Here is a 57,671-nt window from a genome sequence, read left to right on the forward strand (position 1 = left end):
CACCCGCCCGATCCCCTCCTCAGCGATCAGTGGACACGCTTCTCACGCCGGTGACAATGCGCTGGCTCAGTCACGCTCCGCACGTGCCGATCACCGCACAACCGCCACTGCATCTGAGGGTGGTGAGGCACAGTGAACACGCAGATCCGCAGATTGTTCCTGTTGATGCTTGTCATGTTTGCCGCCCTGGCATGCGCGGCAACGTCTATCCAGTTCTTCCAGGCTCCATCCCTGAACGCAGATGGGCGTAATACTCGCACCATCTTGCACGCCGCAGAAATCGATCGTGGCCCCATTATCGTCGGTGGTGACGCCGTTGCTTCTTCCTTAAAGGAGGAGGGCTCTGCACGCTTCCAACGCTACTACTCGCAAGGCCCGCTCTACGCACATGTCACTGGCTACTTTTCTTCCGTGTTTTCTCAGGCCAGCGGCATTGAGCGCGCATCCGAAGACGTTCTGGATGGTCGGTCGGACGCCCTCCTGATGCATCGGATCCGCACCCTGTTCACGGGGTCGGAGCGTCAGGGCGGTGGCGTGGTTCTGACACTGAATGAACAGATGCAGCGGGTGGCAGCTGAAGCACTCGGTGCCAGGAAAGGCGCGGTGGTCGCCCTCGACCCAAAAACTGGAGCGGTACTGGCCTTGTATTCATCACCCAGCTACGATCCCAATCCACTGGCCTCTTTCGATGCTCAGACTGTTCAAAACGCCTATGACGCCCTGGTTGCCGACCCTGCGCAGCCGCTGACGAACCGTGCGATCGCGGGAAATCGGTACGCACCAGGGTCAGCGTTCAAGATCCTGACGGCAGCAGCCCTGCTCGAAAACGGCATGACACCCGATACGCCCGTCGATTCGCCGGTGGAGACACCACTGCCCGAGTCCACTACGACGGTGTCGAATATCGAATCCACAACCTGCGGCAACGGAAAACCTGCCTTGCGTGAAGCATTTGCCCGCTCCTGCAACACCTCCTTTGTCATTGCCTCTCAGCAGCTGCCTGACACGGCACTGGCCGACATGGCCGAGCGTTTTCAATTCGGAACGGAACTGTCCATTCCGCTGACGGTGACACCCTCGCGTTACCCGGAAGATGCCAATGCGCCTGAACGGGCGCTCACATCGATCGGACAGTTTGACGTCCAGGTGACCCCGATGCAGATGGCGATGGTGGCCGCGGCGGTGGGTAACCACGGCGTCATGATGAAGCCGCAGCTCATACGTGAGATCGTGGACGCCGATCTGCAGTCCACTCAGCAGATGACACCGACCAGGCTTGCTGAACCGATCAGCGCTGGTGTGGCCTCGCAGCTGACCTCGATGATGGTGTCAACGGTGAATGAGACGTACGGCACGGGCGGCCTGATGGCGCTGAGCAACTGGCAAGTGGCGGCAAAGACCGGCACGGCGGAAACGGGTGACGGGTCCGGCAAGGCCAATGCGTGGGCCGTTGCGTTCGCCCCGGCTGACGACCCGCAGATCGCGATAGCCGTTTTGGTGGAAGGTGATGATGAACAGCCTGTACCTCATGGTGGTGACACGGCCGGTCCGATCGCACGTGCCGTTATGGAGGCTGGCCTGCAATGAGTGAAGCAACGCATAACCATTACATGCCCGGACACTTGCTGGGCGGGCGCTACATGCTGCTCACGCGGATCGCACAGGGCGGCATGGGTGAAGTGTGGAAGGCACGTGATAAGCAGACCGGGCACATCGTGGCGGCCAAAGTGTTGCGGCCGGAACTGTCCGGCCATCAGCTTCCGCTGTCCCGTCTGCGCATCGAGGCACGTAACGCGATGCGTATCGAGCATCCCAACATTGCGTCTGTTCTGGATTCGGGCGAGGCCGGCGGGTATGGCTGGATCATGATGGAGTTGGTCGAGGGCCGCCCCCTGACGGACTACCTGCGCGGCGGGCGCACCCTGGAGGTGCGGGACATCATTCCGATGATGATTCAGGTGGCGATGGCTCTGCACGCAGCGGCAGCGGCAGGAGTGGTGCATCGCGATATCAAACCGGCCAATATCCTGATCAGGCCTGACGGAGTCGTCAAACTCACCGACTTTGGGATCTCCCGCACTGCCGATCAGGCCGCTTTGACAGCGGCAGGCATGGTGATGGGAACCGCTCAGTACCTGCCTCCCGAGCAGGCAATGGGTGAAGTGGCGACAACTCTTGGGGATCTGTACGCCCTTGGTGTCATTGCCTACGAAGCTGCATCGGGTAAGCGCCCGTTCACGGGAAAGACCCAGGTCGATATTGCGTTTGCGCACGTCAATGATCCTGTGTCGCCGCTGCCATCCAGCGTGCCTGAACCGTTTGCTCGGATCGTGATGAAGCTGCTGGAGAAGAACCCGAAGTCTCGTCCCCAATCCGGTGCGGCTCTGGCTCGTGAACTGGTTCAGGCTGCTCACACGCTGCACCTGTCGACAGCTCCCCGCCCGCTTCCTGCCCTTGAGATTACCGACGACACCACCGCTCAGCCGCCCGTCATCGCGCCGTCCCACCAGGACACGCCAGCCACGCCTGCCATGCCAGCGACTCCTGCCGGGGGTGGCCCTGCTCTCGCTGATGCAACAACGTCTGTCGCTCCCGTTCTGGATCTGACAATCGATACCACCATTGACGAGGATGCCCTCGACAAACCACTGGATCCCCGCGAGCGGCGTCGACGGGAACTGGTGGCTCGCCTCAAACAGCGCGCCGAGGAACGCCAGCGTCAGGAGCAGCGTCAACGCGAAGAAGTGGAAGCTCAGGCGACAGCGGAGCGCGAACGTGAGGCACATGAACGCCGCCTGCAGGCCGGTAGGCAACGTCAGGAGCGTCAGGAAGCGCTCAGGCGACAAAGCGCTCGTGCCACTGCGCAGGCACGCGACACCAAGCATGAGGCGTCCCGCAGTCACTCCGGGTCGACAGGGCGCTCCCCTGCCGCCTCGACTAAGAATCGCGCATCCGGTGCGTCGACAGCTGCGCACACATCTGGCTCGTCGACCGATGGTCGCCCACGCGTCCGGTGGCACGCAGTGGACCGTGCGAATGCGCGCAACGGGTTCAACAAGCACGATGAGGCGAGCTCGCCGACACCCACGCGCTTCAACCGTTCGCAGGTGTCACCGCCACTGACACGGCGCGATGTCCTGGGACGGGCGTTGATCATCGCACTGATCTTTGTCACGATCGTCCTGATCGTCATTGCCACCCTTTACAATAGATTTGGATCATTGTCTCTACCCCTAGGGATGAGTCAATTCATCATCGAGGAGGCTCACACATGGCCGATTCCATGGCCCACCGTCTAGGCGGACGCTACGAAATCCGCTCGCTCATCGGGCGAGGCGGCATGGCGGAAGTCCGCCTGGGATTCGACACGCGTCTGAGTCGCATCGTCGCGATCAAGATGCTGCGAACAGACCTGGCGCGCGATTCGATCTTCCAAACCCGTTTCCGCCGTGAAGCGCAGGCGGCAGCCTCTTTGAACCACCCCAATATCGTCGCCGTGTATGACACTGGCGAAGAGGTTGTCACCACGCCCGATGGTTCGGGAGTATCCGTTCCCTACATCGTGATGGAGTACGTCGAAGGACACACCGTTAAGGATCTGCTGGCTGACGGCACTCCGGTTCCGATCGACGAAGCGGTCGAGATCGTATCCGGCGTCTTGTCGGCACTGGAATATTCCCACTCGCAGTCGCTCGTCCACCGCGACATCAAGCCGGGCAACATCATGCTCACCACTGACGGCAAGGTCAAGGTGATGGATTTTGGTATCGCCCGCGCTCTGACAGATTCTCAGGCGACCATGACGCAGACCAATGCGGTTGTCGGCACGGCGCAGTACCTGTCCCCTGAGCAGGCCCGCGGTGAACAGGTCGACGCGCGTTCCGACTTGTACTCCACCGGCATCGTCCTCTTTGAACTGCTCACAGGCCGGCCGCCGTTCAAGGGAGATTCTGCCGTGGCCGTGGCCTATCAGCATGTCTCCTCGACGCCACCGCTGCCCTCGTCCATTACACCGGATATTCCTGAGTCGCTTGACCGAGTGGTGATGAAGTGCCTGGCGAAGGATCGTGAGGATCGGTACTCCTCAGCAGCATCGATGCGTTCTGACCTGATCCGGGCCGTACACGGTGCCGACGTGGATGCACCTGCCACCCAGGTGTGGGAGACGGCCGCACTGGCCAATGCGGGCAGCTCATCTGGTGCGACCGCCACGATGCCGTTGTCGCAGATGTCATCGCCTCCCCCACCACCGCCGAGCTATACGAACAGGAACCGTGCCCAGTACGCTGACACGTCTGTGGCGACCGAGGAGGAAGCAGAACCGCGCAAGAAGCGCACAGGTCTGATCGTCGCACTGGTGATTCTTCTGATCGGCGCGCTGGGAATCGGTGCGGTCGCCCTCATGCAGTCGAACAAGGATCCTGAAAAGGTCACCGTTCCTGATGCTCTGATCGGCATGACGCAGGAGGAAGCCAAACAGGCTGTCGAAGGTGCGGGGCTGGTCTTCGCCATTGGTGATCCCGTCGAATCGGAAGATGTGGAAGAAGGCCGCGTCGCTCAGTCTGATCCGCCGCCCTCCACCCAGGTCGAAGAAGGCTCGTCAGTTACTGTGTTCCTCTCCTCGGGACCAGCTTCCCAGCCCGTTCCTGATGTCACCGGCAATCCGGTGGATCAGGCGCGCACAATACTGGAAAACGCCGGTTTCGAAGTAAAGGTCTCAGACCAGAAGAAGCCATCCGATGATATTGCTGAAGGCAGCGTCGTCGAAACCTCACCGAAGGCTAAGGAAATGGCCAAGAAGGGATCGACGGTTACGCTCATCGTGTCCTCGGGCAGCAACCAGGTTGCCGTTCCTGATGTCAACGGAATGAGCCAGGAGCAGGCGCGCTCCGCGATCGAAGCAGCCGGACTGCGGGTCGGATCCGTCACGAGCGTCGATTCCGCCGAGCAGGCGAAGGATCGTGTCGTCTCCTCCGCACCCGCTGCCGGTGAAAAAGTCGCCAAGGATTCAGAAATCACGCTGCAGCTTGCGTCCGGAAATGTGGCTATCCCTGCCGGCCTTCCCGGCCAGTCCCAGGAAGCTGTGGTCAACGCTCTCAAGGAACTCAAACTGGTTCCGGATGTGTACGAGATGGACAGCAACGATGTCGCCAAGGGAATGGTCGTCAACGTTGAGCCCGGCGAAGGCCAGCTCGTCTCCCAGGGTGGCACGGTGAAGGTGTACGTCTCGAGGGGATCGTCCTCAGGCTCTCAAAGTGGCAACTAAGTAATCGACGGTAAGCGCCGGCTCGGTGCCGGGCCCCACGGTCGGCCCGTTAGTCGGTTAGCTCAGAGCGCTCGGCAACCACAGGTGTCAGCTCACGTGCGCGCCTGGGCGCGTCCGCGTCACCGCAGGCTGCCAACCAGTTGGCCAGCATGAGGTGGCCCGAGCGCGTCATCACCGATTCAGGATGGAACTGCACGCCCTCAAGAGGAAGCTCTCTGTGGCGCAACGCCATGATGATGCCACTGTCCGTGGTCGCACTGACCTCCAGGCACTCCGGCACCGTCGCAGGATCGACAACCAGCGAGTGATAACGCGTGACGGTGAGAGGATTCTCCGCGCCGGCGAAAACACCGCGCCCATCGTGCGTAATCGGTGAGGTCTTACCGTGCATCAATTCGGGAGCGCGCACCACGTCCGCTCCGAAATACTCACCCAGTCCCTGATGCCCCAGGCACACTCCCAGCATCGGTACGTGCCATCTGGCACACACATCGATCACATCAAGCAGGCTTCCTGCCTCCTCGGGTCGGCCTGGCCCGGGTGAGACGAGCACGCCGTCATACGTACGCTCACCATCAGCAGCGGCCCCGTAGGCGCCCTCGTCAATGAGGGAAAGATCCACCTGGTCGTTACGCACGACGTCCACGTGCGCGCCGAGGTGACGCAGGTAGCCGACGATGGTCCAGACGAATGAGTCATAGTTGTCCACGCACAGGATTCGACGCTGGCGCGGAGCAGATTCGGTTGGGGCCATTGACGAGTCGTTTCCAGGTGTTGTCATCAGACGGTGACGTTCCCGTCAATGTAAGTGGACTGGAACCACGGGAACACCCATTGGAACAGCACGGCGATGACAAGAACGATCAGCAAAATAGCCTCGATGGTCTTGAGCCAGGCCGGGCCAGGTAGGTGGCGGAAAATCCATGCGTACATGTTGGTCGAATCCTCTCTTCACACGCGGGGCAAGACAAATACGGCGGTCATTTCGCAGGCTCGCTGGCCAGTGCTGCAGGAACACCGGTTTCCTTGGGCGTCCACGAATCCAGCTTGAGGTGCACGATGTATCGCTCCGTGTTCGACCACTCGGGATGGCACGTCGTCATCGTCATCCACCGCTCGGTAGGGGTTTCAGAAAAACTGAGGTCGCCGGGGACTGGAGCGATCGTCTTGATGTTTGTTTCATCGTCGGCGGAGTAGATCTCGAAATTGTCCATCGTGTACACGTAGTACGTGTTGGCCGTTTCGACAACGACCTGGTCACCAGGTTCGAGGCGGTCAATGAAACGGAAGTTATTGCCGTAGGTTCGCCTGTGCCCGGCGACAGAGAAATTGCCGAGGGCGCCCGGCTGAGCCGTTTCCACGTAGTGCCCGGCATACGCTTTCGCGAGCACATCGGGAGTGGTGCCTTCAGCAAGCGGAATCTTTGCCCAGTTCCATTTCGGCACGTGAACAACGCCGTACACCTCACCAGGAGCAGGCTGATCGATCGCCGGTGGTTCATCCGTGCGCCGTTCACCTGATTTTTGCGGGGCCTGGTGTTCCTGTTCGAATTGCAGAACCATTTCCTGCGCCGGCCCGCTGACTTGGTAGCTCGTCCAGAACAACTGCCAGAACGCGAAGAGGCCCAGGATGATGGCAACGGTGATGAGCAACTCACCGATCACTCCGATGATGCGGGTCGGCAATGATGCTGGGGCGCTCTCAATCCTCCGGACGTGAGCCGGTGTGCCTGAACTAGCCATGATCCTCCACAATGCGCGCGTACTGAGGTGAAGTGTCTTCGGGCAGTGCGGTGAATGTCAAGTCCTTTTCTTCATCCAGACGCCAGCCCAGGCCGTACTTCACGACATACCTCTTATAGTTGATTATTCTCTCATCTGAATTGATTGCTCGCTTGAGGCGATCAGGATCGCCTATGGCGGAAATCGCATACGGCGGTGAATACGAGGTGCCGTCCACCAGGATGACGTTGCCGATACAGCGAATGACCGAGCGTGACGTGACGCGCTTGCCCTGCACCGTCATCGCTTCCGCACCGCCGCGCCACAACGCATTCATCACATCTTCAATGTCCTGCTGGTGAATCACCAGATCGTCGGGCTGGGCGCCCTCGGGCAGAATCTGATCTGCAGGCGCGTCAGTGAGCGTGACGGTGACACCCGGCCCCTGAACAGCGGTAGTCGTTCCGATCGGGATTGACGAGGCAGCTCCCTCATTCGTTGCAGGATCGTCACTCGATGAGGTGGTGTCCACGTAGCGATGGATGGATTCGCGCAGGCTGTTGCGCTGATCTGTCAGCTCCTGAACGGTTTCCTGCCTGTCTCGCACCATGGACAGCAGGTTGACGTCGCTGCTTGATGCCTGGCCCCGCGTATTGGAGGCCGCTACGCCGAAGACGACGCCGCAGGTGACCATCACGACCAGGATTGCCAGTGCTGAGCGGGTTTTCTTCCACGTTCGTCTCTTGGGCGAACGCTCCCCTGAACGTTTACGTGGTGGATCCATCCTCGCACGCGGGGCATAGCTCGGCGGAGGTGACTGCGGCGAATCGCTGTCGCTCATCATCCCTCCTGACTGGTCGGACCATATCTGAGCGGTGGGTGCATCACGTTGGCAGGCGGCAGACCACAGTGAGATAGACCGAAAACGACCACCGCGCGTCGATCGCTTTGGCCGATACCCCACTCCGAGACTACGCTAGAGGATATCCAGGCGCATAACGCGCCACGGCAGTTATTCAAGTCCCGGCCCCATTCCGGGAGAGCGATCAGGAGTAGGTTGTGGCCGAGTCGAAAAAACGCAAGCGCAAAAGCGGCGAAGTAGCTGAGCAGGATACCGAAGTCCACTCATGGACTGAAGACATCCCCATGAGCCCATCGTGGTGGGCTCCGGCTTTCATTACACTGCTCATTGTTGGCCTGGTGTGGGTCATGGTGTACTACATCTCGTCCGCACGCTTCCCGATCCCCGGTATCTCATGGTGGAACCTGGTCATCGGTTTCGGCATTATGCTGATCGGTTTCCTGATGACGCTGCGCTGGCGGTAAGCTCGGCTGCTCGGCGAGCACGCTGACTTCATTTACCATGCGGCGGCGCTCACCTCACCTCGTCCGCCCGTAAACCGACTAGTAGTTCAAAGCGAGCAACGCGGCATATTCCACAGCCACCACGGCGCACACGGCGATCAGCATTCCTGCACCGGCCAGTGCGCTGATGCGTGTCTTGCGCGTGGCCTCGGCCTGACGGTTGACGACGACCTCACCGCTCCTGCGACGCGGCGGGCGCCTCATGATATGCGCAAAGCCCCACGTCACCAGCGCGCCCACGATCATGCCGCCGACATGCGCCTGCCAGGAAATATTGGGCACGATGAAGCCGTAACCGAGGTTGATTGCCAGCAGGATCAGAATCGATGTCGTATTGATCCCGCTCATCTTCTGAAGGACGAAAATCGCGGCGAACAGGCCGAATACGGCGCCCGACGCCCCAACAGTGGTCACCAACAGTGTTTGTCGGCTGACGAAGCACCAGGCCAGGACACCGGCACTGCCACCGATCGCGCTGGCGATATACAGGATGAGGAAACGCCACCATCCAAGCACAGGCTCGATGCTCGAGCCGACGAACCACAGTGCGACGAGGTTGAACAGGATGTGCAGGACGTTGGCATGCAGGAATGCAGTCGTCAGAATTCGCCAAGGCTCAAGCCATCCGATCGCCGGCATGAACGCCAGGGAACTGTAGACCTGCGGAATGAGCTTCATCGCCACGAATGTCACTGCGCACAGGCCAATAAGCACCATCGTCACTGTCGGTTTTTGAGTCCAGCGCATCTGACGGCGTCCGCGTCGGCCTCGTTTCTTCGCACAGTCCACACACATGGCGCGCACTTCCACCGGTACACGGCACTGCGAGCACATCGGACGGTTACATACCTTGCAGTAGTCGATGGACTGCACATCAGGGTGGCGTGGACACGGCGGAGCCGCATTCGGGTCTGAACGCTGACCGTACTGAGGCATCTTGGCCATACTCATCCTTTGTTCGAACTCACCGTTGGAAGGGCTGCGCCCGCCACAGTGGACGAGGGCGTCCCATCCGGCTGTCAGGGCTGGCAGTATCCAGCTTACCGGTGGTCGCCCTCGTCACTGATGATGCAGGCATCAGCCCGCGTCTACTTGTCAAGAATCTCCACGGATTCAATCACGACGTCTTCGCGCGGCTTGTCGCGTCCGTCGGTGGGAACCTGTGCGATCGCGTCGACGACGCTGCGTGACTCATCGTCGGCCACCTTGCCGAAGATCGTGTGCTTGCCCTGCAGCCACTGGGTCGGTGCGACGGTGATGAAGAACTGGGATCCGTTGGTGCCCTTCCCCATGCGGGTTCCGGCGTTGGCCATTGCCAGGACATACGGCTCGTTGAAGTTCAGTTCCGGATGGATTTCATCATTGAACTGGTAGCCGGGACCTCCTGTGCCGGTGCCGAGCGGGTCACCTGTCTGGATCATGAAACCGTCGATGACGCGGTGGAAGATCACGCCGTTGTACAGCGGTGAGCTCATTTCCTGACCGGTGCCGGGGTGCGTCCACACGCGCTCACCGGTTGCCAGCCCCACGAAGTTCTTCACCGTGAACGGTGCATGGTCGGGGTACAGGTCCAGGCGGATATCGCCTTGTGAAGTATGAAGAATAGCTTGCATGAATCTATAGTGACAGATTTTCCGCCTGTGAGCACGCGTGTGGGCAGCCGTTCGCCCAGCGCGCATTTTACGTAAATGGTCACTGTCTGCCGGCCTTTTATGGTGTGATTGAAGTGCATTGAATCGTGTGACGGTGCACAATAGGGGGGAAGACCCTTTGCGTCATTCGTCGCAATGAAGAAACAAGATCCGGAGGCATCAATGGCTAAGAAACACCAACTCGATCCGGAGCAGATTAAATCTGATGCCGTTCAGCTGGGGTCCACTCTGGCTGAGCAGGCTCATGCCGCTGCCGAAAAGGTCGCTGACCTGGCGGAACAGGGCTTGGACTGGGCCGGCCCGCGCGCTCAGGAGGTATTGGATAATGCTCGCAAGACTGCAGACAGCACCCGCAAGTCTGCCCAACCTTACATTGACGAAGCGACTGACCGTGCCCGCGATGCTGCAGACAAGGTTCGTCCCGTGATTGAAGAAGCACGTAAGCGTGCCGAGGATGACTACCTGCCTCGCGTGAACCGCGCATGGACGGAAGCAACGGCTGCCGCTCAGACTGACGGTGACCTGATCGAACGCGCTCGCCGCGCTGCCGATGCCGGATCACATGCGTTGACCACGCCGACCCCAAAGCGTAAGTCACACCGCGTTGCCAAGTGCCTCGGCTGGACGGCACTGGGGCTGAGCGCCGCTGGTGTGGGATACCTGTTGTGGCGTCGAAGCCAGCCGATCGAAGATCCGTGGGCCGAGGAATACTGGGCTGACCTGGACACCGATGTTGAACTGCCTGACGTTGAGGTGGAAAGCGCTGATGACGCGCAGGGCGCGTCGCAAACCCCGACCGACGAGGAAAAGGCTGCGGCTGAAGAGGCTGCTCAGGCCAAGCTTGAAGCCGATGAGAAGGCCAACAAGGAAGCTGAAGAAGCTGCCAAGTAAGGCCTCCAGCGCGGGCACGTGAAAGAGGGACGCTTCCTTTACGAGGTGTCGTCTTTCTGAGCGCCCGCAGGGCTGTGAACTGCTGACCGGCGTGTGCGTCTGCGTGACGTGCACGCCGGTTTGCTTTCACGGGGCGGGCGCGGTTTGCTTTCATGGGTCGGCGCCGGTTTGCAGTTGGCTGTGAGGAGACTGCACGGGGAGGCGCTCTTACCTTGACCAGTTGATCCGACGCTCCCGTAGCACCTTGACCAGTTGACTAAGACCTTTGCCTGTTGATAGTTCAAAGTCTTATACCTTGATCCGTTGATTTCTACCTTGAGCGCTTGATTGAGGCGCGCGCCAATTCCGCGCGATCGGTGCCGACACCGAGCAGATCATGGCGCTGTTTGCCCGCGAAGCTGATCGGATGCAGCGCGATGGACTTGATCAGTGGCAACCTGGCATCTATCCATTGACCGAGCATATTGAGGCAGATATTCGAAGCGGCTACGGATGGGTGGTTGCCAGCAGAGGAGACGTCCTGGCCTATCTGAGTATCGACGACACTCCCGACCCGTTTTACGATGCGGGCAATCTGACGTGGAAGACTCCGCGCGAGGGAACATGGGTGATGCACCGACTGATCGTTGCCGAAGAAGCTCGCGGAATGGGACTGGCTCAGCAAGCTGATTGAATTCGCTGTGACGCAGTCACCGAACGGGTATCTGCGCGTGGATACGGATCCGAAAAACACGCCCCCATGCGGGCACTGTTTGAGCGGCTCGGATTCCGTGACGCTGGATTGCTGACCTATCACGAATTCAACGATTTGCAATGCGTGACCTACGAGCGCTGGGTGCACTCGGTCGTGCGGCGACAGATGAGCCAACACGTCCAGGTGCACCCGGCCAGGTTCGGCTGGATGTGGCAGCGCCGCCAGGCGCCAGCACTGCATTCCCACGCGCATGGCCTCACCCCGGATAATCTCGCCGTGCGCTGAATATTTCCATTGAGGGCGCGCCGAGCCGGCAAATAGGGTAGACATGAAGTGCACATCCACTATGAGAGGAGTCACAATGGCGAATTCAACTGTGAGCACTGCGAGCACCCACTGGGAAGGTGGCCTGACAGACGGCGCCGGACAAACGACACTCGAAACTTCCGGTGTGGTCACACTGGACGTCGCGTGGGGCAAGCGCACTGATCCAGGCCAGGGCACCACGAACCCCGAAGAACTCATCGCAGCGGCCTTTGCCACCTGCTATTCGATGGCACTGACCAACGAGCTGACCGAAAACGGCCATACGCCTGAATTCCTCGACACCACTGTTGAGGTCTCCTTCAACCCCAAGGACGGCATTTCCGGAGCCAAACTCACCGTCAGCGGTAAGGTTCCCGGCCTCGATGCTGACGCATTCAAGGAAAAGGCTGAGTGGGCGAAGGACAACTGCCCCGTTTCCAAGGCACTTGGTGGCCTCAACAAAGAGCTTGTCGTGAATGCCTGAGTTTCATCTCAAACGCATCCACGAGGACCCGGAGCCGTCTGACGGCCTCCGGGTTCTCGTCGATCGCCTCTGGCCAAGGGGGATCTCCAAAAAGCGCGCCGCACTGGACGAATGGAACAAAGACCTGCCACCATCACCGCAGCTGCGCACCTGGTTCGGACACCGACCCGAACGTTTTGAGGAGTTTGCACACAGGTACCGTCAGGAACTGGCTGACAGCGGAGCTGCACGCGATTTCGTGGAAAACCATCTCACCTGTGATGTTGTCACGCTGCTCATCGCAGCAAAAGACCCCGAGCACAACCACGGATTGGTGCTGCAGGGCGTTCTCACCACACTTGCCGCTGAGCGTGCGGATCGCCAGCAATGCGGATCACCATGACAGCACGAACCGATGACACTGCCCATTTGTCTCAGTAGCGACGCAGCGACGCCCTCGTTCAACCATGTATGACGGAGTTGACGAGTTCGACTGTGGACGTCGCCCCTGTCACATGTGAATAACACAAGGGGCGCCCCGGAGTTCACACCCCGAGGCGCCCCTTGAGATATGTGTACGGGATCAGCCCTTCACGGATCCGCGGGTCACACCCGAGATCACCCAGCGCTGAGAGAACACGTAGACCAGCAGCAGCGGAGCCATCGCCATCAGGTAGGAGGCGAATGCCACCGAGTAGTCCAGGTTGAACTGTCCCTGGAACACATACTGTGCCAGCGGCAGCGTGCGGTGCGCCGGGTCGGTCAGCACAACCAGCGGCAAGATGAAGTCATTCCATGCCCACACGCACGTGATGATTCCGACCGTCGCATTCATCGGAGTGAGCAGTGGGAAAATCACCTGCCAGAACACACGCCACGTGGATGCGCCATCCACGCGCGCCGCCTCTTCCAGCTCAATGGGAATCGAGCGGATGTAGGAGACGTAGATGAACGAGTTCATCGACAATCCGAAGATCGTGTACAGGATGACCATGCCGATGGGTCGATCCAGGTGCAGGATTGACATCTGCTTGATGATCGGCAGCATGATGATCGGGAACGGGATGAACAGTGCCGACAGCAGGTAGTAGAACGCGCCCTTGAAGAACGGCTTATGCAGGTTACGTGCAATCGCCCAGGACACGATCGACGAGGTCAAAATCGTGAACACCAGGGTCAGTGCTGTGACGAACACGGTGTTGACCAGCGCGTGTTTGAAGTCGGCACGTTCCCACGCGTCCGCGAAGTTCTGCCAGCGGATCGAGGTCGGCAGTTCAAACCCGTTGCCGTTGAGCACCTGATCAGGCGACTTGAGCGCAACAACCACGGCGAGGTACATCGGGATCAGCACGCCCAGAGACGTGAACAGGATAAACAGCGTGGCCACCCAGTTGATGCGGCGCCTCTTTGAAGGGCGTATCTTGCGCGTCGCGGTGTTGGTCAAGTTCTGCCCGGCTGTCCCTCGCGCCGAGGGCGACGACGTTGACGAGGACGTTGATTCGATCGGTGTGCCTGGTGTCATGGGAGCAGTCATGTTACTTTCCCTCCCCACGTTGCAAAATTCTGAATTGGAACAGCGACACGATGGTGATCACCACGAAGAAGAACACCGCGTTTGCTGTCTGGTAGGCGAACTCACCGCCGGTGAAGCCGCCTCGGTAAATCAGGACGGAGACCGATTCGGTTGCCGTGCCCGGTCCGCCGTCGGTCAGCGCGATGATCGGGTCGAAGACCTGCAGGAAGCTCTTCAAACTCAGCACCATATTGAGGGTGAAGAAGGGGCCGATCAGTGGGAACGTGATCTTCCAGAACTGTTGCCACGAGTTCGCACCATCCAGTGCGGCAGCCTCGTACACATCGTCTGGAACGGTTTGCAGTCCGGCCAGGTACAAGATGATCGCGAATGCGCTTGCCTGCCACACGGCCAGCGTGATGATCGCTCCCCATGCGGCGATCGGGTGCGTCAAAATGTTGTCTCTGAACAGCGGAATGCTGGAGAAAATCTTCGGCAACGATGTTGAGAACATGAATTTGAAGACGTAGCCGATGATCAGCACCGACAGGACGTAGGGGATGAAGAACACGCCCCTGAAGAAGTTACGGGCCAGAATGTTCGAGTTCAGCGCCACGGCGATGATCAGCGAGATCACGTTCGTCAGGATCGTGGCGATGATGGCGAAAATGAAGGTGGCCGCATAGGCGTGGAACATGCGCTCGTCGCGGAAAATGTTGATGTAGTTGGAGATTCCAACGAATTTCCACGTTCCGTATCCCGCATAGTTGGTGAACGAGAAGAACACGCCGATCAGGACGGGCAGTGTATGGAACAGTGCGAACGCAATGAGCGCGGGCACGACAATCATCGTGTACGTGCGGTCCTTGGTGGGCGACACCGTCCGTCGCTTCCCCTTATCTGAACCGGATCTGCGTGCGGACGAGGCCGAGGACTTAGCCGAGAGCGTGCCCGATGAGGCCGTACCCGACACGGCCGTAGCCGTTGCCGTGGTGGTCACCGAACGTGCAGGTTCACTCGCCGTTGCTGTGTCTCGTGAGCGCATGCGTTCGCGCAACTGTGGCGGCAGGTCAACCATGCGGCCGTCTTCGCCGTCCGTGCTGCCGGCATTGTGCGATCCGGCGCCAGCACCAGGTGTTGATGACATGGATTTTCCTTTCACTCCACAGTGCGTGCAGCGTATTCACGCCACTGGCGATCCAGCTGCTGCAGTGTCACTGATGGGTCTGCGTCAAACAATCCTTGCTGGACCAGAGGGTCCAGTCGGATAGAGGCGGGAACGTGGTGGTCCACGAATCCTGCGATGTGGCCTCCATCGAAGAACGGAGCCAGTTCCTGAATTGCCGGATCATCCGGGTAGTCAGCTTCCCTGAGGGAGGGGAACATGGATTGCGACTTCGCGACCTTCTCGATGACTTCAGGCTGGAAGAGGTAGTCGAAGAAGCGGCGTGCCTCTTCAGGGTGCGCCGCCCCCTTCCCCATCGTCACAACGACGTCCACGCCAGTCACCAGCAGGCGCTGGTCGGCGCCCTCACCTTCGGGAGCCGGATACGGGAAAATTGCCGCATCCACGTCGGGGTTTGCCTGACGGATCGGATTGAGCGCCCAGATACCCTGCATCAGCATGGCGACTTCACCGTTGGCAAATGCGGCGTTGCCGTCGTCGTAGGTTCGGGCACGCCATCCGTCCTGTGCGTATCCGAATAAGGTGAGTTGGCGCTGCATCGGTTCGGTGAAGTTCTTCTGGAACGACACCGCCGAATCCGGCCCGATACTCGTACCCTGCTCGCGCATGGTGTCGAAGAACCCGTCGCGCGCGGCGTAGGCGCCCAACCCATTAAATGAGGGCAGTGTGGTCCACGCGTCGGCCACCGTCCCGTAGAACGGTGTGATGCCAGCGGCCTTGAGCTTTTCACACACATCGAGCAGTTCTTCCCATGTGGAGGGAACTTCCAGGCCCTGTTCCTTGAAAATCTGGCGGTTGTAGATGATGCCGTCTGCGTTGTTCAGATAGCCGACACCGTTGACTTCGCCTTCCGCATTTCCCAGGTCAGCCAGAATGTCCTGCACAGCCGGGTTAATGTGCTCAAGCAGCGGGTCACCTGAAAAGTCGTGGAAGACGCCGGCTCGTGCCAGGTCAGCGAATTTTCCGTTACCGTTCAGGGTGATGACATCCGGCGGGCGGTTCTTCACCAGGAGCGTACGGATCGCGGTGTCCGCATCTGCCGATTGGTTAATGACTATGTCAATGTCGGGATTTTCGGCCTCAAAATCGGCCGCGATTTCTTCGAAATCTGTTTTGGCTTCACCTTTGAACTGGAAAAAGTCCAGTTCGGTTTTCTCCTGCGCCTGGGGCGTCCCGCAGCTCGCCAATGCTCCACATGCGCATACAGCCAGAGCCGCAATCAGTGCTCGTCGCATTCGTGGTTGCCGAGGGGGACGTGTGGCACCGTGAGCATCTGGCTTGGATGTGTGCGTAAATGATGAGCACTGTGATTCGAGCGGAGAATGCTCCAGGGGCGATGCGTGTGAATACATCGTGACATCTCCTGCCTTCAAATGTGTGGACTGAGCGCTCATTCACCCCTGCGGCATACGCAAGCGAGTCGGCGTTCAACGTGTGTGACGGGTGCTCCTCGTATCGGCCGTAACCATTACGATAAGCCACTTCATTTATATCTCATTGGCCACGAACGTGAGGGGCCGAGGGTCCTTTTTGTCAGCAATAACTCGGTTTTGACACCTGACAGACACCGTTTGCGTGTCGAGCCGCCAGTCGCCGTCCTCAGGTCCGTGACAAGCCGGTGAGTCAGAAGCGATTCAAAATCGCGCGAACCAGAGCAGCAGCGCCGTCATTCTCCACCGACCCGGTCACCGCGTCGGCATGACTGCGCACGTCCTCATCAGCGCCGCCCATCGCTACGCCGTGCGCGGCCCACTGCAGCATCGGGATGTCATTCGTTCCATCCCCCACCGTGACGATGCCGCTGTGGGGCACCTGCAGGTACTCGGCCAGTTCTTCCAGACCGGTCGCCTTGGTAAAGCCGCGAGGACCGACATCCACCCAGGACGTCCATCCGATCGCCACTTCATGTGTGTCAGCCAGGCCAGTCTGCGCGATCGCCTCGCTGAATTCTTCACGCGTCAACGACGGCGCACGGCCAACGAGTTTGGTGCTGGGAGCGCTGCGCAGGTTCTCCATCGATTCGACGCGGAACGTTTCGATCAGCTCACCATGTGGGAACGGCGCAGAAACAGCGTATCCATAGTCGCGTTCTGACCCGATCAATGCATCCGGCATGACCTGGCGTAACGCGTCAATTGCTTCTGCGGGATTGAAACTGTGCCGGCGCACCACGCGTCGACCACCCTCGAGCTGAGGATCCCACTGACCCATCGTGGTGCCGTTCGAACACACCGCCCACCCCTGACTGGCTTTCAGATAGCCAAAGACCGGGTCGACGGCATTGACGCCTCGCCCAGTGGCGATCACCATCTTCATTCCGGCAGCAACACCGTCATGGAATGCGCTGATGACACGCTCAGAGGCACCCTCGGGAAGCAACAATGTGCCGTCAACGTCCAGGGCGACCATGATTTTGGTCGGATCGCCGGGAAGTGACGAGGGCAGGCCGGCCTCGGCCCTCGCGACGAGTTCATCGAAGGGGATGGCCTGCTCGCCGGACGGGGGCGGTGTGAGGAGCGGGATGCTCACCGCGGCTCCAGGACGTCGATTCCACCCAGGTAGGGCCGCATTGCTTCAGGCACGCGCACGGCCCCGTCTTCACGCTGATGGTTCTCCAGGATCGCGACGAGCCAGCGGGTTGTCGCCAGTGTGCCGTTGAGCGTGGCAACCGGGAACATCTGGCCATCGCGGCGCTCTCGAATGCCCAGGCGCCGGGCCTGGAAGGTTGTGCAGTTCGATGTGGAGGTGACCTCCATGTAGCGCTGCTGGGTCGGCAGCCATGCCTCGCAGTCGAACTTGCGTGCTGCCGAGGTGCCGAGGTCGCCGGCCGCAGTATCGATGACGCGGTAGGGCAGTTCCATCTTCGCCAGCATCTCTTCTTCCCACGCAAGGAATTTCTTGTGCTCCTCTTCAGCGTCCTCAGGGCGGCAGAACGAGAACATTTCCGCCTTGTTGAACTGGTGGACACGGATAATGCCGCGCGTGTCGCGCCCGGCTGCCCCAGCTTCGCGCCGGTAGCAGGTTGACCATCCGAGGTAATGCTTCGGGCCGTCACTCAGGTCCAGAATCTCACCCATGTGGTAGCCCGCGAGCGCCACTTCGGAGGTGCCCACCAGGTACAGATCGTCAGCAGGCAGGTAGTAGATTTCATCGGAATGCTCGTTGAGGAATCCTGTGCCACCCATGACCTGCGGCGTCACCAGCGTCGGCGTCATCATCGGAGTGAAACCTGCAGCGACAGCCTGATCCAGCGCCATGGTCATCATCGCCAGCTCCAGGCGCGCGCCGATTCCCTTGAGGTAGTAGAAACGCGATCCTGAAATCTTGGCGCCGCGTTCGACGTCAATTGCGTCCAGTTTTTCACCGATTTCCAGGTGATCTTTCGGCTCGAACCCTTCGGCCGCGAAGTCACGCGGATCGGGGCCTTCATGGCGCAGCACCACGAAGTCTTCTTCACCACCGGTGGGCACTCCCGGCAGAATCAGGTTCGGCAGCATGCGTGCCAGTTTGTCGGCTTCTTCGCCTGCTTCGTTCGATGCGGCCTCAGCATTCTTGACCCGCGCAGCCAGTTCCTTGGCCTCAGCCAGGATTGCGGGCCGCTCTTCCTTACTGGCACGCCCCACAGATCGAGAGACCTCTTTTTGCTGCGAGCGCAGCTGCTCGAATTCCTGGAGCAGTTCACGCCGCTTCGTGTCGGCTTCGAGGATTCGGTCCACCAGTTCCACGTCTGCGCCGCGCGCACGCTGTGAGGCGCGGGCCGGTTCGGGATCTTCTCGCAAGGCACGCATATCAATCATGTGTTCATGGTAGTTCAGATACACCGCCCGTTACTACCGCGCCAGCGGGGAGGGGTCGCGGGCATGTGCGGTGACGCCCCTCAATCGCGCGCACACGGCAGGGTTGGTCAACTATAGTTCGTGGGTATCACTACTTCGGGTCACTGACGAGGGCGACTTTCCCCGCGGCGTGTGCCACGCCGCGACGGTGCGCCGGCGCTATGGAGGTGCCCATCAGCGAGAAAGCGACCCGGGAACGGATCGACAGATGAATAAGAAAGTCCTGACCGTTGCCATGGCGTACATTGCGATCGCCGTGGGTGCAGGCTTTGCCTCCGGGCAGGAAGTCCTTCAATACTTCGTCGGTTTTGGTCCGTGGGGCCTGGTCGGCGCATTGGCCGCTGCCATTGTGTTTTCATTCGCAGGTTTCGTGATTGTCCAGCTCGGGTCCTATTTCCTGGCCAGCGATCACAAAGTCGTGTTCGGCGAGGTGGCGCACCCGGTTCTGGCATTCCTGTTCGACGTCACCGTCACTGTCACAGCTTTTTCAATTGGTTTCATCATGATTGCCGGCGGAGGAACGAACCTGAATCAGCAGTTCGGCCTGCCGACATGGGTTGGCTCAGCGATCGTGATCGTGGTTGTTCTGGCGATGGGGTTTCTGGATGTCAGCAGGGTTACGCGCATCATCGGCGCGCTCACACCGGTGCTGATCATCTGCGTCCTGGCGGTGACCATCTACGCGCTGACACACATCGACGCCACCTGGAGTGACATCCACGCTTCAACGCAGCTGGTTGACACCACCATTGCGCACTGGTCATTGTCGTCACTGAATTACATGGCAATGAACCTATGCGTGGTGGCGTCAATGGCGATCGTCATCGGTGGCGATATTTCCGATCCGAAAGTGGCCGGCTTTGGCGGCCTTCTCGGCGGCGTGTTCTTCGGGGTCCTCCTGCTGGCGATCACGGTGTCGCTGTATGTGCACGTGCCGACCGTGTACCGCGATGACATGCCGATGCTGGCGTTGGCCGCCAGCGCGGCACCGTGGGCGGGGCACGTGATGGCACTGGTTGTTTTCGGCATGATCCTGAACTCTGCGATCGGCATGTTCTACGCGCTGGCTTCGCGTTTCTCCACAGGAAGCACCGGCCGTTTCCGCCTGGTGCTGGTGGCGCTGGTTGTGGCCGGCACCGTCCTGTCGGCTTTCGGCTTCAAGAACCTGGTGACCTGGCTGTTCCCCGTCATTGGTTATGCCGGCTTCATCCTGATGGGCGTGCTGGGCTACTCGTGGATTCGTACGCGCCGCATGATTAACGAGGAAACTGATCGACGAGGGCGAATCACGCGTCTGCTCAGACGCAAACTACGCACGGATCGTGTGTTTTCCAGACGCGATCAGGCACGTCTGGACCGCGAAGTGAGCGCCTCATCCATTGAAAATGCTCAGCTGGTGGGGACCATCGGATCAGAAACGTGTGACGACCTTGATGCGCGTGGTATTGCTCACGACGATCTTGACGGTGAATCAGTGTTGCAGAACCAGGCCGAACCTGGTGCCCCTACCGGCGAGGTGTCGGCGAAATAAGCGACGTCAAGCCACAGCTATCTGCTGAATGACACTGATGTAGTTTTCCCCATGTGTGGATAAGCGTGTGGATTAAGTGGCAGCAGTGGAGGTGGAAGCCACCCTCGTCAATAGCGGCGAACACAAGGAAGAATCGCCGAACTGGCCGATCGCTGCCGCTGGCGCCCGGCATAAAAGTCGCATGTGAACGAGCAAAGCAGGTTAAAGTATCAAAGGAAATGTTCGCGTCGAAAGCCGTTCATGAATAAAAAAGTCTTGACTGTTGCCCTTGCCTTCATCGGCATCACCGTTGGTGCAGGTTTCGCCTCAGGCCAGGAAGTTCTGCAGTATTTTTCCGGATTTGGGGTGTGGGGCATCGTCGGCGCCGTCATCACCGGTGCGGTGTTCTCATTCGCAGGTCTGGTGGTCGTTCAGCTCGGATCATACTTTCTGGCCAGCGACCACAACGTGGTATTCGGCGGGGTGGCACATCCATTCCTTGCCCGCCTGTTCGACATCATCATCACGTTTACGCTCTTCAGCCTGGGTTTCGTCATGATTGCGGGTGGCGGCTCGAATCTCGAACAGCAGTTTGGACTGCCGACATGGATGGGTTCCGCGATCATCACGGTGCTGGTCATGCTGGTGGGAATGCTGGATGTGGACAAGGTTACGAAGATCATCGGCATGATGACGCCCGTGCTGATCCTGTGCGTCCTCATCGTGGTGATCTGGTCATTCACGCACATTGATGCGGCGTGGGAGGATATCCACGAGTCTGCGCAGCTGGTGGACACGGCCCTTCCGGCGTGGCATATTTCGACCCTGAACTACGTGGGCGTGTGTCTGTCCACCGTTGTGTCGATGGCGATCGTCATGGGCGGTGACATCACGGATCTGAAGGTTGCCGGGCGCGGGGGAATGATCGGCGGCATAGTCTACGGCGTACTGCTCACACTGGTCGCCGGCGCGTTGCTGACGCAAATGACGACCGTGTATGACCAGGACATGCCGATGCTGGCACTGGTCAACCACATCCATCCGTGGTTTGGCTTTGCGATGGCAATCGTGACGTTCCTGATGATTTTCAACACCGCGATTGCCATGTTCTACGCGTTGGCCAAGCGTTTCTCGCACGGTGGCGACATGCGGTTCCGCGTCATCTTGCTGGCGCTGACAGTGGCAGGGTTCGGGCTGTCATTCCTCGGGTTCAAAGAGCTGGTCAACAAGCTCTTCCCGATCCTGGGATACTGCGGCATCGTGCTGACGGTGGTGCTGTTTTACTCGTGGATCAAGACTCGCCAGGACATCATCGACGAGTCGGAGCGACGCGGCCGCATTCTCAAGTTGATACGTCGCCGTCTGCGCCTCGATCGCGGTTTTTCCCGCAAACACGCCAGGCAGCTGCGCCACGAAGTCGAGGGCTCCGATGTTGAAAACGTCGAACTGGTCGACGCGATGGGGGCCGTCGCCGCGGAGGAACTTGAAGAAGAAGGCATCGACCACGACGATTGGGAGCCGATAGCCGACCGTCAGGAAAACCAGGCTGCCACAGAAGCCGGCGAGCAGGTCTCAGCTGACAAGCACTGAGTCATACTCCGCGCGCCCTGCGCTTCGTCAGTCGCAGGCAGTGATGCGGTACAGTTTCGCCGTGCCGCCAGTGTCGACCAGCTCGAAGCCGTGGGATGTGTCCACGTTGTAGAACCCTGGCATTCGCGAGGAGCGTGCGAAGTTATAGTACTGGCCATCTTCGTCCTCAAAGAAGTGCGTGATTCCAAGGTCACGAACCACCTGGCACACTTCGGGATTGGTGTGGATCTCATTAAAGGATCGGCGCAGGATATCTTGCGAAACCGTGTCCTTGTTAACCGTCGACAGTTGCCTGAACACGACCTGACGCTGTCCGATCGACAGCGAGTAGGCCTCGCCGGCGATGGGATCTCCGACGATCAACGCATCTTCTGGCACCGTCTGAGGCATGCGCCGGAACATGTTCAGCTCCGCGTTCGTTGACATTCCGGGTTTGCCCAGGTGATCTGCGTCGTACACGTATCGCACCGCCCACACCCGAGCATCCATCGCGCCGCCCAGTGACATGGCGACGATCCACACGCCGAGCAGTGCGCCGACCCGCCACAGTGACGATTGCGCATGATGCTCGTCAGCGGCGCGCACCCTGTGCGAGCGCACCCAGTTCACGAGCTGCTCGAAACCGAACGCGATCAGAGGAATCATCGTGAGGTTCTGTACCCCCATGATGCGACGAGCATCCATGTACCACGGTGCCAGCAGGTAGGTGCGTCCGGGAAAATCTGGTGCATACGCCATGAAAGTCAGTGCCGCGAACAGCAGGAAAGAGACAATGAGCCAGGTTGTCGGACGCGGCCCATACGATTCGCGCACGCGTTGGCGCGTTGCGATCCACAGGTCGGCTCGTTCGCTCACGGTCATGGAGGCCGTCGACGAGGGCGGCTCCGTCGAATCCTGCAGCATTGCCGAGGGATGCTCTGCCGCATCGTGAGAATCTGCTGTCTGGCAGTGGAGCGCTGCATCGGTTTGCGCTGCCTCGTCGGAGGGGGCCGCTGCGCCGGAAGGCACTACTGCCTCGGGCTGCGGCACTGACGGCCACGGCCAGGTGGGAATGTCGTTCTTGACCACTCGAGACCACACAAATGCGCCGCGGATCAGCGCAATGATGCCAATCAGCATCAGCACCGCGGTGATCGTGATGGTCAAGATCAAGCCGATGGTGCGGGTGAAAGGCGGATAAGGGGTCAGGAAGGTCGAGAAAGCCTGCTCGTAAGAAATGCCCCGCCTCGGGTAATCCCCCATCGCCTGCACGCGATCCATACCCAGCATCCACAGCGGCGCGCACACCGCCACCACGCACACCACCCCTGTTGCCGCAGCCACGCCGTAGTGACCGATCCACGCGGAGCGCCTGACGAGGATGAACATGGACGCAATGATCGGTGGAATCAGCAGCACAGCCAGTGAAAACGCGGCCGTGGGGTGGGCGAGCACCATGCCGACGAAGCCCAGGGCAATCAGCCCTCCCAGCGGAAGATGTGCAAACGCGCCAGTCAACCCACGATCGGTCGATCGCGCCAACCGCCTGCCCCAGACCAGGCTCATTGCAGCAATTCCCGGCAGAAGGATGACTCCCAACGCGTTGGGCCACTGGTTGTACATGGTCAGGGCGTCAGCCGGCATGGAGAGCATGCAGCCCGCAGCAACGGGTGCCACGACAACGGCAACCCGTGAAGTGGTGACGACAGCAGTGAACGCTGTGCCACCGATCGCCCACAGCGCCATCAGTGCCAGCGAGGCCGCGTTCGACGTTTGAATCACGGTTTCGGGCGTGGCGAACAGCGCCGTGAACGCATGCCAGGCGTTCGGGTAGAAAACTTCACGCCCACCGTACAGAGGTGCCAACCCTCCGAAAGGATCCGCACGTGAGGTCTCCAGAATCGACCACACACCATTGACGTGGAAAACAGAGTCCCACTGTTGCACGGGATCACGCGGATTGGCCGCGATCAGCATGGGCAGTGCGGCCAGCACCCAGCCGACAAACACCATGAACCAGATTGCGCCGCGCGCTCTGCGCGACAGAATGCGGTAGGCGTGCGAGGCCGGCGCATCTGCCCGCAGTGGTGGCCGCGCCACCAGGCTGTCTCCAAGCAGTTCGCCATGTTCAGGGTTTGCGCGCCGACGCAGCACATAAACCGCAGCTCCGGCGCAGGTCAGCAATGCCAGGACCGGCATAACGGTAGCGCGGGTATACGGAACTCCCAGCGCATGCCAGATCATCGACAGGATCGACACGGTTCCGACAGTGAGTGCCGGACCGGCTGCGGCAGCCACCACCGATGAACGGATCTGTGTGCGCACCCAGAAATAGCCGGGAAGGATTGCGATGACAACCATCGCGATCACCAGTGGCATCAGCCCCAACCATGCAACCCAGTTCATGAATCAGCTTTCTGTGGCGCGATCGGTGCCGGTCGGGTCACCCTCGTCAATTGCGGTGCTGCCGGCCCGCCGAAATGCCTCAGGCTTCGGGTCGACAGCTTCGGGACCAGAGCTGACTGACCCGGACCTGCGATCAGCAGCCTCAGAAGCGGCATCGACTGCATCCGACACCTGCGCGGATGCTTCGGCTGCTTCAGCGCGACCTTTGCGAGACTGACGGACACGCTGAATGGCGAACTCGGCGATCATGGGGATGACCGAGACCACGACGATCAGGATGATAATGACTGACAAATTATCGTGAACGAATTGGATACCGCCCAGCGCGGAGCCGGCCCATGTGATGCCCACGCCCCAGGCCAGAGCGCCCAGCGAGTTATAGATGACGAACTTGCCGTACGGGTAGCGCGCGATACCGGCGGCAAGCGGAATGAATGTGCGCACAAACGGGATGAAACGCCCGATCACCAGCGAGCGCCCGCCATACTTCACGAAGTAGCGTTCAGCCTGGTGCAAATGCTCGGTCTTCAAAATCCGCGCATTGTCGGAAAAGAGACGCCGCCCGAATCGATGCCCCAGCCAATAGCCGATCTGTGCGCCGATAAACGCAGCGACGAACGTCAGTGCAATCAAGGTCGGCAGGTGCAGCCCCAGGCGCTCATGAAGCAGACCGGCCGTGAACAGCAGGGAGTCGCCAGGCAGCACCGGAAACAGAATGCCCGATTCGATCAGGACGATCAGCAGCGTGCCCCACAGCACCCACGGACCCATCGCGAGCAGCAAGGATTCGGGATCGTGGAACCAACCGATGACGGTTGTCAACCACGATTGATCGGTTGGCATCACGGTTACAGCCAGCACAAGTTCCCTTTCATTAGCGGGGCATAACACCTCAAAACGGTGCACGCACTACCCTATATGTGTTACTGCACGAATAGGCGTTGCGCCATTAGGATAGATCGTATGACTTTGAAGGGCGCGGATTCGACGGCACCCCAGTCGACGACATCCGATTGGGTCGAACCTGGCTCAGCCACACCCACATCCGCATCGCCCTCCGCGACGTCAGGCCCGTCGACGCCCACACCGCACGGATCCACCACGAACGCTTCTGCCAAGACTGACACTGAGCCGCCCGGCTCAAACCCCGACGCGTCCATCGATGACCTGTCGATCGACCAGCTCGCCGCCACTCAACGCGCGACCGCTCCCCTTCCGCGCCTGTCGCGGCCCGCGTATTTCGCTGACCGTCATGAGGAGCGCACGCGCCGACGTGAGGATCTGACCGACGTTATCCTCGCACTCCTGGGAATCGCACTGGTGTGGGTGTTGGGTATGTACGCCCATTCAACCACGCAAGGGGTCACCGACGATGTGCGCAACGTCTTTGCCGGCGCTCTGCGAGCCATTTTCCTGCTGCCCGTCACGCTGATCGAGGGCCTGATCATTCTGGCCGGCCCTATCGTCATCGTGGGCGCGCTTGCCCGGCGAGGAAGACTCACCACCATCATCGAAACACTCCTGACCGCGGCGATCGCGACGTTCACTGGTTGGGTTCTGATGATAGTGCTCGATCATGTACCTGCCGATTTCACGGCTCCGTTAGGTGCCACCGGCACCTTCGGCGCACACGCCGCCATCAACCTGGTCCTCATGACGCTTGCCGCGTTATTCACCACAGCCGGCGAAACGACGCATATGCGTTCCATCCGCTACGGCTGGCTCGGCCTGGCGGTCGTCGCATTTTTCGGCGTCATTCGCGGCACCATGAGCCTTCCGTCAGCGCTCGTCTCCCTGCTGCTTGGCCGTATGATCGGCTCACTGGCACGATGGGTCCTCGGTTTCGAGGATCAGCGTGCCACTGGAATCGACATTGTCGAAGGCTTGCTGTCGATCGGCATTGTCCCCTCGCGGATCATCCGTTCCGACCTGGAAACGTCAACCTCGCCGCTGGTGACGTGGAAGATTGACGAGGTAGACTCACGGCGCGTCAATCCGGATCGCCATCCAACAGGGGACGGGTCTGCCTCGGTAATCAGTGGGGCCGACATGCAGCCGGGGCGCGATACGGCACTAGTGGGTGCTCGGCCAGGATCGACCGCGGTGCAAGCCGGCAGCGAGACGACCAATGCCGGCACGCCTGAAACTGACGTGACCGATGAGGTGACCACTTCCACTGATGAGGAAGCTGACGTCACTTCCACGCGCCAGGATCTGCACATGTTCACCACCGATGTGGCCCTGGTTGAATACACCGTCACGCGTTACCCGCAACGCCCCGACGCCCGCCACTATGCGGTGTGGGATGACCACGGCAGGCTGTGGGAAGTACAGGTGCTTGATCCGGGTCGCGAACTGACAGGCACGCTGATCGACGTATGGAACAATCTGCGTCTGCGCGGGATATCACGATGGGTCTCGCCGTCGCTGAAAGCCAACGCTGAACGCTCCACGCTGACGACGCTGGCTGCGCACAGAGCTGGCGTGCATGTTGCTGAACCACTGGGAATGGCCCAGGTAGGCGATTCAATCCTGGTGGCATCCAAGGCGATCCCGCCGGTGACAACGCTCAAGGATTCGCCTGATCACCTCCTGTCTGACGACGTACTGGATCAGGTGTGGAATCAGTTACTCCTGGCGCATTCCCGGTCGATCACGCACCGCGATCTCACGTTCGACTCGGTGATGCTGGACGCGTCCGGACAGGTATGGCTGCTCGGCTGGGATCAGGGCGAAGTAGCAACGAACGAGCTCAACCGCAGGATCGACATTGCTCAGATGCTGGTGTTGCTGTCGGTGTGCGTGGGTGAAAAACGCGCCCTGGAAAGTGCGGTGCGCGCGGTAGGCATCCGTGAACTCAAGGCCAGCGCGCCGGTGTTGCAAGGCGCGGTGCTGCCCGCGCAGATCAGCCGTGCCGTGCGTAAGAGTGAAACGTTGGCAAATCTGCGAACTGCGATTGTGGGCGATGAGAAGAACGAATCCGCCCAGCTTTTGAAACTTGAACGCTTCGCCCCGAAGACGATTATCACGGTCGCGATCCTCGCGGTGGCCCTCATCGTCGTGCTCGGCTCGATGAACTTCCGCGAAATCGCTGATGCTGTTACGTCTGCCAGCCCGGTGTGGATTCTTATCGCGTTCATCCTGGGTGCGCTCACGTGGTTCGGTGCTGCCGTGCCGTTGGTGGCGTTGTCTACCGAGAAGATCAAACTGTCTGACGCGACCCTGGCACAGATCGCCGCGTCCGTTGTGACGGTCGTGGCTCCTGCCGGTATCGGTCCTGCGGCGCTGAACCTGCGCTTCCTCAATAAACAAAAAGTTGAGACACCGATGGCGATCACCACGGTCACGCTCATGCAGATCTCCCAGTTCCTGACAACTGTCGCATTGCTTTTCATCATCTTGCTGACCGGAGCATCATCCACACCGCTTAACATTTCCCTGCCGACGTCGACGATCGTGCTGATCGTGGTCGCAGTACTGGCGGTGGTGGCCACAGCGCTCGCAGTGCCGAAATTGCGCAGGTGGCTGTGGGCAAAAATCAAGCCGACGTGGAAGCAGATCTACCCGCGTCTGATCTGGATCGTGGGTCAGCCCAAGCGTATCGCCGCCGTCCTGGGTGGAAACATCGTGATGAATATCGGCTTCGTCGGCGCGTTCTGGGCAGCGCTCAAGGCTTTCGGCGGTGAGCTCAACCTGCTGACCCTGGCGGTGACATATCTGGCGTCGAACTCGTTGGGATCAGTGATCCCCTCGCCTGGCGGTATCGGTCCGGTGGAAGCTGCGTTGACCGGCGGACTGCAGGTTGCCGGCATCCCCGTCTCGGTGGCACTGTCCACTGCCGTCCTGTACCGACTGGTGACCTTCTACGGTCGTATCCCCTTCGGATGGGCGGCCCTCAAGATCATGCAGAAGAAGGATCTGCTCTGAATCTTCGGATCGCATCGCGTTGTGCACCGGAGGTGGCTCGACCGACGTGGCCACGTAAAACGCGATAATGTGCGTGTATGGACATTCAGCGTACTTCTTCTGATTCTGAATCACCTGGTCGCGCAGATTCACATTTGACGCGCACCGTGCCCGTCTCCGGCTCACAAGCCTCCTCCACCGGCTCTGCTGGTGCAGACGAGAATTCCGCACCAGCAGGATCAGCTACGCACGGCACTGATGCTCGTGCGGCGCGCTCACAGTCGTCGCGCTCCTCGTCATCCGTCCTGGTCGCCATTGCCGCTGTTTTGGCAGTGGTCCTGGCGTTCGCCGCCGGAGTGTTCGTTGGGCGAAGCACCGCGCCGCAGCCGTCACAGGCACAAAGCGAGGCGTCCTCGCAGACACAGGACGAGGCGGCATCGCAGCAAGGTGAAAACTCTGAATCCGCAACCACTCAACAGCAGCTGGACTACGCTCCCTCGCAGACCAATGAGGAGGCGTTGAAGATTCTGGCCGATGAGCCACGACGCGATCCCAACGACCCGATGGCGCGCGGCGAGGTCGACGCTCCCGTCGTGATGGTCGAGTACTCGGATTACTCGTGCCCCATGTGCGCCAAGTACGCCCAGGAGGTTGAGCCCAAGTTTCAGGAACTGATTGACAATGGGACGCTGCGCATCGAGTACCGCGACATGGTGATCTTCTCCGACAAGGGGTCTGACATCGCTGCCGCCGCTGCGCGGGCAGCCGGCCTGCAGGGCAAGTACGTCGAATTCCACGAAGCGGTTTTCGCTCAGGCTCCCACGCAAGATCATGCGTCCTACACTGAAGAGTCCGTCACGCAGATTGCTGAGCAGGTAGGTGTGGCAGACCTGGATCAATTCCGCGCCGACCTGACGTCCGAGAAGATCAAGGACGCCGTCCAGGCTGATACGCAGCACGGCAAATCAGTGGGGTTGACGGGAACACCATCGTTCTTCATCAACAACGCGTACCTGACAGGTGTCTACCCTGTTGACTACTTCATCCGCACCATCGAGAATCAGGCTGCTGAAGCCGGCAAGGCGATCGAGCCGGCGGCCGAGAAGTAGGCAGAAGGCTGAGAAGTAGACAGAAGGATTAACCGCCGCGCCCCTGCGCCCACTTTGCCCGACAATAGAGGTAGAAGGTGGCAGAGAGTCGAACAGGACTGGCGGGCCGGCCCGTCCGCACCGCTGGGAACTCGAAGCTGCACAGTCCAGACAGTCGCACCGTCAGATAGGAGCTTTTCATGGGACGCATCAATCTTTCACGATGGATCAGTTTGGCCACGGCTGGCGCTACAGCAGCTGGTCTGGTGTTGGTCGTACGCTGGCTCGCCTTCCAGCAATCGCGCTCAAATGCGCGCCAGGACGCCCAGTTCGACGTCAACACGCATGAGAGCGACAAGACGCTGGAGAACGTGTGGGTCGTGTTCAACCCTGCCAAACAGTCCGATACTGAACAGTTCCAGGCCCACGTCGAAGAAGTAGCGCGCTCATGCAACGTCTCCCACATCGAGTGGATTGAGACAAGCGAGGAAGATCCCGGCACCGGGCAGGCCATTGAGGCCCTGACGAAGGGCGCATCACTGGTCATCGCTGCTGGCGGTGATGGGACCGTGCGTGCAGTTGCGGCCAGCCTGGCTCACAGCGGCGTGCCGATGGGAATCATCCCCGCCGGAACCGGCAACCTGCTGGCACGCAACCTGAATATTCCCACCGACGACCTGGATGAAGCCATCCGTATTGCGCTGGGCAGCACCTTTATTCACGGTGACTTGGCGTGGCTGCGGATGGAAGATCCGGACGAGGTTGGCGACCTGACCGCTGAAGGCCAGCTGATCCGCGAAGCACGCGAACGCCTGGATGCGAACGGTGACACCATCGCAGAGGATGATGAATTCGCCTACACGGTCATTGCCGGAATGGGCTTTGATGGCGAGACGATGGCGAACACGGATTCTGGTCTGAAGAAGAAGATCGGGTGGATTGCCTACGTCATTTCCGGTGTGAAGGCGCTGCACGGCAAACGCATGAAGGCGTCACTGAAGTTGAAGGATGCCGTCTCCGCCGACCAGTCGACGGTGGCTCCTGACCTGGCAGAACACCCCGACGCGCAGGCAGACGAGGGTGACCGCCCTGATGTTGAAGAACTGAGCGATGTGCCGGCACGGACCATCATGGTTGCCAACTGTGGTGAGCTGCCCTACCTGGTGCTGGTGCCTGATGCGGATCCGACTGACGGACTCCTCGACGTGGTGGCAGTGGACGTGCGCGCAGGTCTGCTTGGCTGGGCAAATGTTGCGGGGAAGATTCTTGCGCAGGGAGCAGGATGGACACCACTGGATCTGCCTGCTTCGACCGGCCACATGACAGCTCGCCAGTGCCGCGATGTCAAGGTCGACGTCGATCAGCCGCGCATCGTGCAAGTCGACGGGGATCCGGTCGGAACAGCCTCGACGGTACATGTCAGGGTTGACGAGTCTGCCGTCGATATCGCAGTTCCGCGCCAGTAACGCTCAAGGGACTCGCTCTCCGGCAGCCTGCCTGACCGCCGCCTACTGGCGTTCGGACAGCGCAATGTTGGCGGAAATGGCGTGCCCGATCCTCCGCAGCATCGCATCATCAGCCCACTGACCATCGGGCAGCGTGTTGGGACGTTCTGCGTCCCCAAGCCCCAGCAGTTCCTTCCACATGGGGATCAGTTCGTGGTGGTAGGTGTGCCCGTGCCCACCGGGTGCCCGACCCGCCACCGGCAAATCAGCCAGCACCTGCAGGTATGTCCCGATACGGGTGTACTCCATGGACGGTGACACGTCGCGGCCGGCTTTTTCACGCATCCAGTCCGGCTGGTACCACGCCAGGCGGCCCGTCCACCACACCACCGGGTCGGACGGGTGTTGTGCGTAGATGATGCGCGGGAAGTGCCACGGCCCGAGTTCACGGCCGTATATATCGTGGCGCAAATCCTCCGGACCTGTCGCAAAGCGCACATGCCGCGCATTGTCCACAACAGGTGCCACCTCGGGCGATCCGCGATGCCTCTTTTCTGTCAGCTCCTGATGCATCGGGGTGAACGAGGGCGTCCCCACCCACAGCGCACCGTCCACCTGACGCATCACATCGGCCAGGTCGGTATACACAGCCTGTGAGGCGAATGCGCCGAGCGACTCTCCAGTGATATACAACGCCGGCCGCTGATTAGCAGGCAGACCGTCCACTGCCTTCTTGACTGCCTGGTACAGCATGATCGCGGCTTCGACGCAGTGGTCCAATCCGGTCATCCAATGCAGGGACGAGGGTGCGTAGGAATACTGCATCGATGCTGTGGCGCAGTTGCCGCAGGTCAGGTACTCCAGAGGCTGCACTTCCCACTCGTCAACCCAGCCGGATCCCGTTGACGTATTGACGGCGATGACCGCCCGCTCGAATGCGCCGGTGCGTTCCAATTCGCGCACCACCATGTCAGCTGCGTCAGCGAGGGTCTGCCCGCCTGTCGGCATGCCGGCGTAGACGCGAATAGGTTCGAGGGCCTCGCGCCCGGTCACCTCTTCAATGTCGTGGCGCGAGGGGCCTCGTCCCAAAAACACGCGGCCCTGACCGCCAACGGATGCCCACGACACCAGGGAATGGTGGGATCCGGATCGTTCGGGCACCTCGGGACGAAAGATCCCTTTGGCGGTGCGGTTGTTCATTTCCCATGCCTTTCGGGAAAAGAACGTGACACCTCCAGCGATAATCACTTTTGAGGTCAACAGGATCAGCAGCGCCACGATGATTGCGCATCCCACCGCCAACGCGATCCACACCGGTATCCATCGCGCCAGGAAAGTGACCAGGGTGGCCAGCATCCACAGCAACGCATCCAGTACACCGATGATCACGTGGAAGAGCACAAATGCTCCGAGCAGTCCCAGCACAATGGAGCTGATTCGCGGACCGGGCATGTCCACCAGTTGCGCAGCTGAGCGGGCGTGGATGAATGACTGAACGACTGATCGGATGAACCAGATCATGAAAATAAGGAATGCGGCCCACCGCAACCCGGTCTCGGTGGCAGGCGAGGCACTGATGGTTAAGTCAGTCAGGCGCAAGATTAATGTTCCGGTGCTCTCGATCACCACTCCCACCACGTATCCGAGCGATGCAAGAACGCCGGACACGACGGCTTGCCACCACCAGGATCTGGGCAGCAGGGACGGCGACACGGACACTGCATACATCACCAGCGCGGCGATAATGCCGAGCAGAGATGGACTGTCGAGCACCCGTCACCTCCGTGTTGCATGGAATGTCAGACGTGGGGATACGTTCACGTCCGTGTCCTCTTTATTGTACGAACATCGCACCGCATCACCACGATTCACCTGACGTTGGCGTCACCTTCGACCGCACGTAGTCGGCACACTTATGTGACAGAATCGAATTATGACGCCAGATACATCGAAGACACCCTCGTCCCCCCATCAAACCCTCCCGGAGTTGCCGCCTGCGATGCGCCGCCTGGCTGGCGACGTGCACATCCCTGACCCGATGGATGCTCCCAGTATTCGGTGGGGAATCATTGGTGCCAGCGGCATTGCCCGCACGATGTGTACCGCGATCAATTCGTACACGACTTCACGCGTCGTCGCGGTCGCTGCCCGCGAACCGTCCAGGGCAAAGGCGTTTGCACGTGACAATGACGTCGAGCGGGCTGTGGATTCGTACGAGGAACTCGTGGCGTGCGATGACGTGGACGCGGTCTATGTGTCGACGATCCACCCCTACCATGCACGTTGCGCGCTGATGGCTCTTCGTGCAGGCAAACCTGTGCTGGTGGAAAAGCCGTTCACGATGACGGCACAGCAGGCACGCGATGTTTTCGATGCGGCTGAACGAGCGCACCTGTTTGCGATGGAGGCTATGTGGATGCGCCACTTGCCTCACCATCACGTTCTTCGCGCCATCCTCGCCGGAGGAGGTCTGGGAGCTGTGCATTCCGTTCACGCTGATCACGGGCAGCGCCTCCTGGATGTTCCGCGCCTCATTCGCCCTGAGCTGGGTGGCGGAGCCGTGCTGGATCTGGGCGTGTATTCCCTGTCATTTGTCCATCAGGTGCTCGGTGCGCCCGAGGAGCTGTCGGCGCACGGCCGGATGCGTCCCGATCACCTTGACACCGCTGAAGTTGTCACTGTGCGCGCAGGAGATGCGCTGGGTGTGGCTCGCGCCGCGATGGATGCGCGTTCGGCCACAGCGGCCGAAGTGGTTTGTGCAGGTGGGTGCCTGGAGTTGCCTGAGCAGTTCTACCAGCCCGGTATCCTGCAGTTGCGCACGTGGGATGACGAGGGGACCGAAGTCGTGGAACAGTGGGATGCCCGCATTCCCGGCGGCTTCCAGTATGAGGTGGCTGAAGTGGCGCGCTGCCTGGCCCAGGGTCACACCCAAAGCAGTGTGATGCCGTGGCGCACAACGGTGGAGGTCATGGACATGATCGATCAGGTGCGTGCCCAGCTCGACATCCGCCATCCTGGAATTAATGGGTAGGGTTTGCGCTGGTGGCGGCGCGTAAGAATCGCCCCGGCATCACTGTTAGAGCTGCCGGCACACCTTAGTTGAGTCCGTTGCGCGCAATCCACGTCATCGTGACGACAGGGATGGACACCCACTGGTCGCTTTCGTAGCGCAGGTGTTCGTACAGGTACCAGTGCAGGTTGCGTTGCATGCGTTTGCGCATGGCCGTACTCGCCCGCAGGTACGAGGAGCGGGTGCGTGCCAGTTCCATCACCTGTTCGGGTAGTAAGACGTGCATCCACCTGCAGGTATGCAGCGTCGCCGGTGTGATCGGCGGGTCCCACCTGGGTGGTTTGTCGGGCCGGTGCACGTCGCCCGAACGCATGATCCGTGTCAGGCGGTGCACCCACGGCATCCGCACATCCATCTGGTTGAACACTGCTGCCACCACGCCGCCAGGTCGAACAATTCGCGCCAGCTCGGCGCTCGCCTCATGCGCATCGACCCAGTGCCACGACTGTGCAAATACTGCACCGTCGACACTTCGATCCGGCAATGTGGTCCGCTCCCCGGTTCCATCAATCACGCGGATAAGCCCTGAGTGCGCCTGATGCCATGGTGTTCCATCCGCAGCTGGGTCGCCCTCGTTCATGGCCGAATTGTCGGCGACGTCATGCCCATGAAGAACGCCGGTGAGTTGATCGCGCATTGCCCGGGCCGGTTCAACGGCAACAACATCGACTTCGCGCCGTGCCAGTGCGAACGTCATTTTTCCTGTGCCGGCACCGATGTCTGCGATACGCACTGGCGACCCGGTCTGCAGGCCGCTCGCCTCGCAGGCACCGATCAGTGTGTCGACCGCTGCAGCCGGGTATCCGGGGCGGATGTGCCCATACGAGGACGTGGCACGCTCGAAAGGGTTGACGTCGTCAGTTTTGGCAATATGGGAAGTCGGCACTCAGTCAGCCTACTGCATGGGTGATGCGCCGCAGACAGACCGACGAGCCGGCGCTGTACCCAGTGAGGTACCTGCGGCCGGCTCGTCTGTCTTCGTTCCTGTTCAGGTGCCGACTGATTCGAAACAGCCGAAACGGATTGCTGTGGTCAGTGCGATCACCGGGATCGCGATGCACAGCACCATGAAGACCATGTCCGCCCAGCTGACTGTGGAGGGGCGCGCCCAGGTGCGCCGCGTATCTGCACCGAATCCTCGTGCTTCCATCGTCACCGACAGTTTGGCGGAGCGGCGCAGCGCAAAGACGAGCAGTGCGAACGCTCCCTGGAAGAACGCGATGAACCTGTTGGCGTCACCGAGGCCGCGCATGCGCCGAGCCTGCATGAGCGCTTTCCAGTCGGCCATCATGAGTCCGGCCATACGGACACCTGCCAGTGATGCCAGCACGGGGCGTGCCGGCAGGTGCAGTATCTGTCCGAGTCCATCTGCCATGTCGGTCGGGTCGATGCGTGAGAACACAACGATCGCCGGCATTGCGACGGCGATGACACGAAGGAATATTCCTGCTGCCAACGCGATGGAGCGGTCACTGATCGCCATCGGCCCCCAGTGCCAGTACAGCGTTCCACCCGGGTCGGCGTACAGGAGCATTGACACTGATGCCAACGGTGCGGCTATGAGGACCGGAATCATCCTCACTGCCATCTGTTTCGCACTGATTCCCACCAGTGGGAGCAGCAGCAGTTCACAGATCAGCGCAATGCCTGCACTGACTGTGTCAATGGAAGCGATCAGCGGGGTCGTCATTGCAGCGATTCCCAGCACCTGCGTCACCGGGTTGACCTTCTTGAGCAATGCGCCTCGCTTGTGTGCACGCGAATGCCCCTCATTGCCGAGGGCGTCCCCACCATCTGTACTCTCCACGCCACCGGCAGATGTTGAATCCGGGCGCGCGTCGCTTCCGACTTCGCTCAGATCAATGACGTTGTCCGCCATTGCTTCAACAAATGAGTGGTCGTGCGTGATCGCCACGAGCGTGGTGCCGGCATCGACCACTGAGCGCAGCAGTGCCACCAGTTCGACCCATGTGGACCGGTCCTGTCCGAAGGTCGGCTCATCGGCGATCACAATGTCCGGCGCGCTGATCAGCGCGGTCGCCACCGACAGGCGGCGTTTTTCTCCACCGGACAGTGTCATGGGATTCGCACGAGCAAGGTGCTCAAGTTTCAGAGCTTTCAGGAAACGTTCAACCTGTTCGTCGCGCTGGTCGGAGTCAAACTTAGCCAGTGTTGGTCCAAGTTCCAGCTCTTCTTGAACAGTGCGGCAGACGAACTGATATTCGGGTTCCTGAAACACCATGGACAATCGTCCGACCAGATCCGGCGAATGCCACTCGTACGGGTCGGTGGATTCAGGGCAGCGTGAAGTTGTCCGTTCGGGCCCCTCGCCGGGCGCAGAGGTTTTATCCGACGCTTCAGTGAGCGCCGGATCGATTCGCACCTTGCCGTCAAGCGGCTTGAGCAGGCCGGCCATCGTTAAAGCCAGTGTTGTCTTTCCCAATCCGTTTCCGCCGACAATGCAGGTGCATTTGCCCTGTGGAATACTCATCGAGATGTCGCGCCGAATCGGATGAACCGGGTCGTATCCGATAGTCAGGTCACTGACAGTGATGGCATCCGTGTTGGTGGCGACCGGATCATCCTGGCTGCCACTCACGATGCTGTCAGTGTGCTGATTGCGTACGTCACGCCGACTGTCACCGATCACCGCTTCTTCGTCACCTGGTAGCCAGATCCCGCATTCACGCAGGTAATCAGCCTGGTCATGCAGGACTTCCTGCACGGTGCCGTCGGCACCGATTGCGCCGTCGATCACCACGATGACGCGGTCAATCAGTTCCATCCACACGTCGACGCGGTGTTCGATGATGATTGCTGTGGCACCGGTACGTTCCAGTACTGCGCGGGTCGCGTTGCGGACCTGCTGGACGCCCTGCGGATCCAGATTGGCTGTCGGCTCATCCAGAAGCAGCAGACGCGGATCCATGGCGAGCACGCTTGCCAGTGCAAGACGCTGTTTCTGCCCACCGGATAGTTTTGATGTCGGATAGTCCAACGGAATATTCAGGTCCACGATGTGCAGCGACTGATCGACACGCTGCCAGATTTCCTCACGTTCCACCGCCAGGTTCTCGCATCCGAATGCGACGTCGTCACCGGCCCGCGCCAGCACGACCTGTGCTTCCGGATCCTGCATGACCAGGCCGATGGAGCCACGCATTTGTTCGGGGCGAGCCCCGTCAACAGTGAGCGTGCCGTGAGATTCACCCTCGTCGTCGCCCCCGAGCACGCCGGCAATACCGCACAGCAGTGTTGACTTGCCGGACCCGGATGCCCCCAGTACGAGGACGTGTTCGCCGGGCCTGATGTCGAGGGTGATCTGATTCAGTGCCCATGCGCGTCTACCGGCGTGCCGCCATCCCCATCTGTCGATGTGAACGGAGGCTCCGATATCCACGCGGGTAGTTGCCTCCGGACTCATACGAGTTCGTGGCGCTCGCGTCCAGCTGCGAAACGGTCAAGCGCGCCGGTCTGAGCCAGTCCGCGCACGATGAACCATCCGAGCAGGCCTGCCAGCAATGCGCCGGAGATCTGCGTGGTGATGAAGTACGTGACGTTGAACAGTGCACCTTTGGCGTGGTTGTAGGCGATGAATTCCCAGACGAATGCACCCAGAGCTGAACCCATACCGGTCAGAATGCCGATCGGCAATGTGAAGCGGCGGTACAGAACAATCAGGAGGATCAGTTCAGCTCCGAGTCCCTGCACGATGCCTGAATACACCGCGCCGATGCCCCATTGTGATCCCAGAGCTGCGGACATACATGCTGCCAGGAGTTCAACGAACAGTGCGGCACCGGGTTTGCGGATGATGAGGCCACCCAGAACACCGCCAATCAGCCAGATTCCAACGGCGATTCCGCCCAGACCCGGGGTGAGGGCATCCATCGCTTTGGTCCATAAATCACCGGGCTGGTTCCACAGCAAGAAAATGCAGCCGCAGGCTACCGCGAGGATTGCAGCTGTCACAAAATCAACAACGCGCCAGCTCAGGCGCGGCTTCTGGTCAGTCATCGTGTCCTCTTTCTCGTGTATGACCTTGAAGACGCGCACGAGAAGAGAGCCTTCCTTCGCCGGTTTTAACCCGGATCAGGTTCAACGGTCGAGGGGCCCTGTTCCCCCTCCTCTCAACCCAGCACAACTGGGCTCCCGTGGCAGTAAACGTGAGTATAGTACGTGCTGGCTCTGGAGAGTTATCTCCACAGCGTATTCGGCGAAATTGACGGAAAATAGTCGGCGTGCGTGACGAGACGAGTGATCTGGTCAAAAATGTCATCAAGGCCGAGTCGAATTCCTCCTAATGCGACGGCGCGTCTGCCCAGTGTGGAGGCTGCGACATGGGGCATGAAAGGACATAGGTCGGTGAGGTCGTCAACTAGTTGGTCGTAAAACAGGGACGCGTATCGCGCAAACTGTCCGCCGATCACCACGCATTGCGGAGCAATAGCAAGAATCATCGCAGCAGTTCCCTGCGCAAGAATGTGTGCGTATTCAGCTATCGCGCCTTGGTAATCAGCGTCACCGTCATGAGCGACCAGGGCTCCTTCGAACAGCTCTTCTCGCGTGGGTGTACGGCCCGCAAATCGGTGCGACACGAATGTTTCCGATTCAAGGTCTTTCCAGCGAATGCACGGGAGTTCACCAATCAGACCGGCGCTGCCCATGAGGCCTTCACGTACACGACCGTCGATGACACTCGCAGCACCTGTACGACGCCCTGCCAGGATAAAGACGACATCGGAATACTGGCTGGCAGCGCCTTTCCAGGATTCGCCACGGGCACCCAGCGCACAGTCTCCAGCTGTTCGCACGCGCACACCAAGTCTGTCGCTGAAAATCTGATCAAGTGCCAGTCCCTGCCAACCGGGCATGCCTTCACCCCCGAAGTAGACCACACGTCCATCATGCTGAACCCCTGGCGAAGCGACAGTGCAGGTCCATGCTGTCCCACAGGTGGTGTGTTCGCGCACCTCGTTCGTCAGGTCAACAGCTACGTCGATACGCGTATCGGCAGAGCAGTCTTCATCAATGTTGATGCTTCGTTCATCCAGGATTTTGCCTGAAAGATCAGCAGACATCGCAGTGATGTGGTGGGCTCCAATATCGAGGGAAAGGACGTGGCCGGCATCGGTAGCCATTCCGTAGAACGCTGCGGGGCGTCCCAATGATGTGAATCCCTGCGGAGGGGCGACCTCGGTAATCCATCCCAGATCCGCGAGGTCGCTGACAACTGATTCCGCTGCGGGGCGGGTGATGCTGCACTGCTGAGCAATGTCGCTGAGAGTGCGCGGACTCTCAAGGCAGTAACGCAAAACACGCGCCATATTCGCGCGCCGCTGAAGGCGTTTAGGAGCAGGCATACACGACTCTCTCTCCATCACATTGACTTATTAAAGAAAGTAACCTAATAATAGTAACTGTTCAACCCGTCGAGGGCTCAAAGACGAAGGACCTCATGAGCACTACTGTACAAAGCAAGGGCGCGCATTCACCCGCACAGACGCACCGGCATTCACGCAAACTGCGCGATGTTCCGGTTGCGCTCGTATTCCTGGCACCTGCCATTTTCGGCTTCCTGCTGTTCTACCTGTGGCCCATGATCCGCGGCCTGCAGATTTCGTTTACCGACTGGGACATGATCAGCACGCCTCATTGGGTCGGTTTTGACAACTACCGCAAACTCATCGGCGACCATCACTTCGGTCATGCACTGGTCGTGACCGCGATCTACGTGGTCGTCAATATTTCCACGCAGACAGCTCTGGGCCTGGCTATCGCCACCCTGATGCAGCGGATCTCGCATTCAACCCTGATCCGATCCCTGCTGCTCGTCCCCTGGCTTGTTCCCAACGTGACGATCGCAGTGATCACCTTGTTCGTCCTCGATCCCAACGTTGGACTGCTCAACCACATGCTGTCCTATCTCAATGTCGGTCCGATCGCTTTCTACTCTAACCCTGACATCGCGATCTACACCGTCGCCCTCGTCAATTCGTGGCGCAATATGGGCTACACCGCGTTACTGATATTCGCGGGCATGCAGATCATTCCGACCATGGTGTACGAGGCTGCTGAAATTGACGGTTCCTCCACATGGCGCACATTCTTCTCCATCACACTGCCGCTGATCCGACCCATTCTGGTCATGGTCGTGGTGGTCTCCACCATCGGGTCATTCCAGATCTTTGACACCGTGGCCGTGGCAACGAAAGGCGGACCTGTTAACTCGACGCGCGTGATCTACTTCTACATCTACGAAAAAGCGTTCCAGCAAGGCCAGATGGGATACGCAGCAGCCATGGCTGTGGTGCTGCTGCTCATCATCTTGCTGATGACGCTGGTTCAACTGCGCGTCACCCGCGCAACCGAAACGGATCTGGGGTGAAGTCATGACGTCACTGTCTCAAAAAGCTGATCGCACTGACACGCAGGCCAGCAGGGCTGCGAAGAAGAATCGCCGCCCCATTCGCCCGGGTCTCGTTGCCGGATGGATCGCCCTGATTATCCTGCTCTTCATTACACTGGTGCCGTTCGTGTGGATGATCCGCACGGCGTTCACCCCAAATGCGCAGATCTTCAACGGCGACTACTCACTGATTCCACAGCAATCAACGTGGATCAACTTCAAACGCGTCCTCGGTCTGGCAACACCAAAAGAGGACCTCGCTGCAGGCGGATCCGGAGCAACCATGTACTTCTGGCTCTACCTGCGTAACTCCGTAATTTTCACGGCTCTGCTGGTGGTTGGCCAGGTCACGACCTCCGCGATGGCGGCATACGCATTTTCACGCCTGCGTTTCCCCTTCCAAAACGCGCTGTTCGCCCTGTTCCTGACCGGCATGATGATTCCACCAATCTTCATCGTGCTGCCCAACTTCATCCTGATCAAGAACGCCGGTCTGCTCAACACGTTCACCGGCCTGCTGGCACCCTATTTCTTCATCAGCCCGTTCGCGATCTTCTTCCTGCGCCAGTTCTTCCTGTCCATTCCGCGTGAAGTTGAAGAGGCGGCAACGCTGGATGGTGCCGGGCACTGGCGTACATTCGTCCAGATCATCGCGCCAATGGCATCCGCACCCCTGACCACGATCGCCATCATCCAGGCGGTCTTCGCATGGAATGAGTATCTGTGGCCGCAACTGGTCGCACAAAAGCACGCAGTACGACTGCTTAACGTTGCGCTGGCCGTTTTCCAGCAGGCATCGCCTTCCACGCGCCCCGACTGGGCCGGGCTGATGGCTGCTGCCACCCTGCAGACTCTTCCGATGCTGCTGGTGCTCATCCTGCTGGGTCGCAAGCTTGTCGGATCAATCGGTCTGACGTCCGCTAAGTAACACAAACCTTTTGACGTTCCGCAAAGTTTTTTCCAACACAATTTCAAAGGAGAAGATGATGAAGAAAGTAGTCGCCTCAACATGTGCGGCAGCAATGGCCGCACTGGCACTGAGCGCCTGCACACCTGCCGAACTGACAGACGAAGGTACCTCCGGTGCAGCCGGCATGTCCGGCGAATCGGATTCACAGGGAATCACCTACAGCCTGTGGGATCCAAACCAGAAGCCGGCATACGAAAAGTGCGCAGCCGACTTTACGGAGAAGACCGGCATCAAGGTCACCATTGACCAGAAAGGCTGGGATGACTACTGGCAGAACCTGTCAGTTGCCATTTCCTCAGGAACAGCTCCCGATGTGATCACAAACCACGTTGCGCACTACCCGGAGCTCGCATCCAAGGGCGCCTTGGAGGATCTCAAGCCGTACATTGACAAGGCACAGATCGACATGAGCCAGTACACCGGCGACCTTGCCTCCCTGTGGGACTACGACGGCAAGACCTTCGGCATTCCGCAGGACTGGGACACAATCGCACTGGTGTACAACGCCAAAGATGTTGAAGACGCCGGGATTGATCCCGAATCCCTGAAGGACCTGGACTGGAACCCGCAGGACGGCGGTTCATTCGGCAAACTCATCGCTCATCTGACCATCGACGAAAATGGTGTGCGTGGCGACGAGGCCGACTTTGACAAGACCAAAGTTGCCACATACGGATGGGGACTTGAAAGCGGTGGCGGCGTTGTCGGCCAGGGCCCATGGTCATGGCTGGCGCTCTCAAACGGCTTCCAATACCTCGACAAGAACCCGTTCGGCACTCAGTACCAGATGAACGATCCCAAACTGATCGAGGCTCTCACCTGGTGGCAGAAGCAGATTGAAGCAGGCTACGTCACTCCGCTTGAACAGGCCGGCAACCTCGGCCTCGAACCGATGATGGAGCAGAACAAAGCTGCCCTGATCCCAGACGGCTCATGGCGCATCAACACCTGGGCAAACTCCGAGGCAGGCGATTTCAAGTTCGCACCGCTGCCGAAGGGACCAGAAGGCCGCAAGACCATCATCAACGGCATTGCACCATCGATCACGGCATCCTCCACTCACAAGGATCAGGCATTCCAGTGGGTTCAGTACCTGACATCGGAAGACTGCCAGTCCGTCATCGCCAAGGAAGCAGTGGTCTTCCCGTCCATCACGTCGCAGTCTGAAGCAGCTGCCAAGGCTCACGAAGCGAACGGAGTGGATGTCTCCGCATACATTGACATCACAAAGGATCCGTCATCACTGTCGTACTACCCCATCACCTTCAAGGCTGATGAAATCAACAGTGAAGCAGACACCGTCATCGAACAGATCGAGCGCGGAAGCGTTGACCCAGCTGAAGCTCTGCCGAAGCTGAACGACACGATTAACGGCATCCTTGCAGATCAATAGTCGGACCAGATACCACTGCTGAGCTGCATACGCTCAGCAACACCAGGTGCCGCCCGCCGACCGCAATCTGCGGGCGGCACCTTGCCACTGCCACGTCACCCTGCCCTCCCGCAGTCTCCTCCTACCTCCAGCACTCCCTGCCCCTTCTCACTTTCTTCGCCATCCGAAAGCACTCCCATGCATTTGCGTCTCAAAACCACCACCACTTCCTGCGTCCTCAACGCACCATCCATGTCACCCCTCGAACTCAGTGTCACCGGAGCACAGCTGCGCGCTGACACGCTGAGGATTGACGTTGATGGCCACTCCATCAGTGAGTTTTACCGCCACGGCATCAACTCCTGGTCGCCGACAGCATGGTGGTACACCGATCGCGAACCGTGGCGCGTGTGGGACAACGACGAACGCCTCCTGACGGCGGAAGATCCCGCCACCGATTCAACAACTGACCACCGCTCCTACCTGCTGACAGCGTGGACAGTCGACTCGTCAACGCATCGCGTCATCGTGGTCGGAACACTGGGAGGCCGCACCGGCGTCTTCACCGTGACCGGTCAGCAGGTCGCATCTGCCCCGCTGGATCCAGAGCACGACAACAGCGAGCTGACCTGGTGGATCGGCATAGGGGAAGAACGCGAAATCTTCGCCGCATATGCACGCGCTCTGGCTGATTCGATTCCAGAATTTCATTCACGTCAGGACTGCGGACCTGTGTGGTCATCGTGGTACTCCTGGTTCGAAGAAATCACCGAACACACTATTGAAACCGAAGTGCCGCACGCGCAGACAGCTGGCTATCGCGTGCTGCAGATTGACGACGGCTGGGAGAAAACAGTTGGCGACTGGCAGGCGAACACAGATTTTGAACACGGCATGGACCACTGTGCCACCCTCATTCACAACGCCGGCATGCGGCCGGGTCTGTGGATGGCGCCGTTCATTGCCCGCAGCAGTGCCCCGATCGTACGCGAACACCCCGAATACTTCATTCATAACGCCGATGGCACACTGGCTCACGCCGGATATAACTGGGGCGAACCATACTTCGGACTCGACACCACACATCCCGGTGCCCAGCAGTGGCTGACGAACGTCATGAAACGCGCACACGGCTGGGGATTCACCTACTTCAAACTCGATTTCCTCAATGGTGCCGCCATCCCCGGAGTCCGTTACCAGGACTGTGATCGAGAGGAAGCCTACCGCCAGGGTCTGCGTACGATTCGCCAAGCTGTGCCAGATGTCTACATCATGGGGTCTGGCGCTTTGATTGGATCGTCTGTAGGGCTGATTGATGGAATGCGAGTGGGACCCGACACGGCTCCCTACTGGGACAACACCGAACGCCATCGTGATCCAAGTGGTCCGGCCGTCAGAAATGCGCTGCGTAATGCGCTGTCTCGATACTGGTTGACCTCGCTGGTGGCACCAGATCCCGATGTCGCATTCGTGCGAACACGCGGCTCCCTGCTTTCTGACCAGGTCAACGCCGTCACCCGGGACCTCGGGCATGTCATGGGTGTTCATTCATGTTCTGACCCAGATAGCTGGCTGACAGATTCGGAACGCCAGCAGATACGGGAATTCTGCCAGGTGGCCAGCCGCTCAGGTGCTGATCAACTCGACGTGCAGCAAACAGGACGGTTCACATTCACCATCAACGGGCGCGCCGTCGACTTTCAACCGTGGATTGACCCGGAGGGGCGAATCAGCGACCGCCTGCTCGTCAAGTAGATACCGACATTGCGCTGCGCACTGAGTTCGTGTACGGCGCAGCGGCACAGCCTCAGGCTGCGCCTTCCAGGTAGGCCTTCAGTGCCGGCAGGACAACATCCCACGTGCCCTGCGCATCTTCCCATGCCTGGCGCACTTCAGCCTCGTCATCGCTGACGGATGTAATATCTGATTCCTCGACGTGCACCTGTACCTGGCCGTCCTTCTCGGACAGTGATACTTCCACGCGCGTGGTGCGTTCTTCAGGGAATTCGTCCCCTGCCAGCGGGTACCACCGGAAGGAAATGAGATCCATCGGATCTTCATCTTCCTTTTCGATCAGCCATGCACCGGCATCCGGATCTTCGATACGGTACAGGCCATCCTCGCCGCGCTCAAATTCATGGTCGCCGAATGGCCCGTCGTTGACCCACCAGCCCGGCTCGCTGACCGCTTTCCATACGGATTCGAGGTCCGCTGCAATTGAAATGTCTGCTTCAACCGCGTCGAGGTTGTCCACCTTGTCCATTGATTCGTCATCGTCGTCGAAGTAATTCATGTCTTAACGGTAATCGTTGCCCACCACGACTTTCCAGCTTTTGACGCATTAGCAGATCAAAGATGCGGCGCATGACGGTTTCCACCTATACGATAAAGACGTGAATGCGGCGCAACGCTCAACTTTGCGCTGTGCCTTCTTCACAACACCTTTCTGTGCGCGTGCCACGAGCATCGCACAGTCGCTGCTTGAACAAAGGAGTACGTGTGCTCGTCGGAGTACCAGCCAGCAATGCTGATCAGCCACTTGTCGCAGCCACCCCTGACACCGTCACCAAGCTCAAGAAACTGGGTTTCGACGTGTGCGTACAACGAGGCGCTGGGCAAACCGCTCAATTTCCTGATTCATTATTCGAAGATGCGGGAGCCACCCTCGTCGATGACCGCGGCGCGTGGGGAGCCGACATTGTCCTCACTCTCGACGCCCCCACAAGCGAGCAGATCGCGGCGATGCAGCCGGGCGCAACACTGATTTCCCGCCTAGCACCCGCGCGCCACCCCGAACTGCTCGACGAATTGGCGAGGGCGAACATCACCGCGCTGGCTATGGACACCGTGCCGAGAATTTCACGTGCTCAAGCGATGGATGTCCTGTCGTCTCAGGCCAATATTGCCGGATATCGAGCCGTCGTTGAGGCCGCTCATCAATTTGGCCGCCTCTTCACCGGTCAGGTCACCGCGGCCGGGAAAATGCCGCCGGCACGTATCTATGTGATCGGTGCGGGAGTTGCCGGTCTGGCAGCGATCGGCACCGCCAACTCCATGGGCGCTGAAGTCTACGCAACCGACGTGCGTCCCGAGGTGGGCGAACAGGTTGAATCGATGGGAGCCACATTCGTTCCGATCCCGGTGGGCCGTCAGGAATCCAGTGACGGTTATGCCAAGGAGATGGACGCTGATCAGGCGCGCGCAGCTGAAATACTGTACGCCGAACAGGCTGCCTGCTCCGACATTGTCATCACGACAGCAAACATTCCGGGGCGTGCCGCTCCGCGCCTGCTCAGTGCCGACGCGATTGATGCGATGCGTCCAGGCAGCGTGATTGTGGATATGGCAGCTGCCAACGGCGGTAACTGTGAACTGACGTCACCCGGGGAAATTGTGCGAACCGAAGGTGGCGTCACCATTATCGGCCTGACCGACCTGGCGGGCAGACTCCCAGCACAATCCTCCCAGCTGTACGGGCAAAACATTGTGAATCTGCTGCGTCTGGCCACGCCCGACAAGGATGGTCAGCTCACGCTGGACATGGATGATGAGATCATTCGCTCCATCACTGTGACGCACGAGGGCGACGTGATGTGGCCACCGCCGCCGGTCAACGTGTCGGCGGCTCCTGCTCCTGCTCCGACTCCGCGCGAAGACCCGGCGGCAGTCGCTGCCAGAGCGGCTGATGAGTCACGAAAGGAAGCGTCCCATAAGCGTAACCGCGTGATCGGAATTGTCGTGGCGATAGCCTTGGCCGCCCTGTTGATTTTGACGTCACCGCTGATGGTCTCCAGCCATTACATCGTGCTGGCGCTTGCAGTGGTTGTCGGGTTCTACGTCATTACGAACGTGACGCACTCGTTGCATACGCCGCTCATGTCGGTGACGAACGCGATTTCCGGCATCATCCTGGTCGGCGCTCTGCTTCAGATTGGATCGTCGAACGTTTTGGTCACGATCATTTCCTTTGCCGCCATACTCGTCGCGTCGATCAACATTTTCGGCGGCTTCACAGTCACCCACCGCATGCTCGCGATGTTCAAGAAAGACTGAGGCAGATTTACCGTGTTCACCAACCTTGTCACATCGTTTCCCCAGGACCTCATGTCAGCTGATATTCCGGGTGCCGACCTCCTGTCCGGTGGCTTCGTCTCACACTTCGTTGTGTTCGCCTACATTGTTGCCGCCATATTCTTCATCCTGGCGCTGGCCGGACTGTCCCGTCATGAGACGGCTCAACGTGGCAACAATTCAGGCATCATCGGCATGGCGATTGCGCTGGTCGCCACCATAGTCCTGGCTCTCACGTCGCAGCCGGCACGCGGGGTGGTCGTTACCGCGATCCTGATTGCGCTGGCAATGAGTATCGGCGCAGTGATCGGCATCTGGAAGGCACGCAACGTTCAGATGACCGGCATGCCGGAACTGATCGCATTGCTGCACTCATTTGTCGGCCTGGCAGCAGTGCTGGTGGGGTTCAATTCCTACCTGGCACCCGACGCCAATGCGCTTCTGCTGGGAGGATTCCACCTCGGTGAAGTGTTCCTGGGCATCTTCATCGGTGCCGTCACCTTGACCGGCTCAATCATCGCGTACCTCAAATTGTCCGCGAAGATTTCGGGCGCACCGTTGATGCTTCCGGGGCGCAACTGGATCAACCTTGCTGCCATCGTCGTCTGCCTCATCCTGATGGTACTGTTCGTGCGTCAGGACGGTTTCACCGGAGTTGGCATTGCAGCGTTAATCATCATGACTCTCATCGCGCTGGCACTGGGTGTGCACCTGGTGGCCGCGATCGGCGGCGGAGACATGCCCGTTGTCGTGTCCATGCTGAACTCGTATTCCGGGTGGGCTGCGGCAGCGGCCGGCTTCATGCTCAACAATGATCTGCTCATTATCACTGGCGCGCTTGTCGGCTCCTCCGGCGCGTACCTGTCCTACATCATGTGCAAGGCGATGAACCGTTCGTTCATCTCCGTCATCCTGGGCGGTTTCGGATCGACAGGTGCGACTGCGTCAGCCTCGGACGAAACAGGCGAATATCGCGAGATTGACGCTGCGCGTGTCGCCGAGATGTTGACGGATGCGCAGCACGTCATGATCACTCCCGGGTACGGCATGGCAGTGGCTCAGGCACAGTATCCAGTCGCGGACCTGACGAAGCGACTGCGCGAGGCGGGTGTGGATGTCCGCTTCGGTATTCACCCTGTTGCAGGTCGCCTGCCCGGTCATATGAACGTGCTGCTGGCTGAAGCCAAGGTTCCCTACGACATCGTGATGGAAATGGATGAGGTCAACGATGATTTCGGTGATGTTGACGTCGTCCTCGTCATCGGCGCGAATGACACGGTGAATCCTGCCGCCGAGCAGCCCGGCTCCCCGATTGCGGGAATGCCGGTGCTAAAGGTGTGGGACGCACACGATGTCATCGTCTTCAAACGTTCGATGGCGACCGGCTATGCGGGTGTACAGAACCCGTTGTTCTTCAAGGACAACACGCACATGCTCTTCGGTGATGCCAAAGCCTCAGTCGAAGCAATCATTTCTGCGTTGAACTAGCTCGTACGCTACACCTCGGCAAGATCGCGGCGCATCTCCACCATGGCACCGGGATCATCCACCACGTCGATTCCCACGTCGACAAGCAAGTCGCGAATGGTCACTGCCAGCGACCGAGGCTGATAGTCCCATTCGTTGCGCGCTTTCGCGCCTGAAACGTGTGGCAGATCCTCAAGGGCACCCAGCGATGCCGATGTGAAAATATCCGAATTGACCCACGATCCGATTTTTTCGCCCACGGGAGCCAGCCAGTCCACCCACCGCAACGGAAATACCGGCACCGCACGCCCCGAATGTCCTGCGAGCGCGGAAGCGATTCGCACCAGTGTCGACATGGATGCTCGAACGCCAGGCAACAAGTACTGCTGCGAGGTACGACCCTTCTCGAAGGCGTCGATCAGCCCTCCGGCAACATCGCGTACATCCACCCAGTCGAAGCCGCCAGCCACGACCGCAGGTACCCGGCCTCGTGCAGCATCCAAAATGATTTCGTTGACGCGCGACTGTGTCGGGTCGGTCGGCCCAATAATTCCGGTTGGCATACACACCACCGCGTCCAGTCCACGCGCGATCTGTCGACGCACCGCTCGATTTCCTGCCGCCTTTGAGCGGTCATACAGCGGGCGATCTGGCCCGGCAGGCGGCGACTTTTCAGTGATGACCCCTTTAGTCGCATTGTCGAGGGCATGCACGGACGAGCAGTGAACCATTCGGATGTGGTGTTTCAGCGCCGACCTGGCCACGACTCCGGGTCCAGCCGAATTCAACCTCCACGCCTGCGGATCACGCTTCTTCAAGGTGATGGCGGCCGCCAGGTGAATGACACCATCAACGCCGCGCATCGCCTCATCCACCTGGGCGGGTTCCAGCACTGATCCGGTGACATACTCTCGCTGCGCACTGCACACACCATCATGAACGAGGGCGCCCTGCGTACCACTGGCAGGTGCCACCTGATCGAAACAACGCACGGCATAACCTCGTGCTTCCAAAGCGGGCACGAGGTTGCTTCCCACATATCCGCTGGAACCTGTGACTAAAATGCGTGGGTATTCAGTGGCATTCGTGTGCATCGCTATCCCCCTTTTCTCACCTTAGTGCGCGTTGACACCGAGGGGGCGTCCTGGGCGGGAAGACGTGTGGGCTGGGTTCAGTTATTCAGAGCGAACTCGACTTCCACCTCGACTGACGCGTTGAGCGGCAATGCGGCTACGCCGACGGCAGAACGTGCGTGAGGCGTTCCGAAGATGTCCTGGAAGAAGTCAGAGGCCCCGTTCAGAACACCAGCCTGGCCGGTGAAGCTTGGGCGGGAAGATACAAAACCGGTGACTTTGACGACGCGTGCCAGGCGGTCGACGTCTCCGGCGACGCTTGCTGCTGCCGCAAGGGCGTTGAGCGCGCAGATGCGGGCTGCCTCGTAAGCATCGTCTGGGTCTGCGCCGTCCTCTCCGACTGCACCGATGCAGGACAGCTCACCGTTCTCCAATGGCAGCTGGCCTGATGTGCGAATCACTCCGCGGTCTTCAACTGCCGGAACATAGGCCGCAACCGGTGCTGCAACTTCCGGAAGTTCGTATCCTGCCTGCGACAGTCGCGCGCTCACCGATTCCATTGTGATCCCCTTAGTTCGAGCTGTTCATCTAGCTAGGTTCATTTGACCATTTTGGTTCGAGAAAAGCCATGCAGCAGCGCGAGATGTCTCAACCTGGCGCATCCACCTGTCATGTCGCATTAAAAAGGGGTGGGCCGCGAACCTTGCGGTCGCGACCCACCCCAGTTGAACTAGATCATGCCAACTAGTTCACTATGCGTGTCGTCTCGGAAGAAGACAGGAATCTTGTCCAGAGGGCACTCGACATCGATCGACTGACCGCCTTCGTGCTTGTCACCCGTTGACGCGTCAGTCCAGGAAGCTCCGGCCGGCAGATACACCGATCGGGAGGTTGCAGCGGCTTCCAGAACTGGAGCGACCAGGATGTCGCCGCCTAGCAGGTACTGGTCGGAAATGGACCAGCACTTCTCGTCGAGCGGGAATTCCTGGAAGAGCCCTCTCATCACAGGTTGTCCTTCTTCATGGGCTTCCAACATGACGTCTCGCATGTAGTCGCGGAGCTTTTCGCGCAGATGAATATACTTCTCAAGCACGGCATACACGTCGTCTCCAAAGCTCCAGAGTTCATTCTCAGCACCGCTGGGCAGTCTGTAGGAGCCATCCTTGGCGCTGACCTCTTCAACTGGCCGTCGGTCACCGTGCAGCCTCATCACCGGGCAGAAAGCTCCGAACTGGAACCACCTGATGAGAAGTTCCTTGAATTTCGGATCTGTGATGACACCATCGTGGAAGCCGCCAATGTCGGTGGTCCACCACGGGATTCCTGCGGCACCCATGTGGATTCCCGCAGCAACCTGGCACCGCAGGTCTTTCCATGTTGAGCTAATGTCACCAGACCACACAAGAGCACCGTAACGCTGAGAGCCCGCCCAGGCGCACCTCAAGAGGTTAACAACGTCGTCAGTGCCGGATTCAACCAGTCCGTCGTAGAACGCTTTGGCGTAGTTCTGCGGATAGATATTTCCGACCTTGACGTTGGGGCCAGCGTTGTAGCGGTAGTTATCGAAGTCGTAGGCACCGTATTCGGGCTCAGCCTCATCGAGCCAGAAAATCTTGATGCCGTACTTGCCGTAATTTTCTTTGCACTTCTCCCAGATGAACTTTCTTGCCTCGGGATTGGTCATGTCAATGAAAGCGCTCGGTCCCTGGAACGCCATATGGACATCTAGGCCACGTTCTGCCCGTGCCAGCAGGTTGTTCTTCTTCAGCTCATCCCAGTTCTCGGATGCGTGCGCAACCTGGGTCCACACCGAAACCATGAGCTCAACGCCCATGCTATGGAGTTCATCAACCATTGCCTGAGGATCCGGCCAGAATTCCTCCTCGAAGCGATAATCTCCCATGTGGGGCCAGTGGAAAAAGTCGATCACGATGACGTCCAGGGGCAGTCCACGGCGCTTGTGTTCTCGCGCGACTTCAAGGAGCTGCTCCTGGTTCCAGTAACGGAGCTTGCACTGCCAGAACCCCAGTCCGTGTTCTGGCATCATGGGAGCGAATCCGGTTGCCGCGGCATATGCCTTACTGATTTCCCGCGGGCTGTCTCCAGCCGTGATCCAGTAGTCGAGTTGATCGCAGCGCTCTGCTGACCACTGAGTTACGTTCGATGAGAAGCTTACTTGCCCGATGGCAGGGTTGTGCCACAGGAAGCCGTAGCCCTTGCTGGAAATCACAAAAGGAACGCTCGCCTGGGAGTTGCGATGAGCAAGTTCAAGAGTGCATCCCTTGAGATCACCGATACCCTCTTGGTACTGGCCCATTCCCCACAGATGTTCTTCTTCTGGAGACTCGAACGACATTGTCAGGGAGATATCGCCGCCAAGAACGGGACGCAGATCGCGAGCCTTCAAGTCCAGAGACCCGCCCCGATCCTTTTCACGCAGTAATGGTGTTCCATCCGTTTTCTCAAAACTGATACTGCAATGGAAAGTCTCGTACCCAACTTTTCCATCACACATCGCGGTTTGGCGCAAGATGACGCGTAGCGATCCGACCTCGAGTACAGCTTCATCGCCCTTGAGTTCGACGCTCGATTCCTGATCTTCAGGTTGATCGAGCAGAGCCCAATTCGATTCGATGACATCTGCCATGAGTCGTGAACGCACACGGACTGCGTCCTTTCCCCACGGCTGAACTGAAAGTGTTGTTCCGTCACCACGCCACCGTAGTCCTAGACCGTCTTTTTCAAACGCCTGCTGCAAGGCTCTTTCCTTTCATTCACTATTCATGAATTACGGCTTTTCACTACGCAGTTTCACGCATGAACAGCCCCTCAGCCAGCCCTGCTTCAGGCTCCTAGTGTTGTGCCATCTGTCCGGGATGGACGATCGACTTCAGCGTGGTCGGCGCGGGCTTGTTGATGATGGGCTGGTCAGCTTCGTCGAGGGCGTAGTGATCAGTGCACAGGCGATCCAGGTCGACCGCTCCACTGGCTACCAGGTGGATGGCTGTGGGCCACGTGTTGTTGTAACGGAAAATCCCGGTCACGTTGATTTCGTGCGCGGTGATGAATCCAACCGGCAGTGACATGTCATCGTCACCCATACCAATCAGCACTGCGGTGCCGCCAGACGCCAGACGCATGATGCCGTCCTGCACAGCTGCAGTGACGCCCGTCGCGTCAATGAACGCGTCAAAGTGTTGACCATCTAGTGCCGGGTCACCTGGCTCAACAGCCTGGGTTGCTCCCAGCGACAGTGCCAAATCGCGCCGACCTTCAACAGGATCACTGACGACCACCTCGGCAGCGCCAAATGCCCGCGCAACCTGGATGACGATCGCACCGATCGGACCTGCGCCGGCAACAAAGACGCGGTCACCCACTTTCACGTGGGCTTTGCGGATTCCGGCAATACCCACGCTCAGGGGTTCCATCAAGGCTGCCGCATCCCACGAAATGGAGTCGGGAACCTCGTAGGCGAAATCGGACTGAATCAGGACATATTCGCAAAAGGCTCCGTCAATGGGCGGCGTCGCGTAGAACTCGATATCGGGGCACAGGTTGTATTCTCCGCGCTTGCAGTATTCGCACACTCGGCAGCACCGTTGCGGCTCGATGGAAACGCGCTGGCCAATGCGGGCCGGATCCACGTCATCGCCCACGGCCACAATCTCTCCGGAAGCTTCGTGCCCCAGGATCATCGGCTCGTTCACCACAAAGTCACCGATGCGGCCCTTGTGGTAGTAGTGCACATCCGAGCCGCACACCCCCACCGACTCCACGCGAATCAGCACCTGGTCCGCATCCGGTGTCGGCACCGGTCGTTCCTCCATCTCAATGAGACCCTGGCGAATCAGGACGCTGGCTTTCATGGTCTGTGGAATCTGCGTCATCACTGTGCCTTTCCTGCGCGTTCCATCACGCGCGCTGCTTGACGGGCGGCGCCCAACGCTACGTATTCTCCCGACTTGGGTACCGTAACTGTTGCGCCGAGGAATTCTTCGGCCAGTTCGAGGACGGCGCGCGATTTCGCTCCGCCGCCGACCATGACCACGTGTTCGAGCTTCACATCCAGTGCGCGCACCGCATCCAGAGCGAACTTCATCAAGTTCAGCAGTCCTTCCACCGTTGCGCGCGCCACGTGAGCGCGATCCGAGTTCTTCAGAGTCATGCCCTTCAGCTCAGCCGTAGCATCAGGCAGGTTCGGGGTGCGCTCGCCCTCGAAATAGGGCACTAAAGTCAATCCCGCGGCATCGTCCACACTCAAGGCAAGATTATCAAACTCGTCGTAACCCGCATCGATCACCGCCATCATTGCGTCGATGATGCGCGAGGCATTGAGCGTGCACGCCAATGGCAGCCAGTTTCCCGTAGCGTCGGCAAAACCGGTCACCAGTCCTGAATGGTCAGCAACCGGGTGATCTGACACGGCGGCAACAACTCCGGATGTGCCCAGTGACAGCAGAGCCTGACCGGGTTTGAGGTCGACACCCAGCGCTGACCCCGCATTGTCTCCACACCCTGGTCCCAGCATGATCTCACCCCAGCCTCGCGACTCATCACCACGTCCGGCCACGTCCCATGGTCCGAGGATTTTCGGCAAGATGATGGATCGTGCGACGTCCTTGTCGATGCGCAACGCGTGGGCAAGGATGTCGCGGCGGTAGGTTGGCGTAGCGCGGTCCATGTAACCGGTACCCGACGCATCGGAGCGGTCCGTGCGCAGATCCTCCAGTCGACCGGTTCCCATGATTTTCCACGTCAGCCAGTCGTGCGGCAGGCAAATAGCTGCAATACGGCGCGCGTTCTCAGGTTCGTGGTCTGCCAGCCAGCGCAGCTTCGTCACGGTCAGTGAGGCGACGGGCACTGATCCGGTGGCATCAGCCCACCACGCGGCACCGGCTTCCTCGTCACCCTCGCCGTATTCGGCAATAAGGTCACGAGCAGCGTCGGCTGAACGCGTGTCGTTCCACAGCAGGGCGGGTCGGATGACTTCTCCATCTTTGTCCAGGCACACCATGCCGTGCTGCTGTCCGCCCACGGATAGCGCCACCACGTCCTCCAGGCCACCTGCTGCTTTGACGGCCTCGTTGAACGCGTCCCACCAAGCCTGCGGGTCCACTTCCGTGCCGTCAGGGTGCGTCGCTTTACCTTCCCGCACGACCGTTCCGCGCAGGGCATCCACGATGACAACTTTGCATGATTGGGTCGACGTATCCACGCCCGCAACGTACGGTCCATACATCGTCATGTTCAGCTCCTTGTTCCATGTTGAATAATTTCACGCTGCTTGGAAGAGGCGTGGCGTGCACGAGAACCCCATTGTGTTTCGTTACTAAACAAAATAGCGGGGTGAGCGAGTATAGTCAACCCATAAGGCCACGTCGCGACGCTGACACATAACCAGAATGTGAGAGAACAATGACCCGAGCACATAAGTCCTCATCACGCCTCACCTCTCTGCCGCGCAGTGCCCACACATCCTCACGTGGCAACGGCGGCGTCAAAGCTCAGTCGTTGCGCGCCATGAATCTCGCCCTCGTCTTTCGCTATATCCTGGCCGATCCCGGAGCAGTCACCCGCGCCTCGGTCGCGGCGACAACTGGCATTACGCGAGCAACAGTCTCCCGCCTGGTGGACGAGCTCATCTCGGCTCACCTGGTCACCGAACTCGACCCGTCAACTGATGCTCGACGAGGCAGGCCAGCGGTGCGCCTGACCCCGCGGGAAAGATATGCGACCGCACTGGGATTGGAAGTCAACGTCTCCTACCTGGCTGCACGCATCGTGGACCTGTCAGGGCAGATCGTGGCAGAAGGCGTGCAGGAAGGCGACTTTTCAGACTCAGATCCGCAGCAGACCATGCGCGCTCTGGGGGAGCTCGCTGACCGGGTAAAAGCGCAAGCCGATGCCGCGACAGAAGGCGACACACTGTTTCTTGGAACCGGGTTGGCCGTGCCCGGCATAGTTTCCGCTCAGGCTGTGATCCTCGCTCCCAACCTGGGGTGGCGTGACCTGCCGTTACACACGCTGCTCGCACCGCTGTCCCACCTGGGTGTCGTCACCGTCGCGAACGAGGCCGACCTGGCAGCGTGGGCCGTAGCATGTCCGCAACCTGGTGTCCCATCAGGGCCGCCCTCGTTCGTTTACGTGTCCGGTGAAGTCGGTATTGGCGCAGGCATCATCATTGACCACGCTCTCCTGCCCGGTTCGCACGGATGGGCAGGCGAAATCGGACATATTTCCACCGACCCTGCCGGCCCGACATGCAGATGCGGCGCGACGGGATGCCTGGAAGCCTACATCGGCCAGCGCGCACTGGTAGAGCGCGCAGGTCTGGCACGCGGCGCGACAAATGTCGATGTTGTCGCTGCTGCTCAAGCTGGCAACGCTGCTGCCCGCGTTGCATTGGACGAGGGTGGCGCCGCTCTGGGGCGCACACTGTCTGCCGTCATCAACATGCTCGACATTCCTTTGGTGGTGTTGGGCGGCTCCGTCGCTGACATTGGCTCTGAACTGCGCGAACGGGCACTGCCTGAATTGCGCACACGGGTCCTCCACTCTGCCGGCAGCCCCTCTGAAATCCGCATTGCCGAGCACTCTGCTTCACTTGCCACGATCGGCGCTGCACACCGAGTCCTACAGCACCTCGTCGATGATCCGATGGCGTGGACAGCACGCGTGGAACGGTCGCAGGAAAGTGCCTGACGGCCATAGCGATGAAGTCTTTACGCCGACCGTCGCCTCTGGGTGGACGCAAGCCACACCAGAGTGATCTGGCGTACTTTGCCACCGATGATCCTCTGGCTCTTGACGATGTACTACCTGGTCCGCACTGCGTTGGAGCTGAGCTGAGGCTCCTGATCGTCGGAATCAATCCGGGGTTGTGGACTGCGGCCGTTAATGCACCGTTCGCGCGACCGGGTAACCGCTTTTGGCCCTCTCTCGCTCGAGCGGGCCTGACTGACTATGAGATCGATGCGTCCTGCGGCCTCAGCGCCGAAGATGAGGAACATATTCTGTCACGCGGAATCGGCATCACGAACCTGGTCGGCAGGCCCACTGCACGCGCAGATGAATTGAGCCGCGATGAACTGCGCGAGGGCGCTGCCCACTTGGTGACTCGGGTTGGCGACCTGAATCCACGCGCCGTTGCCATCGCCGGAATTACCGCGTACCGCACGGCGTTCAGGCAACCTCACGCGAAGCTCGGGCAGCAAGATGCTGACACGATTGACAACTGGCCGCGCGGCATATCCCTGTGGGTTGTTCCCCAGCCAAGCGGCCTGAACGCGCACGAAAACATTGACTCGTTGGCCGACAAGTGGCGTCAGGTGTGGGCAGATGCCACTCGGCCCGAGTGACCGGCGGGCTGGGCCGCTCCGGGACACACTTTCTGCGTCGTAGTCCCGTCATAGCCGCTCATCCCCCAACTGAGTGCTGAGGACCGCTCGCGCCTTACTGCGCGCAGACGAGCACTCGCGTCTCACTGCGTGCGTTGGGCACGCCACCGGTCAAATTCGTCGGCTGTGGCATATGAGTACTGGGTGCCGCGTTTGAGCACCGACATTGCCGCATAGCTGTTGGCGTACTCCAGAGCCTCCGGAATTGCATCGCCGTGGACGATCCGGTGCGCAAAGGCTCCGATAAACGCGTCCCCTGCTCCAGTCGTATCCACCGGATCCACACGGAGTGCGTCAATACGCTGACTGACAACGCGCAAGCCACCCTCGTTGGCCCGCGTGAACCACCACGCCCCGCGTGACCCGAGCGTGACGATGACGTGTCGGCAGCCGTGTTCAACGAGGGTGCGCGCCGCAGCCTCAACACCTTCATCACTGTCACATGGCATGCCGGTCAGCAGTGTCAGTTCACTTTCGTTAGGCATGAGGTAGGTGCAGCGCCGCGCCCAGTCAAAGTTGAAATCAGGGCTGGCGGGAGCGGGATTGAGCAGCACGGGTACACCGACCTGTTCGCCAAGCGCAATCGCCACATAGACCGTATCCAGACGGATTTCTAACTGGCAGACGATCAGTGCGCACTGTGCAATCTGCTCGCGGCAGGCCTCCACGTCCTCAGGAGTCAGGTCGTTATTGGCGCCTTTGACAATCAGGATGGAGTTGCGCGAGTGTGGATCGACAAAGATCGGCGCCACACCCGACGTGCCGTGCGCACGCTTGACGTGGTCTGTGTCGATGCCGTTATTGCGGTAGTTTTCTACCGTCATGTCGGCAAAAATGTCATCACCTACGCAGGTCACCATCAGGACACGCGATCCCAGGCGCGCAGCGGCCACCGCCTGATTCGACCCCTTGCCACCGCACCCCAGTTGGAACGAGGGCGCCTCGAGCGTCTCCCCTTCGGTGGGCATGCGATCGATGTAGGTAATGAGGTCGACATTGTTCGACCCGATCACTGCAATATC

At 59.8% G+C, this 57,671-nt stretch carries 47 protein-coding genes and 1 pseudogene (1 of these 48 running past the window's edge); 23 read left to right on the forward strand and 25 right to left on the reverse strand.

What is annotated here, in order from left to right; translation table 11 throughout:
* Positions 1–132 precede the first annotated feature (132 nt).
* Genes AC1DA5_RS06560 through pknB form a run of 3 tightly spaced genes read left to right on the forward strand, consistent with a single transcriptional unit; the run spans position 133 to position 5,266 of the window.
* A complete protein-coding gene (locus tag AC1DA5_RS06560; protein WP_480289604.1) occupies positions 133–1,587 on the forward strand; it encodes a peptidoglycan D,D-transpeptidase FtsI family protein in 1,455 nt (484 codons plus the stop codon).
* Positions 1,584–3,299: a serine/threonine-protein kinase gene (locus AC1DA5_RS06565; RefSeq protein WP_480289605.1), complete on the forward strand. Its 1,716-nt coding sequence runs from the start codon at positions 1,584–1,586 to the stop codon at positions 3,297–3,299. The genes AC1DA5_RS06560 and AC1DA5_RS06565 overlap by 4 nt, the downstream gene beginning before the upstream one ends.
* The gene (gene pknB, locus AC1DA5_RS06570; RefSeq protein WP_058237651.1) at positions 3,272–5,266 is read left to right on the forward strand and encodes a Stk1 family PASTA domain-containing Ser/Thr kinase; all 1,995 of its coding nucleotides are present in this window, start codon (positions 3,272–3,274) and stop codon (positions 5,264–5,266) included. The genes AC1DA5_RS06565 and pknB overlap by 28 nt, the downstream gene beginning before the upstream one ends.
* Before the next feature lie 49 nt (positions 5,267–5,315).
* Here pknB and AC1DA5_RS06575 read toward each other — a convergent pair whose 3' ends face one another.
* From AC1DA5_RS06575 to AC1DA5_RS06590, 4 genes are read right to left on the reverse strand one after another with little or no spacing between them, the layout of a single operon-like run.
* Positions 5,316–6,047, reverse strand: a complete 732-nt coding sequence (locus AC1DA5_RS06575) for an anthranilate synthase component II (RefSeq protein WP_480289607.1) — start codon at positions 6,045–6,047, stop codon at positions 5,316–5,318.
* Entirely contained in the window at positions 6,047–6,199 is a 153-nt protein-coding gene (locus AC1DA5_RS06580) for a hypothetical protein (protein WP_193599985.1), read from the reverse strand. The genes AC1DA5_RS06575 and AC1DA5_RS06580 overlap by 1 nt, the downstream gene beginning before the upstream one ends.
* 47 nt (positions 6,200–6,246) lie before the next feature.
* On the reverse strand, positions 6,247–7,008 hold the full coding sequence (locus AC1DA5_RS06585) for a class E sortase (RefSeq protein ID WP_480289609.1): 762 nt from the start codon (positions 7,006–7,008) through the stop codon (positions 6,247–6,249).
* The gene (locus AC1DA5_RS06590; RefSeq protein ID WP_257590343.1) at positions 7,001–7,828 is read right to left on the reverse strand and encodes a DUF881 domain-containing protein; all 828 of its coding nucleotides are present in this window, start codon (positions 7,826–7,828) and stop codon (positions 7,001–7,003) included. Before AC1DA5_RS06590 ends, AC1DA5_RS06585 begins: the two co-directional genes overlap by 8 nt.
* A 218-nt stretch (positions 7,829–8,046) precedes the next feature.
* Between AC1DA5_RS06590 and AC1DA5_RS06595 the strand changes: the two genes are divergently transcribed.
* Positions 8,047–8,313, forward strand: coding sequence for a cell division protein CrgA (locus tag AC1DA5_RS06595; protein WP_058237648.1), 267 nt, complete (start codon positions 8,047–8,049; stop codon positions 8,311–8,313).
* 78 nt (positions 8,314–8,391) lie between these two features.
* Here the strand turns inward: AC1DA5_RS06595 and AC1DA5_RS06600 are convergent, their stop codons facing one another.
* The gene (locus AC1DA5_RS06600) at positions 8,392–9,297 is read right to left on the reverse strand and encodes a rhomboid family intramembrane serine protease (RefSeq protein ID WP_227469223.1); all 906 of its coding nucleotides are present in this window, start codon (positions 9,295–9,297) and stop codon (positions 8,392–8,394) included.
* 143 nt (positions 9,298–9,440) lie between these two features.
* Positions 9,441–9,965, reverse strand: a complete 525-nt coding sequence (locus AC1DA5_RS06605; protein ID WP_058237647.1) for a peptidylprolyl isomerase — start codon at positions 9,963–9,965, stop codon at positions 9,441–9,443.
* A gap of 201 nt (positions 9,966–10,166) precedes the next feature.
* Here AC1DA5_RS06605 and AC1DA5_RS06610 point away from each other — a divergent pair, with 201 nt between their 5' ends.
* The 5 genes from AC1DA5_RS06610 (at position 10,167) to AC1DA5_RS06630 (ending at position 12,761) form a co-directional block, all read left to right on the forward strand.
* Positions 10,167–10,895, forward strand: coding sequence for a hypothetical protein (locus tag AC1DA5_RS06610; protein ID WP_480289613.1), 729 nt, complete (start codon positions 10,167–10,169; stop codon positions 10,893–10,895).
* Between the two features lie 376 nt (positions 10,896–11,271).
* A complete protein-coding gene (locus tag AC1DA5_RS06615) occupies positions 11,272–11,568 on the forward strand; it encodes a GNAT family N-acetyltransferase (RefSeq protein ID WP_480289614.1) in 297 nt (98 codons plus the stop codon).
* A 66-nt stretch (positions 11,569–11,634) separates the two neighbouring features.
* The gene (locus AC1DA5_RS06620) at positions 11,635–11,874 is read left to right on the forward strand and encodes a hypothetical protein (protein ID WP_480289616.1); all 240 of its coding nucleotides are present in this window, start codon (positions 11,635–11,637) and stop codon (positions 11,872–11,874) included.
* Between the two features lie 76 nt (positions 11,875–11,950).
* Entirely contained in the window at positions 11,951–12,379 is a 429-nt protein-coding gene (locus AC1DA5_RS06625; RefSeq protein WP_480289617.1) for an OsmC family peroxiredoxin, read from the forward strand.
* Entirely contained in the window at positions 12,372–12,761 is a 390-nt protein-coding gene (locus AC1DA5_RS06630) for a DUF488 domain-containing protein (RefSeq protein ID WP_480289619.1), read from the forward strand. The genes AC1DA5_RS06625 and AC1DA5_RS06630 overlap by 8 nt, the downstream gene beginning before the upstream one ends.
* A gap of 180 nt (positions 12,762–12,941) precedes the next feature.
* Here the strand turns inward: AC1DA5_RS06630 and AC1DA5_RS06635 are convergent, their stop codons facing one another.
* The 5 genes from AC1DA5_RS06635 to serS all read right to left on the reverse strand — a co-directional run bounded on the left by AC1DA5_RS06635 (position 12,942) and on the right by serS (position 18,854).
* The gene (locus AC1DA5_RS06635) at positions 12,942–13,892 is read right to left on the reverse strand and encodes a carbohydrate ABC transporter permease (RefSeq protein ID WP_480289621.1); all 951 of its coding nucleotides are present in this window, start codon (positions 13,890–13,892) and stop codon (positions 12,942–12,944) included.
* Between the two features lies 1 nt (position 13,893).
* Positions 13,894–15,018: a carbohydrate ABC transporter permease gene (locus AC1DA5_RS06640; protein WP_227469227.1), complete on the reverse strand. Its 1,125-nt coding sequence runs from the start codon at positions 15,016–15,018 to the stop codon at positions 13,894–13,896.
* A gap of 11 nt (positions 15,019–15,029) precedes the next feature.
* Positions 15,030–16,292: an ABC transporter substrate-binding protein gene (locus AC1DA5_RS06645; protein ID WP_480289624.1), complete on the reverse strand. Its 1,263-nt coding sequence runs from the start codon at positions 16,290–16,292 to the stop codon at positions 15,030–15,032.
* A gap of 388 nt (positions 16,293–16,680) precedes the next feature.
* On the reverse strand, positions 16,681–17,586 hold the full coding sequence (locus AC1DA5_RS06650; RefSeq protein ID WP_480289625.1) for an HAD family hydrolase: 906 nt from the start codon (positions 17,584–17,586) through the stop codon (positions 16,681–16,683).
* On the reverse strand, positions 17,583–18,854 hold the full coding sequence (serS, locus tag AC1DA5_RS06655) for a serine--tRNA ligase (RefSeq protein ID WP_480289627.1): 1,272 nt from the start codon (positions 18,852–18,854) through the stop codon (positions 17,583–17,585). The genes AC1DA5_RS06650 and serS overlap by 4 nt, the downstream gene beginning before the upstream one ends.
* Before the next feature lie 247 nt (positions 18,855–19,101).
* On the opposite strand from serS, the gene AC1DA5_RS06660 reads away from it, so the two are divergent.
* Together AC1DA5_RS06660 and AC1DA5_RS06665 are read left to right on the forward strand one after the other, a co-directional pair.
* Complete coding sequence (locus AC1DA5_RS06660) at positions 19,102–20,424, forward strand: YkvI family membrane protein (RefSeq protein ID WP_480289628.1); 1,323 nt, start codon at positions 19,102–19,104, stop codon at positions 20,422–20,424.
* Positions 20,425–20,664: 240 nt separating this feature from the next.
* Positions 20,665–21,993, forward strand: coding sequence for a YkvI family membrane protein (locus tag AC1DA5_RS06665; RefSeq protein ID WP_480289630.1), 1,329 nt, complete (start codon positions 20,665–20,667; stop codon positions 21,991–21,993).
* A gap of 27 nt (positions 21,994–22,020) precedes the next feature.
* Here AC1DA5_RS06665 and AC1DA5_RS06670 read toward each other — a convergent pair whose 3' ends face one another.
* Positions 22,021–24,378, reverse strand: coding sequence for a DUF6541 family protein (locus AC1DA5_RS06670; RefSeq protein ID WP_480289632.1), 2,358 nt, complete (start codon positions 24,376–24,378; stop codon positions 22,021–22,023).
* Between the two features lie 204 nt (positions 24,379–24,582).
* Positions 24,583–25,221, reverse strand: a pseudogene (locus AC1DA5_RS06675) (DedA family protein); the annotation flags it as partial.
* A gap of 120 nt (positions 25,222–25,341) precedes the next feature.
* Here AC1DA5_RS06675 and AC1DA5_RS06680 point away from each other — a divergent pair.
* The 3 genes from AC1DA5_RS06680 to AC1DA5_RS06690 all read left to right on the forward strand — a co-directional run bounded on the left by AC1DA5_RS06680 (position 25,342) and on the right by AC1DA5_RS06690 (position 30,838).
* Entirely contained in the window at positions 25,342–28,305 is a 2,964-nt protein-coding gene (locus AC1DA5_RS06680; RefSeq protein ID WP_480289634.1) for a lysylphosphatidylglycerol synthase domain-containing protein, read from the forward strand.
* Positions 28,306–28,382: 77 nt separating this feature from the next.
* Positions 28,383–29,393 carry a DsbA family protein gene (locus AC1DA5_RS06685; protein WP_058237635.1) on the forward strand — a complete coding sequence of 337 codons (1,011 nt, stop codon included), beginning with the start codon at positions 28,383–28,385 and terminating at the stop codon, positions 29,391–29,393.
* 179 nt (positions 29,394–29,572) lie between these two features.
* Positions 29,573–30,838, forward strand: coding sequence for a diacylglycerol/lipid kinase family protein (locus AC1DA5_RS06690; RefSeq protein WP_480289637.1), 1,266 nt, complete (start codon positions 29,573–29,575; stop codon positions 30,836–30,838).
* Positions 30,839–30,880: 42 nt separating this feature from the next.
* Here AC1DA5_RS06690 and AC1DA5_RS06695 read toward each other — a convergent pair whose 3' ends face one another.
* The gene (locus AC1DA5_RS06695) at positions 30,881–32,590 is read right to left on the reverse strand and encodes an alpha/beta hydrolase (RefSeq protein WP_480289639.1); all 1,710 of its coding nucleotides are present in this window, start codon (positions 32,588–32,590) and stop codon (positions 30,881–30,883) included.
* Between the two features lie 160 nt (positions 32,591–32,750).
* Here AC1DA5_RS06695 and AC1DA5_RS06700 point away from each other — a divergent pair, with 160 nt between their 5' ends.
* A complete protein-coding gene (locus tag AC1DA5_RS06700) occupies positions 32,751–33,848 on the forward strand; it encodes a Gfo/Idh/MocA family protein (RefSeq protein WP_480289642.1) in 1,098 nt (365 codons plus the stop codon).
* A gap of 64 nt (positions 33,849–33,912) precedes the next feature.
* Here the strand turns inward: AC1DA5_RS06700 and AC1DA5_RS06705 are convergent, their stop codons facing one another.
* The 4 genes from AC1DA5_RS06705 to AC1DA5_RS06720 form a co-directional block, all read right to left on the reverse strand.
* Positions 33,913–34,773 carry a class I SAM-dependent methyltransferase gene (locus tag AC1DA5_RS06705; protein WP_083314399.1) on the reverse strand — a complete coding sequence of 287 codons (861 nt, stop codon included), beginning with the start codon at positions 34,771–34,773 and terminating at the stop codon, positions 33,913–33,915.
* Between the two features lie 102 nt (positions 34,774–34,875).
* The gene (locus AC1DA5_RS06710; RefSeq protein WP_480289644.1) at positions 34,876–37,287 is read right to left on the reverse strand and encodes an ATP-binding cassette domain-containing protein; all 2,412 of its coding nucleotides are present in this window, start codon (positions 37,285–37,287) and stop codon (positions 34,876–34,878) included.
* Positions 37,288–37,307: 20 nt separating this feature from the next.
* A complete protein-coding gene (locus tag AC1DA5_RS06715) occupies positions 37,308–37,904 on the reverse strand; it encodes an ECF transporter S component (protein ID WP_058237943.1) in 597 nt (198 codons plus the stop codon).
* Positions 37,905–38,083: 179 nt separating this feature from the next.
* On the reverse strand, positions 38,084–39,250 hold the full coding sequence (locus tag AC1DA5_RS06720) for an ROK family protein (RefSeq protein ID WP_480289647.1): 1,167 nt from the start codon (positions 39,248–39,250) through the stop codon (positions 38,084–38,086).
* A 95-nt stretch (positions 39,251–39,345) separates the two neighbouring features.
* Here AC1DA5_RS06720 and AC1DA5_RS06725 point away from each other — a divergent pair, with 95 nt between their 5' ends.
* The 4 genes from AC1DA5_RS06725 to AC1DA5_RS06740 all read left to right on the forward strand — a co-directional run bounded on the left by AC1DA5_RS06725 (position 39,346) and on the right by AC1DA5_RS06740 (position 44,393).
* On the forward strand, positions 39,346–40,275 hold the full coding sequence (locus tag AC1DA5_RS06725; RefSeq protein WP_058237630.1) for a carbohydrate ABC transporter permease: 930 nt from the start codon (positions 39,346–39,348) through the stop codon (positions 40,273–40,275).
* A 4-nt stretch (positions 40,276–40,279) separates the two neighbouring features.
* A complete protein-coding gene (locus AC1DA5_RS06730; RefSeq protein WP_480289649.1) occupies positions 40,280–41,224 on the forward strand; it encodes a carbohydrate ABC transporter permease in 945 nt (314 codons plus the stop codon).
* Positions 41,225–41,279: 55 nt separating this feature from the next.
* Positions 41,280–42,659, forward strand: a complete 1,380-nt coding sequence (locus AC1DA5_RS06735; RefSeq protein WP_480289651.1) for an ABC transporter substrate-binding protein — start codon at positions 41,280–41,282, stop codon at positions 42,657–42,659.
* Between the two features lie 177 nt (positions 42,660–42,836).
* Positions 42,837–44,393: a glycoside hydrolase family 36 protein gene (locus AC1DA5_RS06740; RefSeq protein ID WP_480289653.1), complete on the forward strand. Its 1,557-nt coding sequence runs from the start codon at positions 42,837–42,839 to the stop codon at positions 44,391–44,393.
* A gap of 52 nt (positions 44,394–44,445) precedes the next feature.
* Here AC1DA5_RS06740 and AC1DA5_RS06745 read toward each other — a convergent pair whose 3' ends face one another.
* Positions 44,446–44,931 (reverse strand): SRPBCC domain-containing protein, encoded by a 486-nt coding sequence (locus tag AC1DA5_RS06745; RefSeq protein ID WP_058237627.1) that lies wholly within the window; start codon positions 44,929–44,931, stop codon positions 44,446–44,448.
* A 206-nt stretch (positions 44,932–45,137) separates the two neighbouring features.
* On the opposite strand from AC1DA5_RS06745, the gene AC1DA5_RS06750 reads away from it, so the two are divergent.
* Together AC1DA5_RS06750 and pntB are read left to right on the forward strand one after the other, a co-directional pair.
* Entirely contained in the window at positions 45,138–46,691 is a 1,554-nt protein-coding gene (locus AC1DA5_RS06750) for a Re/Si-specific NAD(P)(+) transhydrogenase subunit alpha (protein ID WP_480289656.1), read from the forward strand.
* Positions 46,692–46,742: 51 nt separating this feature from the next.
* The gene (gene pntB, locus AC1DA5_RS06755) at positions 46,743–48,197 is read left to right on the forward strand and encodes a Re/Si-specific NAD(P)(+) transhydrogenase subunit beta (protein WP_082628704.1); all 1,455 of its coding nucleotides are present in this window, start codon (positions 46,743–46,745) and stop codon (positions 48,195–48,197) included.
* A gap of 8 nt (positions 48,198–48,205) precedes the next feature.
* Here the strand turns inward: pntB and AC1DA5_RS06760 are convergent, their stop codons facing one another.
* The 5 genes from AC1DA5_RS06760 to AC1DA5_RS06780 form a co-directional block, all read right to left on the reverse strand.
* Positions 48,206–49,270, reverse strand: coding sequence for an NAD-dependent epimerase/dehydratase family protein (locus AC1DA5_RS06760; protein WP_480289658.1), 1,065 nt, complete (start codon positions 49,268–49,270; stop codon positions 48,206–48,208).
* Positions 49,271–49,347: 77 nt separating this feature from the next.
* Positions 49,348–49,809 (reverse strand): RidA family protein, encoded by a 462-nt coding sequence (locus AC1DA5_RS06765; RefSeq protein ID WP_070726036.1) that lies wholly within the window; start codon positions 49,807–49,809, stop codon positions 49,348–49,350.
* A 170-nt stretch (positions 49,810–49,979) separates the two neighbouring features.
* Positions 49,980–52,007 (reverse strand): glycoside hydrolase family 31 protein, encoded by a 2,028-nt coding sequence (locus AC1DA5_RS06770; protein ID WP_480289660.1) that lies wholly within the window; start codon positions 52,005–52,007, stop codon positions 49,980–49,982.
* A 94-nt stretch (positions 52,008–52,101) separates the two neighbouring features.
* Positions 52,102–53,139 (reverse strand): NAD(P)-dependent alcohol dehydrogenase, encoded by a 1,038-nt coding sequence (locus tag AC1DA5_RS06775; protein ID WP_285015359.1) that lies wholly within the window; start codon positions 53,137–53,139, stop codon positions 52,102–52,104.
* Entirely contained in the window at positions 53,139–54,497 is a 1,359-nt protein-coding gene (locus tag AC1DA5_RS06780; RefSeq protein WP_058237617.1) for a xylulokinase, read from the reverse strand. The genes AC1DA5_RS06775 and AC1DA5_RS06780 overlap by 1 nt, the downstream gene beginning before the upstream one ends.
* A 170-nt stretch (positions 54,498–54,667) precedes the next feature.
* Here AC1DA5_RS06780 and AC1DA5_RS06785 point away from each other — a divergent pair, with 170 nt between their 5' ends.
* Positions 54,668–55,954 carry an ROK family transcriptional regulator gene (locus AC1DA5_RS06785; protein ID WP_058237616.1) on the forward strand — a complete coding sequence of 429 codons (1,287 nt, stop codon included), beginning with the start codon at positions 54,668–54,670 and terminating at the stop codon, positions 55,952–55,954.
* Complete coding sequence (locus AC1DA5_RS06790; RefSeq protein WP_480289662.1) at positions 55,915–56,610, forward strand: mismatch-specific DNA-glycosylase; 696 nt, start codon at positions 55,915–55,917, stop codon at positions 56,608–56,610. Before AC1DA5_RS06785 ends, AC1DA5_RS06790 begins: the two co-directional genes overlap by 40 nt.
* A gap of 122 nt (positions 56,611–56,732) precedes the next feature.
* Here AC1DA5_RS06790 and rbsK read toward each other — a convergent pair whose 3' ends face one another.
* Positions 56,733–57,671, reverse strand: partial view of a ribokinase gene (gene rbsK / locus AC1DA5_RS06795; protein WP_070726045.1) — the 3' portion only. The gene runs 3 nt beyond the window's last position; 939 of the gene's 942 nt are visible here — the last part of the coding sequence; the start codon falls outside the window, past its right edge; its stop codon occupies positions 56,733–56,735.

The sequence above is a fragment of the Pauljensenia sp. C0254C2 genome, from assembly GCF_056583835.1.

Bases quoted from the DNA above. Each gene is read 5' to 3' on its own strand.
- AC1DA5_RS06565 (WP_480289605.1), top strand. From the start codon at position 1,584: ATGAGTGAAGCAACGCATAACCATTACATGCCCGGACACTTGCTGGGC.
- pknB (WP_058237651.1), top strand. From the start codon at position 3,272: ATGGCCGATTCCATGGCCCACCGTCTAGGCGGACGCTACGAAATCCGC.
- AC1DA5_RS06575 (WP_480289607.1), bottom strand. From the start codon at position 6,047: ATGACAACACCTGGAAACGACTCGTCAATGGCCCCAACCGAATCTGCT.
- AC1DA5_RS06580 (WP_193599985.1), bottom strand. From the start codon at position 6,199: ATGTACGCATGGATTTTCCGCCACCTACCTGGCCCGGCCTGGCTCAAG.
- AC1DA5_RS06585 (WP_480289609.1), bottom strand. From the start codon at position 7,008: ATGGCTAGTTCAGGCACACCGGCTCACGTCCGGAGGATTGAGAGCGCC.
- AC1DA5_RS06590 (WP_257590343.1), bottom strand. From the start codon at position 7,828: ATGAGCGACAGCGATTCGCCGCAGTCACCTCCGCCGAGCTATGCCCCG.
- AC1DA5_RS06600 (WP_227469223.1), bottom strand. From the start codon at position 9,297: ATGGCCAAGATGCCTCAGTACGGTCAGCGTTCAGACCCGAATGCGGCT.
- AC1DA5_RS06605 (WP_058237647.1), bottom strand. From the start codon at position 9,965: ATGCAAGCTATTCTTCATACTTCACAAGGCGATATCCGCCTGGACCTG.
- AC1DA5_RS06610 (WP_480289613.1), top strand. From the start codon at position 10,167: ATGGCTAAGAAACACCAACTCGATCCGGAGCAGATTAAATCTGATGCC.
- AC1DA5_RS06615 (WP_480289614.1), top strand. From the start codon at position 11,272: ATGGCGCTGTTTGCCCGCGAAGCTGATCGGATGCAGCGCGATGGACTT.
- AC1DA5_RS06620 (WP_480289616.1), top strand. From the start codon at position 11,635: ATGCGGGCACTGTTTGAGCGGCTCGGATTCCGTGACGCTGGATTGCTG.
- AC1DA5_RS06625 (WP_480289617.1), top strand. From the start codon at position 11,951: ATGGCGAATTCAACTGTGAGCACTGCGAGCACCCACTGGGAAGGTGGC.
- AC1DA5_RS06630 (WP_480289619.1), top strand. From the start codon at position 12,372: ATGCCTGAGTTTCATCTCAAACGCATCCACGAGGACCCGGAGCCGTCT.
- AC1DA5_RS06635 (WP_480289621.1), bottom strand. From the start codon at position 13,892: ATGACTGCTCCCATGACACCAGGCACACCGATCGAATCAACGTCCTCG.
- AC1DA5_RS06640 (WP_227469227.1), bottom strand. From the start codon at position 15,018: ATGTCATCAACACCTGGTGCTGGCGCCGGATCGCACAATGCCGGCAGC.
- AC1DA5_RS06645 (WP_480289624.1), bottom strand. From the start codon at position 16,292: ATGCGACGAGCACTGATTGCGGCTCTGGCTGTATGCGCATGTGGAGCA.
- serS (WP_480289627.1), bottom strand. From the start codon at position 18,854: ATGATTGATATGCGTGCCTTGCGAGAAGATCCCGAACCGGCCCGCGCC.
- AC1DA5_RS06660 (WP_480289628.1), top strand. From the start codon at position 19,102: ATGAATAAGAAAGTCCTGACCGTTGCCATGGCGTACATTGCGATCGCC.
- AC1DA5_RS06665 (WP_480289630.1), top strand. From the start codon at position 20,665: ATGAATAAAAAAGTCTTGACTGTTGCCCTTGCCTTCATCGGCATCACC.
- AC1DA5_RS06670 (WP_480289632.1), bottom strand. From the start codon at position 24,378: ATGAACTGGGTTGCATGGTTGGGGCTGATGCCACTGGTGATCGCGATG.
- AC1DA5_RS06680 (WP_480289634.1), top strand. From the start codon at position 25,342: ATGACTTTGAAGGGCGCGGATTCGACGGCACCCCAGTCGACGACATCC.
- AC1DA5_RS06685 (WP_058237635.1), top strand. From the start codon at position 28,383: ATGGACATTCAGCGTACTTCTTCTGATTCTGAATCACCTGGTCGCGCA.
- AC1DA5_RS06690 (WP_480289637.1), top strand. From the start codon at position 29,573: ATGGGACGCATCAATCTTTCACGATGGATCAGTTTGGCCACGGCTGGC.
- AC1DA5_RS06700 (WP_480289642.1), top strand. From the start codon at position 32,751: ATGACGCCAGATACATCGAAGACACCCTCGTCCCCCCATCAAACCCTC.
- AC1DA5_RS06715 (WP_058237943.1), bottom strand. From the start codon at position 37,904: ATGACTGACCAGAAGCCGCGCCTGAGCTGGCGCGTTGTTGATTTTGTG.
- AC1DA5_RS06720 (WP_480289647.1), bottom strand. From the start codon at position 39,250: ATGCCTGCTCCTAAACGCCTTCAGCGGCGCGCGAATATGGCGCGTGTT.
- AC1DA5_RS06725 (WP_058237630.1), top strand. From the start codon at position 39,346: ATGAGCACTACTGTACAAAGCAAGGGCGCGCATTCACCCGCACAGACG.
- AC1DA5_RS06730 (WP_480289649.1), top strand. From the start codon at position 40,280: ATGACGTCACTGTCTCAAAAAGCTGATCGCACTGACACGCAGGCCAGC.
- AC1DA5_RS06735 (WP_480289651.1), top strand. From the start codon at position 41,280: ATGATGAAGAAAGTAGTCGCCTCAACATGTGCGGCAGCAATGGCCGCA.
- AC1DA5_RS06740 (WP_480289653.1), top strand. From the start codon at position 42,837: ATGCATTTGCGTCTCAAAACCACCACCACTTCCTGCGTCCTCAACGCA.
- AC1DA5_RS06745 (WP_058237627.1), bottom strand. From the start codon at position 44,931: ATGAATTACTTCGACGACGATGACGAATCAATGGACAAGGTGGACAAC.
- pntB (WP_082628704.1), top strand. From the start codon at position 46,743: ATGTCAGCTGATATTCCGGGTGCCGACCTCCTGTCCGGTGGCTTCGTC.
- AC1DA5_RS06760 (WP_480289658.1), bottom strand. From the start codon at position 49,270: ATGCACACGAATGCCACTGAATACCCACGCATTTTAGTCACAGGTTCC.
- AC1DA5_RS06765 (WP_070726036.1), bottom strand. From the start codon at position 49,809: ATGGAATCGGTGAGCGCGCGACTGTCGCAGGCAGGATACGAACTTCCG.
- AC1DA5_RS06775 (WP_285015359.1), bottom strand. From the start codon at position 53,139: ATGACGCAGATTCCACAGACCATGAAAGCCAGCGTCCTGATTCGCCAG.
- AC1DA5_RS06780 (WP_058237617.1), bottom strand. From the start codon at position 54,497: ATGACGATGTATGGACCGTACGTTGCGGGCGTGGATACGTCGACCCAA.
- AC1DA5_RS06785 (WP_058237616.1), top strand. From the start codon at position 54,668: ATGACCCGAGCACATAAGTCCTCATCACGCCTCACCTCTCTGCCGCGC.